The organism is Bacillus sp. LUNF1 (assembly GCF_011008975.1).
Classification (GTDB): Bacteria; Bacillota; Bacilli; order Bacillales; family Bacillaceae; genus Bacillus; species Bacillus velezensis.
On the sequence record NZ_CP048876.1, the window covers coordinates 691,542 to 749,212 of the forward strand.

At 49.3% G+C, this 57,671-nt stretch carries 50 protein-coding genes (2 of these 50 cut by a window edge); 38 read left to right on the forward strand and 12 right to left on the reverse strand.

What is annotated here, in order from left to right; translation table 11 throughout:
- Window positions 1-6 carry the 5' end (the start) of an antitoxin YezG family protein gene (locus G4O42_RS03565; RefSeq protein ID WP_032872498.1) on the reverse strand. Its footprint begins 471 nt before the window's first position, so only the first 6 of its 477 coding nucleotides appear in the window; the start codon lies at window positions 4-6; its stop codon lies beyond the left edge, outside the window.
- Window position 7: 1 nt separating this feature from the next.
- Window positions 8-2,014, reverse strand: a complete 2,007-nt coding sequence (locus G4O42_RS03570; RefSeq protein WP_032872602.1) for a T7SS effector LXG polymorphic toxin — start codon at window positions 2,012-2,014, stop codon at window positions 8-10.
- A gap of 298 nt (window positions 2,015-2,312) precedes the next feature.
- Between G4O42_RS03570 and G4O42_RS03575 the strand changes: the two genes are divergently transcribed.
- The 9 genes from G4O42_RS03575 to G4O42_RS03615 all read left to right on the forward strand — a co-directional run bounded on the left by G4O42_RS03575 (window position 2,313) and on the right by G4O42_RS03615 (window position 7,430).
- Window positions 2,313-3,032 carry a YebC/PmpR family DNA-binding transcriptional regulator gene (locus tag G4O42_RS03575; protein ID WP_003155709.1) on the forward strand — a complete coding sequence of 240 codons (720 nt, stop codon included), beginning with the start codon at window positions 2,313-2,315 and terminating at the stop codon, window positions 3,030-3,032.
- Window positions 3,033-3,211: 179 nt separating this feature from the next.
- Window positions 3,212-3,472 (forward strand): hypothetical protein, encoded by a 261-nt coding sequence (locus tag G4O42_RS03580; protein ID WP_032872496.1) that lies wholly within the window; start codon window positions 3,212-3,214, stop codon window positions 3,470-3,472.
- Between the two features lie 143 nt (window positions 3,473-3,615).
- The gene (gene ant(6) / locus G4O42_RS03585; protein WP_032872494.1) at window positions 3,616-4,467 is read left to right on the forward strand and encodes an aminoglycoside 6-adenylyltransferase; all 852 of its coding nucleotides are present in this window, start codon (window positions 3,616-3,618) and stop codon (window positions 4,465-4,467) included.
- A gap of 151 nt (window positions 4,468-4,618) precedes the next feature.
- Window positions 4,619-4,867: a spore coat-associated protein CotJA gene (gene cotJA / locus G4O42_RS03590; RefSeq protein WP_003155704.1), complete on the forward strand. Its 249-nt coding sequence runs from the start codon at window positions 4,619-4,621 to the stop codon at window positions 4,865-4,867.
- Window positions 4,851-5,114 (forward strand): spore coat protein CotJB, encoded by a 264-nt coding sequence (cotJB, locus tag G4O42_RS03595; protein WP_007408934.1) that lies wholly within the window; start codon window positions 4,851-4,853, stop codon window positions 5,112-5,114. Before cotJA ends, cotJB begins: the two co-directional genes overlap by 17 nt.
- 14 nt (window positions 5,115-5,128) lie before the next feature.
- Window positions 5,129-5,698, forward strand: coding sequence for a spore coat protein CotJC (gene cotJC, locus G4O42_RS03600; RefSeq protein WP_003155700.1), 570 nt, complete (start codon window positions 5,129-5,131; stop codon window positions 5,696-5,698).
- An 88-nt stretch (window positions 5,699-5,786) separates the two neighbouring features.
- Window positions 5,787-6,320 carry a GNAT family N-acetyltransferase gene (locus G4O42_RS03605; RefSeq protein WP_032872492.1) on the forward strand — a complete coding sequence of 178 codons (534 nt, stop codon included), beginning with the start codon at window positions 5,787-5,789 and terminating at the stop codon, window positions 6,318-6,320.
- Window positions 6,321-6,348: 28 nt separating this feature from the next.
- On the forward strand, window positions 6,349-6,627 hold the full coding sequence (locus tag G4O42_RS03610) for a YesK-like family protein (protein WP_012117023.1): 279 nt from the start codon (window positions 6,349-6,351) through the stop codon (window positions 6,625-6,627).
- Window positions 6,628-6,740: 113 nt separating this feature from the next.
- Window positions 6,741-7,430, forward strand: a complete 690-nt coding sequence (locus tag G4O42_RS03615) for a YetF domain-containing protein (protein WP_012117024.1) — start codon at window positions 6,741-6,743, stop codon at window positions 7,428-7,430.
- Between the two features lie 32 nt (window positions 7,431-7,462).
- On the opposite strand, the gene hmoA is transcribed toward G4O42_RS03615, so the two are convergent.
- Complete coding sequence (gene hmoA, locus G4O42_RS03620; RefSeq protein WP_003155696.1) at window positions 7,463-7,789, reverse strand: heme-degrading oxygenase HmoA; 327 nt, start codon at window positions 7,787-7,789, stop codon at window positions 7,463-7,465.
- Between the two features lie 84 nt (window positions 7,790-7,873).
- Window positions 7,874-8,236, reverse strand: a complete 363-nt coding sequence (locus tag G4O42_RS03625) for a VOC family protein (RefSeq protein ID WP_032872490.1) — start codon at window positions 8,234-8,236, stop codon at window positions 7,874-7,876.
- 160 nt (window positions 8,237-8,396) lie between these two features.
- Between G4O42_RS03625 and G4O42_RS03630 the strand changes: the two genes are divergently transcribed.
- From G4O42_RS03630 to G4O42_RS03645, 4 genes are all read left to right on the forward strand, one after another.
- On the forward strand, window positions 8,397-9,263 hold the full coding sequence (locus G4O42_RS03630) for an STAS domain-containing protein (protein WP_032872488.1): 867 nt from the start codon (window positions 8,397-8,399) through the stop codon (window positions 9,261-9,263).
- 310 nt (window positions 9,264-9,573) lie between these two features.
- Complete coding sequence (locus G4O42_RS03635; protein WP_003155693.1) at window positions 9,574-9,747, forward strand: YezD family protein; 174 nt, start codon at window positions 9,574-9,576, stop codon at window positions 9,745-9,747.
- A 29-nt stretch (window positions 9,748-9,776) separates the two neighbouring features.
- Window positions 9,777-10,079, forward strand: a complete 303-nt coding sequence (ribR, locus tag G4O42_RS03640) for an FMN riboswitch-binding regulator RibR (RefSeq protein ID WP_007408940.1) — start codon at window positions 9,777-9,779, stop codon at window positions 10,077-10,079.
- Window positions 10,080-10,169: 90 nt separating this feature from the next.
- Entirely contained in the window at window positions 10,170-10,814 is a 645-nt protein-coding gene (locus G4O42_RS03645) for a Bax inhibitor-1/YccA family protein (RefSeq protein WP_032872484.1), read from the forward strand.
- Between the two features lie 38 nt (window positions 10,815-10,852).
- Here G4O42_RS03645 and G4O42_RS03650 read toward each other — a convergent pair whose 3' ends face one another.
- A complete protein-coding gene (locus tag G4O42_RS03650; RefSeq protein ID WP_032872481.1) occupies window positions 10,853-11,365 on the reverse strand; it encodes a MarR family winged helix-turn-helix transcriptional regulator in 513 nt (170 codons plus the stop codon).
- 154 nt (window positions 11,366-11,519) lie between these two features.
- Between G4O42_RS03650 and G4O42_RS03655 the strand changes: the two genes are divergently transcribed.
- Window positions 11,520-12,641, forward strand: a complete 1,122-nt coding sequence (locus G4O42_RS03655; protein WP_023356765.1) for an FAD-dependent oxidoreductase — start codon at window positions 11,520-11,522, stop codon at window positions 12,639-12,641.
- 36 nt (window positions 12,642-12,677) lie between these two features.
- Here the strand turns inward: G4O42_RS03655 and G4O42_RS03660 are convergent, their stop codons facing one another.
- Entirely contained in the window at window positions 12,678-13,748 is a 1,071-nt protein-coding gene (locus G4O42_RS03660; protein WP_032872479.1) for a DUF3900 domain-containing protein, read from the reverse strand.
- 164 nt (window positions 13,749-13,912) lie between these two features.
- Between G4O42_RS03660 and G4O42_RS03665 the strand changes: the two genes are divergently transcribed.
- The 7 genes from G4O42_RS03665 to G4O42_RS03695 all read left to right on the forward strand — a co-directional run bounded on the left by G4O42_RS03665 (window position 13,913) and on the right by G4O42_RS03695 (window position 24,483).
- On the forward strand, window positions 13,913-17,095 hold the full coding sequence (locus G4O42_RS03665; RefSeq protein WP_032872477.1) for a bifunctional cytochrome P450/NADPH--P450 reductase: 3,183 nt from the start codon (window positions 13,913-13,915) through the stop codon (window positions 17,093-17,095).
- A 426-nt stretch (window positions 17,096-17,521) separates the two neighbouring features.
- Window positions 17,522-19,450, forward strand: a complete 1,929-nt coding sequence (gene ltaS, locus G4O42_RS03670; protein ID WP_032872475.1) for a lipoteichoic acid synthase — start codon at window positions 17,522-17,524, stop codon at window positions 19,448-19,450.
- Between the two features lie 214 nt (window positions 19,451-19,664).
- The gene (gene rfbF / locus G4O42_RS03675) at window positions 19,665-20,429 is read left to right on the forward strand and encodes a glucose-1-phosphate cytidylyltransferase (RefSeq protein ID WP_032872473.1); all 765 of its coding nucleotides are present in this window, start codon (window positions 19,665-19,667) and stop codon (window positions 20,427-20,429) included.
- Window positions 20,430-20,435: 6 nt separating this feature from the next.
- Entirely contained in the window at window positions 20,436-21,404 is a 969-nt protein-coding gene (locus tag G4O42_RS03680; RefSeq protein ID WP_032872471.1) for a GDP-mannose 4,6-dehydratase, read from the forward strand.
- Between the two features lie 24 nt (window positions 21,405-21,428).
- The gene (locus G4O42_RS03685) at window positions 21,429-22,340 is read left to right on the forward strand and encodes a putative nucleotide-diphospho-sugar transferase (protein ID WP_032872469.1); all 912 of its coding nucleotides are present in this window, start codon (window positions 21,429-21,431) and stop codon (window positions 22,338-22,340) included.
- Between the two features lie 28 nt (window positions 22,341-22,368).
- Window positions 22,369-23,529 carry a glycosyltransferase family 2 protein gene (locus G4O42_RS03690; RefSeq protein ID WP_032872467.1) on the forward strand — a complete coding sequence of 387 codons (1,161 nt, stop codon included), beginning with the start codon at window positions 22,369-22,371 and terminating at the stop codon, window positions 23,527-23,529.
- Between the two features lie 15 nt (window positions 23,530-23,544).
- The gene (locus tag G4O42_RS03695; protein WP_032872465.1) at window positions 23,545-24,483 is read left to right on the forward strand and encodes a putative nucleotide-diphospho-sugar transferase; all 939 of its coding nucleotides are present in this window, start codon (window positions 23,545-23,547) and stop codon (window positions 24,481-24,483) included.
- Between the two features lie 29 nt (window positions 24,484-24,512).
- Here the strand turns inward: G4O42_RS03695 and G4O42_RS03700 are convergent, their stop codons facing one another.
- Together G4O42_RS03700 and bcaP are read right to left on the reverse strand one after the other, a co-directional pair.
- Complete coding sequence (locus tag G4O42_RS03700; RefSeq protein ID WP_032872463.1) at window positions 24,513-25,742, reverse strand: MFS transporter; 1,230 nt, start codon at window positions 25,740-25,742, stop codon at window positions 24,513-24,515.
- A 117-nt stretch (window positions 25,743-25,859) separates the two neighbouring features.
- Entirely contained in the window at window positions 25,860-27,245 is a 1,386-nt protein-coding gene (gene bcaP, locus G4O42_RS03705) for a branched-chain amino acid transporter BcaP (protein WP_032872461.1), read from the reverse strand.
- Window positions 27,246-27,489: 244 nt separating this feature from the next.
- On the opposite strand from bcaP, the gene yfmT reads away from it, so the two are divergent.
- The 3 genes from yfmT (at window position 27,490) to G4O42_RS03720 (ending at window position 30,845) form a co-directional block, all read left to right on the forward strand.
- A complete protein-coding gene (gene yfmT / locus G4O42_RS03710; RefSeq protein ID WP_032872459.1) occupies window positions 27,490-28,947 on the forward strand; it encodes a benzaldehyde dehydrogenase in 1,458 nt (485 codons plus the stop codon).
- A gap of 465 nt (window positions 28,948-29,412) precedes the next feature.
- Window positions 29,413-29,817 carry a methyl-accepting chemotaxis protein gene (locus G4O42_RS20210; RefSeq protein WP_370466150.1) on the forward strand — a complete coding sequence of 135 codons (405 nt, stop codon included), beginning with the start codon at window positions 29,413-29,415 and terminating at the stop codon, window positions 29,815-29,817.
- Window positions 29,818-29,945: 128 nt separating this feature from the next.
- On the forward strand, window positions 29,946-30,845 hold the full coding sequence (locus tag G4O42_RS03720; RefSeq protein ID WP_032872457.1) for an SDR family oxidoreductase: 900 nt from the start codon (window positions 29,946-29,948) through the stop codon (window positions 30,843-30,845).
- Between the two features lie 47 nt (window positions 30,846-30,892).
- Here the strand turns inward: G4O42_RS03720 and G4O42_RS03725 are convergent, their stop codons facing one another.
- Window positions 30,893-31,960 carry a glycosyltransferase gene (locus tag G4O42_RS03725; RefSeq protein WP_007609987.1) on the reverse strand — a complete coding sequence of 356 codons (1,068 nt, stop codon included), beginning with the start codon at window positions 31,958-31,960 and terminating at the stop codon, window positions 30,893-30,895.
- Between the two features lie 158 nt (window positions 31,961-32,118).
- Here G4O42_RS03725 and G4O42_RS03730 point away from each other — a divergent pair, with 158 nt between their 5' ends.
- The 3 genes from G4O42_RS03730 (at window position 32,119) to G4O42_RS03740 (ending at window position 35,869) form a co-directional block, all read left to right on the forward strand.
- Entirely contained in the window at window positions 32,119-34,008 is a 1,890-nt protein-coding gene (locus tag G4O42_RS03730) for an ABC-F family ATP-binding cassette domain-containing protein (protein ID WP_032872455.1), read from the forward strand.
- A 190-nt stretch (window positions 34,009-34,198) separates the two neighbouring features.
- Window positions 34,199-34,621: a MerR family transcriptional regulator gene (locus G4O42_RS03735; RefSeq protein ID WP_032872453.1), complete on the forward strand. Its 423-nt coding sequence runs from the start codon at window positions 34,199-34,201 to the stop codon at window positions 34,619-34,621.
- Window positions 34,622-34,684: 63 nt separating this feature from the next.
- Complete coding sequence (locus G4O42_RS03740; protein WP_032872451.1) at window positions 34,685-35,869, forward strand: MFS transporter; 1,185 nt, start codon at window positions 34,685-34,687, stop codon at window positions 35,867-35,869.
- Between the two features lie 43 nt (window positions 35,870-35,912).
- Here G4O42_RS03740 and G4O42_RS03745 read toward each other — a convergent pair whose 3' ends face one another.
- The gene (locus tag G4O42_RS03745) at window positions 35,913-37,469 is read right to left on the reverse strand and encodes an ABC-F family ATP-binding cassette domain-containing protein (protein ID WP_012117051.1); all 1,557 of its coding nucleotides are present in this window, start codon (window positions 37,467-37,469) and stop codon (window positions 35,913-35,915) included.
- Between the two features lie 171 nt (window positions 37,470-37,640).
- On the opposite strand from G4O42_RS03745, the gene G4O42_RS03750 reads away from it, so the two are divergent.
- Both G4O42_RS03750 and G4O42_RS03755 read left to right on the forward strand, forming a co-directional pair.
- Window positions 37,641-38,771 carry a DEAD/DEAH box helicase gene (locus G4O42_RS03750; protein ID WP_032872449.1) on the forward strand — a complete coding sequence of 377 codons (1,131 nt, stop codon included), beginning with the start codon at window positions 37,641-37,643 and terminating at the stop codon, window positions 38,769-38,771.
- Between the two features lie 72 nt (window positions 38,772-38,843).
- A complete protein-coding gene (locus tag G4O42_RS03755) occupies window positions 38,844-39,290 on the forward strand; it encodes a GNAT family N-acetyltransferase (RefSeq protein WP_032872447.1) in 447 nt (148 codons plus the stop codon).
- Window positions 39,291-39,343: 53 nt separating this feature from the next.
- Here G4O42_RS03755 and G4O42_RS03760 read toward each other — a convergent pair whose 3' ends face one another.
- Complete coding sequence (locus tag G4O42_RS03760) at window positions 39,344-40,363, reverse strand: NADP-dependent oxidoreductase (protein WP_032872444.1); 1,020 nt, start codon at window positions 40,361-40,363, stop codon at window positions 39,344-39,346.
- Window positions 40,364-40,490: 127 nt separating this feature from the next.
- The gene (locus G4O42_RS03765) at window positions 40,491-40,841 is read right to left on the reverse strand and encodes a DUF3212 family protein (protein WP_007610002.1); all 351 of its coding nucleotides are present in this window, start codon (window positions 40,839-40,841) and stop codon (window positions 40,491-40,493) included.
- 191 nt (window positions 40,842-41,032) lie between these two features.
- On the opposite strand from G4O42_RS03765, the gene G4O42_RS03770 reads away from it, so the two are divergent.
- From G4O42_RS03770 to G4O42_RS03810, 9 genes are all read left to right on the forward strand, one after another.
- Complete coding sequence (locus G4O42_RS03770; protein WP_003155650.1) at window positions 41,033-41,380, forward strand: YflT domain-containing protein; 348 nt, start codon at window positions 41,033-41,035, stop codon at window positions 41,378-41,380.
- Window positions 41,381-41,543: 163 nt separating this feature from the next.
- Window positions 41,544-42,809, forward strand: a complete 1,266-nt coding sequence (locus G4O42_RS03775; protein ID WP_032872442.1) for a pectate lyase — start codon at window positions 41,544-41,546, stop codon at window positions 42,807-42,809.
- A 124-nt stretch (window positions 42,810-42,933) separates the two neighbouring features.
- Entirely contained in the window at window positions 42,934-44,370 is a 1,437-nt protein-coding gene (locus G4O42_RS03780; protein ID WP_007408966.1) for an anion permease, read from the forward strand.
- A 105-nt stretch (window positions 44,371-44,475) separates the two neighbouring features.
- Complete coding sequence (locus G4O42_RS03785) at window positions 44,476-45,174, forward strand: hypothetical protein (RefSeq protein ID WP_032872439.1); 699 nt, start codon at window positions 44,476-44,478, stop codon at window positions 45,172-45,174.
- Between the two features lie 114 nt (window positions 45,175-45,288).
- Complete coding sequence (locus G4O42_RS20215) at window positions 45,289-52,050, forward strand: NTTRR-F1 domain (RefSeq protein ID WP_065465010.1); 6,762 nt, start codon at window positions 45,289-45,291, stop codon at window positions 52,048-52,050.
- Window positions 52,051-52,232: 182 nt separating this feature from the next.
- Window positions 52,233-54,710: an exosporium glycoprotein BclB-related protein gene (locus G4O42_RS03795; protein WP_074534357.1), complete on the forward strand. Its 2,478-nt coding sequence runs from the start codon at window positions 52,233-52,235 to the stop codon at window positions 54,708-54,710.
- 183 nt (window positions 54,711-54,893) lie between these two features.
- The gene (locus G4O42_RS03800; protein WP_032872278.1) at window positions 54,894-56,498 is read left to right on the forward strand and encodes a sensor histidine kinase; all 1,605 of its coding nucleotides are present in this window, start codon (window positions 54,894-54,896) and stop codon (window positions 56,496-56,498) included.
- On the forward strand, window positions 56,495-57,175 hold the full coding sequence (locus G4O42_RS03805) for a response regulator (RefSeq protein WP_007610021.1): 681 nt from the start codon (window positions 56,495-56,497) through the stop codon (window positions 57,173-57,175). Before G4O42_RS03800 ends, G4O42_RS03805 begins: the two co-directional genes overlap by 4 nt.
- 12 nt (window positions 57,176-57,187) lie before the next feature.
- Window positions 57,188-57,671: the 5' portion of a tripartite tricarboxylate transporter substrate binding protein gene (locus G4O42_RS03810; RefSeq protein ID WP_032872280.1), read on the forward strand. The gene runs 479 nt beyond the window's last position; only the first 484 of its 963 coding nucleotides appear in the window; the start codon lies at window positions 57,188-57,190; its stop codon lies off the right edge, out of view.

A 57,671-nucleotide genomic window follows, 5' to 3' on the forward strand; every position in this document is an offset into this window, starting at 1 on the left:
CTCCATATTAACCTCCGACCTGGTTTTTAATTCTCATAAGTTTAGGTTCTTGATCACCAATTTTATATTTCACCCTAAAAGCAGTGGGTCTTAATGAATCTCCTTTATACAATGCGTTGATTTCAACTGATACTTTTTGAGGAGGGTCTGCTTGTAAAGCCGCTGCCCAATCCTGCTCCATTTTATACCATTTCCCGCCGCTCCTATTAATCTGAGAATTCATCGGCACGATGTTGTCGAATTGGCCTGAGCCTTTGAATTGGGTGGCGATTAGGTGGCCTCCGTCGTCATCTGTCAGACGGTCTGGTTTACCTGCTTTTGACTGTGCATATTGGTTGCGTTTTGCTTCTCCCAGCTGCAAGTCTGCTTTGACACTTGTAATTCTACCATAGTTGTCAGTGGTGTACGTGTAGCCTTCTTTTGTTTTGTAGATGACATTCGGCTTCAATACTTTCTTTCTGGTCCATTTCGCAAAATGCTCGCCGTATTTGACCGTTACCGGCGGTACATGCGGTGCCGGTGTCCGTCTGCCGCTTGCGGAGGTTCCGTACGGTTTCGGCAGGATGACCTTGGCGAATTTCTGAAGTCCTTCTTTAAGTGTGACCCCGTTGACTGCGTTGTAAGGAATGCCCGCCGGCACTAAGTCGTGACGCGGATGATACGGGAGAATATCAGCCAGGGTGAGATCTCCCATTTGATTTAACTTGGTTTTGACGCGTTTTTTTGATACTTCCATGCCTGTGTTTACTTTTTGTTTGATGTGATCAACGGTTTGTTTTGAGACCGTTATCGCTTTTTGTGCTGCGGCGGATTTGCTTGCTGCTGTTTTGACTTTGGTTGTCACTTTGGCGGCTGTGCCTGTTTTTGAGACGGCGCCGACGCCTTTTGTGCCGACAACTGATGTCACAACGGTGCCCACTGCATATGACACCCATCTTGCTCTGGAGTAGGTGTCGCCATTCACCATGTCTTTTTGGTACGATTCTTCGATTGCCGCTGAAATGGCTTCATACGTTTTGATCGGGTGAGCCACCGCTCCTGTAATGGCTTCAACCGTTCCGCCCGGATCTGTGACCATATCCCACAGGCCTGTGACCGCGTCTTTTCCGGAATCATAAAGGCCGACGGCAACGCCTTTGAAACCGTCTGTAAGTTCACGCGTGTTTTCAATTTGAGTGAAGTAGCGCTGCTGTTTTTTTGTCAGGTTTTTATAGCCGATTGTTTTGGCCATTTCATAGAATTCATCGGCATTCGCATAATCGTAGTTTTTCAGTCTTTCTTTCAGTTTTTCAATCTCCCGCTCTTTCGCTTCTTCCTTTTTAATCGTCAAATAAGCATCCGAATGTCTTGCAATCTCGCCTTTCTTCTTATGGATGTCGCTTTCACGGTACGCCTTGGCATTGTAGTGAAGCGGCGTGGCGCTTTTTCCTTTGCCTGTGGCGTTTTGGAGCTGTTGAAAGTCGGCTTGGATGAACTGTTCGTTTGCTTCGGTTTCTGCGTATTCCTTCGTTAGATCGTGATCAAGCTTGCCGAGCTTATGTATCGTTTCGCTTCTTTTTTTGTCAGCTGAAGAAAGCTTCTGATCTGTGCTTTCGGTTGAAAATAATTCGAGCGAGATGATGTCTTCGATCTCTCCGAGGATGGAGCGCATGTCCTTTTTTTGCTCTTCCATAATCGCCTTTGATTTACTGAGGGCGTGGGTGAGCTCATGCTCCAGAAATGATTCCTCCACATGCGAATTGGAAAGTCCGGCATCTTCGACCTTACCGGGAAGGCTTGTGAGAAATGCGATTTTCATGTCAATCAGATCAAGCCAGCTGTCTGTGACGCCGGCGTGGTCCTTGAAAAAAGCTTTGATGTTATTTGCACCCCGGCCTGAGAAATCATTGTCACCAAGATCAGCCATGCCTTGAAACGCTTTTTTTAGATTGACCATCTGACCGCGCAGTTTTTTGTATTCACCCGCGCGCTGTTTGGCGGCGGCGAGGAGGGTGGTTGCTTCGAAAACTTTCATGACCATATCCTTTCTTTTGTTCGATATCAAAATTTTACCACGTGAGTCATGATATACAGTGTAGGAAATAGGTAATAAGAATAAAATGAATCTTTTGGCTTGCGACTTCCTTCCTGTATGAAGGGAGGCTTTTTATGTTTTGTACAATAACCCTCAAATTCGGCTTACTGCGCTCCGGTGATTTTAAGCGTGCCTGTTTTTTCTAATGTCTTACACTCGAAACAACCCAACCGCTGAGGTATAATAGAAGCAGAGTATTTATCATACAGATTCAATTCGTGAAAGAGAGTGGAACAAAATGGGCCGTAAGTGGAACAACATTAAAGAAAAGAAAGCATCAAAGGACGCAAATACGAGCCGGATTTACGCGAAGTTCGGCCGTGAGATTTATGTGGCGGCAAAACAAGGCGAGCCAGATCCGGAATCGAACCAGGCATTAAAAGTGGTGCTTGAGCGCGCGAAGACGTACAGTGTGCCGAAAAATATTATTGAGCGTGCGATTGAAAAGGCGAAAGGCGGCGCGGAAGAGAACTTTGACGAGCTGCGTTACGAAGGTTTCGGGCCGAACGGTTCAATGATCATCGTTGATGCGTTAACGAATAATGTAAACCGCACGGCGCCTGAAGTGCGTGCCGCATTCGGGAAAAACGGCGGAAATATGGGTGTGAGCGGGTCTGTCGCTTACATGTTCGATGCGACTGCCGTTATCGGTGTTGAAGGCAAGACGGCGGATGAAGCGCTGGAATTGCTGATGGAAGCTGATGTGGACGTGCGCGATATTTTAGAAGAGGATGACAGTGTTATCGTATATGCCGAGCCTGATCAATTCCATGCGGTACAGGAGGCATTCAAAAATGCCGGCGTTGAAGAGTTCACGGTTGCGGAGCTGACGATGCTTGCGCAAAATGAAGTCGAGCTTCCGGAAGATGCGAAAGCTCAATTTGAAAAGCTGATCGATGTGTTGGAAGACCTCGAAGACGTACAGCAGGTTTATCACAATGTAGATTTAGGCGAATAAAGACAAAAAGGCCGGGGCGGCACAAGTTCCGGCCTTTTTATTTTGCTTATGCGGTCGGCCTGTATCGTATTTCTCCGTAAGCAATTATTGATTATTTCGCCAAAACTGGGCGGATGCCCATACGTTTCCTTCCGGATATCATAAACTGGACTGTAACCTATGTGAAGGAGCGATAAATCATGAATGAAAGAAGACCGATTTACGGCGGAGGCTTCGGAGGCTACCCGGGGTACGGTTTTGGCGGCTACGGAGGCTTCGGAGGATATCCGGGACACGGTTTCGGCGGAGGCTACGGGTACCCGGGATACGGTTTTGGCGGTTACGGCGGTTTTGGCGGCTACGGCGGCTACGGAGGCTTCGGGGGATATCCGGGGTACGGTTTCGGAGGCTACGGCGGCTACCCGTTCCATCATCATCATCGGGACAGCCAATATATCTGATCATTCGGGAAAAAGCACTCTTGGAACAGCAAGAGTGCTCTTCTCATGTTATTGCAGCTGTGTTACGATTGGAGCAAAATCATCAAGTACATAGGACTTTTAAAGCAGATCTGTAAAAATCTCTTTATCGGGGGGTTTTACATGTGAGAAGTGAAGACGAAATGATGAAATTGATTCTTGATATTGCGATGAAGGACGAGAGAATCCGTCTTGTCACTTTAGAGGGATCAAGAACCAATAAAAATGTACCGAGAGACAAATTTCAAGACTATGATATTTCTTATTTTGTGACCGATATGGACTCTTTCACATCTGACGAAAGCTGGCTGGATCAGTTTGGCGAAAGATTGATGATGCAAAAACCTGAAGATATGGAACTTTTCCCTCCGGAGCTCGGAGACTGGTTCTCCTATCTAATGCTATTTAAAGATCATCATAAAATCGACTTAACTTTGATCCCTCTGAGTCAAACAGAGGATTATTTTACACAGAGTGATGGTTTGGCGGAAATAGTATTAGACAAGGATGACCGAATCAATAGTAAGATTATTGCGAGTGATGAACAATATCATATAAAGAAACCGACTCCCAGAGAGTTTGATGATTGCTGCAATGAATTTTGGATGGTTTCAACCTATGTGATTAAAGGATTAATGCGTAAAGAAATACTGTTTGCGCTGGATCATATGAATGACATTTTAAGGCCTAATGTTTTGCGTATGATTGCGTGGAATATCGGGATAGAGAATCAGTTTTCATTAAGTGTAGGGAAGAATTATAAGTATATTCAACATTACATGAATGCGAAAGATTGGGAAATCCTGCTGAATACTTATGTCGGCAATACTTATGAAAGCGTGTGGAAGGCATTGTTTGACTGCCAGGGTCTCTTTAGAGCATATTCAAAGTCAGTGGCTGATTTATTGAGATATGAATATCCTGAATATGATCAACAAATTACGGAATATACATTGAAACATTATCAGCGTTTTTAAGCAGATTTTTCATTATGATTTATTTACTTAAAATTCCAGATGAGTTGCATTGAGTCCGTTTCTAACGGGCTTTTTTATTTTCTTACAGGGCATAAATGCCGGTACGGATTCATACCTATTAAGGTCATGTGTTTAGGAAAGGAGGATCGTAATGAAAGAAAATCAGCCGTTTACACCGGTCAAATCCTATAAACCCTTCCACAGCCGGTTTGATCCCTGCCCGCCGATCGGGAGAAAATACTACAGAACGCCGCCGCATCTTTATATGCGGTTTCAGCCGTATCACTTGGAGCAGTTTTCTCCGATGGAGGCATTGAGAAAAGGGACCCTTTGGAAGGATCTTTACGATTTCTATGATAATCCTTATCGGGGGGGAATCGAATATGGCGAAAAAGATTGATGATGAATACTATCGGCTGCTGGAGCAAATTCAGGCGGCGGACTTTGTCTTGGTGGAGCTGACGCTTTATCTGGATACGCATCCCCATGACCGTCTCGCGCTTCAGCAGTTTCATGAATATTCCCGGTACTCAAGACAGCTGAGAAAGCGGTTTGAGCCTGAGTACGGACCGCTTCTGCAATTCGGCGTGAGTCAGGTCGGCGCTCAATGGGACTGGGGCCGCGGTCCTTGGCCATGGCAAGTATAAGGAGGGATCTGTAAATGTGGGTATATGAAAAAAAGCTGCAGTATCCGGTTAAAGTCAGTACATGCAACCCGATGCTGGCTAAGTTTCTCATTGAACAATACGGCGGGGCGGACGGCGAATTGGCCGCAGCGCTCCGGTACTTAAACCAGCGCTACACGATTCCTGACAAGGTGATTGGCCTGCTGACGGATATCGGCACGGAGGAGTTTGCGCATTTAGAAATGATTGCGACGATGATTTATAAGCTGACAAAAGATGCGACCCCGGAGCAGCTGCGTGATGCAGGGCTCAGTGATCATTACGTCAACCATGACAGCGCGCTGTTTTATCACAATGCGGCCGGAGTTCCGTTCACAGCGTCTTACATACAGGCGAAGGGAGATCCGATCGCTGATTTATATGAGGATATTGCGGCTGAAGAAAAGGCGAGAGCGACGTATCAATGGATTATTGATATTTCCGATGATCCTGACCTGAATGATTCACTCCGTTTTCTGCGTGAGCGTGAAATCGTCCACTCTATGCGTTTCAGGGAAGCGGTTGAGATTTTAAAAGAAGAACGTGATAAGAAGAAAATTTTTTAAACGGCCCTCAAACCCGACGGCTGTTTTTTTCCTTTCTGCGTTTGGTCTATAATAAAGGTGTCGAATATTCTGATTACAGGAGGATTTTATGACACCATTTACGATTACGGAGGAGAAGGCGGGGGCATTCCGGGTCACCTCCGCCCGGAAGGATGATGAAGAAGAGGTCATGGATCTGCTCGTGCAAGCGGCAGAATGGCTTCGCGATAAAGGGTCGAACCAGTGGAGCGGCCTTCTAGAAGGGGAAGATACCCACAATATGCGGGAGGCGATCGCCCAAGGGTATGTTTTTTTATTCAGGCAGAATGAAGAGCTGGCCGGCGTCGTCATGCTGCTTCCCGAAGCAAGCGGGTGGGACAGACGTCTATGGGGCGAGGAAGGACATGAGGAGTCCGTATATCTCCATCGACTGGCGATTAACAGGCGGTTTGCAGGGGCGGGGCTCGGCCGGACAATCATGACTTGGGCGGAGACGGGTGTGTCTTGTCCGGGAAAAACGAAAATCCGGCTCGATTGCGTGTCCGAAAACAAGGCGCTTCAGTCGTTTTACAGCGGAATGGGGTACGAATCAAAAGGACTCGCGCCGGGTTATCATTTGTTTGAAAAAAAGGTGAGTAAATAAAAAGCTTCTCATGACGGAGGTAAAAGACATGGGGTTTTTTTATCTGATCTGTCTGGCCGCATTTTGTCTTAACTTTGCCGTATCGGCTGTGCTCCGCAAGAAATGGCCGAAAAAGATGTGGCCTGAGTGCCTTTTGGCGGTGCTGGGCCTGACTGCTTTCGGTACGGTTGTTTACAGCATTTTCGGTGTCGGCGGCTGGGAAGGAATGGGCTTGGGGCTTGCCGCGATGTTTGCGGGTTCCGGAGCGGCCGCCGGTTATGCCGCTGAGGTGTGCTTACGGGTCGTCAGATCGAATCGAAAACAGTAAGCAGAAGTGAAAAAACGCGGCCTCGGCTGCGTTTTTTTGTGTGTTGCCGGCCGCTGTATAGAAAACAGGCGAATGTCCATAATGGTAATGACTTTTAAGAAGAAGGTGCGAATATGGGACATTTACTTACAGTGGCTTGGGAGTTAGTATGCGGTTTGGGTATTTTATTTGTGATTTTAAAATTGCTTGGAAAAACTCAATTCTCGCAAATTACGCCGTTTGATTTTATTTCCGCGCTCATCCTCGGCGAACTGGTCGGAAATGCGGTGTATGATAAAGGCGTCAGGATCTTTGAAATCATTTTTGCCTCTCTGTTATGGGGGATTTTAATTTATCTCATCGAACTGATTACGCAGAAAGTAAAAAGCTCCAGAAAGCTGTTGGAAGGCGAGCCGAGTATTATCATACATAAAGGAAAACTGAAATATGATGTGCTGAAAAAGAATAAGCTGGACATTAATCAATTGCAAAGCCTTCTCAGACAGGCGAATTGCTTTTCCATACAGGAAGCGGAGTACGCGATTTTAGAAACAAACGGGATGGTCAGCGTCCTGCCGAAATTTCAATATGACACGACGAAAAACGGCGACATGCAAATAAAGCCGAAGCAGGTCTCTTTGCCGGTCACGTTGATTATTGACGGCGAAGTGCTGTATGAAAATCTGAAAGAAGCCGGGCTGGAAGAAAAGCAGCTGAATCAGGAGCTGAAAAAGCTGAACATCAAAAAAACGGAGGACGTGCTGTATGCGGAATGGAAGCCTGATAAACCGCTGTTTGTCCTGCCGTATGAGGAGAAAAAATAAAAAGAGCATTGCCCTGGGGCAAATGCTCTTTATTATTTTTCGTGTACGCCTGTTTTAACGGCTCTGACATGATACATACCGACATCCGTCCCAAGCATATAATCAGGTTTCGGCTTGCCTTGGTTTGCTTTGTGGGCCGCGATGTGGTCTTCGCTTTTTTCCCATTGTTTCCAATGATCTTCTGACTCCCAGCGGATTAATACGACGACTTCTTCATCACCGCGGCGGACTTTTTTTTCCAGGACTGTTACGTCTATCAAACCTTCCTGCTTTTCAATCACGCCTTCTGAACTGAAGCGTTCGATTACTTTGTCGGCATGTCCTTCTTTTACGGTCATTTTTCTGATTTGCACAAACATCTGGCAGCTCTCCAATCCTTTTCACGCTTTATCCAACATTTTAAATGAAAATGATTCTCAAAGTCAATTGGGGTGCCTGACGGATTACGATTTCAGGAGAAAGACATGACCATCCTCATCTTTAAATTGCACGAAGCTGCCCCAGTCCATTTGTTTCGGTTCATCTAAAAAGGTGATGCCGTTCTTTTTCATCTGTTCGTATGCGGCAAAGACATCTTCACACTCAAATACGATAGAAGCCTTCATATGCTCGGCCCCTTTCATCATCGATTTCGGATAAATAACCAAATGAGTGGCGGCTCCTTTGGGCGCTACCTCAAGCCAGAAGGCGCCCGGGCCCATCGGATGCTCGGCGACGGTTTCAAACCCCGCTTTTTCCGTCCAGAATGTTTTCGCTTTTTGCTGATCATCAGTGTATACGGCGACTGTCGCGATTTTTTTGATCATCATACTGACCTCCTGTTTCATTTCTTTTATAGTGTATCCTCCTGCCGAAAAAAGCAATCAAAAGCTTTAATGTGCAGGTTTTTTTAATTTCTCTAGTGCGATCGGCGATTCCGATTTATAATTTAGACAAAAGTACATATTCTTGAAAGAGGAGACGGCAGTGAACAAAGACCAATTACTTCATGATTATATTATTACACATTCGGCAGAGCTGACGGAAAAATGGCTCAAGCTGAGACGGAAGCTGAGAGGGCGTTTTTATTCTGCGGATCAATTAAGTGAGGAAATGAAACGGCTGCTGATCGAGCAGCATACCTTTACAAACACGGTCATCGCAAGCGCTTTTTTGGAAGATCCGGCCGTTTTTCAGCATAACAAAGAAAAATGGGCCGCACAGGTAGCGAAAAGCAGAGTGGAGCAAGACGCGGAAGTTCATGAGGTCGTTGAGGCGATCGGCAATTCAAGAACCGTCTTTTGGGAGGCGGTCACCCGTTTTATGGATGAGCATCAGGACACCGTAACAAACGAGGATGCCCGCCGCTGGAATCACCTTGTCAACGGCTCGTTTGATCAGCTGATGACGGATTTTACTGAACAGTTTCAGAAATTAATGATCGCGAGGCTGTCATCTCAGCAGGAGCTTATTTCCGAATTGAGCTGTCCGGTTATTTTGATCGCGGATACGATCGGCACTCTGCCGCTCATCGGCTCGATTGATACGAGACGGGCGCGCGTGATTTTGGAGTCGGTGCCGGAAAACTGTGTCGCCAAACGGATCACAAACCTTGTGATTGATCTGTCCGGTGTGCCCATTGTCGATACGATGGTGGCGCAGCAATTGTATATGCTGTCGAAAACGTTATTTCTCCTCGGCATCAGAACCGTGTTTTCCGGCATTCGGCCTGATGTGGCACAGACTTCTATCCAATTGGGGCTTGATTTTTCAGAGTATCAAACTTACGGATCTCTGGAGCAAGCGCTCGCCAGCATGGGTGTCACATGTGTGATCGAGGAAGCAAAAGCATAGAAAAAAGGTGCTCCGTCCAGAGGCGGGGCGCTTTTTTTGTCAGCGGAAAACAATTTAAATATGTCGGAACGGAAGATTGCGTTCTTAAAAAGAGCAATATGACGCCTTGGGGGCGGGGGCGGCGACACGGTTTATATCAAAGCGAAGGAAGTGAAAGTTTTCGCAAAGAAAACATATCCAAAAATTGTGTAAATGTTATTGATTTCTGAATGAAAACATAATAGTATAATTATATATTTCTTATCAGAATAGTATGAATTAAAACACTCATTGTCAAAAGACGAACGGCCAGACATAAAGGGGGAGCATGATGACGTCCAAAGGAAACGTAGATCCGCATGTGATCGAAAAGATTATCAGTGCGCTGGAAACGCTCGATTTCGGGACTGTTCAGATTACGGTTCATAATTCCCAAGTGACACAAATTGATAAGGTGGAGAAATATCGATTTTCCCTGAAGAGCAAAGAAGTAAAACAATCTTAAAAAACAGCCAATGACAGGAGGCGGTACATATGAAGCATTCAACTGTTCCTTTCCGGGAGAGCCGGTATCTGCACCTGCCCGAAGTGCGCTTTCTGCATTGGTGCACGAAGCAATACGGCATTAACAAAGGCGTGCTCAATACAATTGACGGCTGGTTTTATGATGCGGGCGTCATTCCGATTCCCGTCAGGCGTCTTTATGTGCTGGCATTTCTCGATTTCGCGAAAACGCCGGGGCAGAAGGGGAATATCCGATTCGGGCACGGCGGATTGACGAAAAAACTGCATGATTTCATGGATATGCAGGAGTGCGCAGCAAAACGTCAGGCCTGACATCCTTAAAATCTTCTTAAAATCATACAAATTTCTCCCATTTTATTTATAATAGACCTATCACGATCATTTTTTGGGAGGACTTTTGACATGCAAACTGCTGCTTATGAGAGCAAACAATCTATTATGCAGCGCATTATAACGGTATTTGTGTTTACACTGTTAGTTGCGACAATCGGCCTGTATACGGGCCAGTTCATTCCGCCGGCATTCATGCTGCCGCTGTCGGTCTTAGAGGTCGCCATGATCATCGCCGCATTTTGGCTGCGCCGAAAAAAAGCCGTCGGATATGTGTTTGTGTTTTCATTCGCTTTCATTTCCGGAATGACGCTGTTTCCGATTATCAGCCATTATGCGTCCGCAGCGGGGGCCTATGTCGTATTGGAGGCATTCGGTTCATCGTTTGTGATTTTTGCGGTGCTCGGCACGATTGGCGCTAAGACGAAAAAGGACTTGTCGTTTTTATGGTCCTTCTTGCTTGTCGCTGTTATCGCGCTTCTCGCAGTGGGAATCTTTAATATTTTCAGCCCGCTGAATTCCGCCGCCATGATGGCGTATTCCGTCATCGGGACGATTGTGTTTTCAATGTACATCTTATACGATCTGAACCAGATCAAGCACCGGGACATCACGGCTGATTTGATTCCTTTGATGGCATTGACGCTTTATATCGACTTTATTAACCTGTTTATCAACCTGCTGCGGTTTTTCGGAATTTTAAACAGTGATGATTAACCGCGCGAAAAAGGCGCCCTGCTGAGAGGGGCGCCTTTTTATGTTCTGCCGCCGGAAAACAGCAGAAGCTTATCAAATAATACTTCAAGCATTTTTGTCAATTCCGCTTTTTGTTCAGCGGTGAAGCTTTCCATGACTCCTGAAATATTGGAGAAGTGGCCGGGAAGAAACAGCATCAGCTTTTCTTTTCCTTCCTTTGTGAGTTCGATGCTGATTTTTCGTCTGTCGCCGGTATGCCGGCTGCGGTTTACAAAGCCGTCCCGTGCGAGTCCGTCGATCAATCCGGTGATGGTCGCTTTGGTGACATTGGATTTTTTCGCCAGCTCCGTCGGACTCAGGCTGTGGCCGGGTGCGTCAAACAGAAACATTAAAATTTTGAATTTCCCTTCGGACAATCCGTGACTTGAGAAATAATGCTCCATGACCTGATTCATTTTTTTAGACATATCAAATAACGTCAAAAATGTTTTCAATGATTCAGCATCCATATCGGCGTAAATCCCAGCGCGTCCGGCAATCTGCGAGTAATCCGGCAAATGTCTCAACTCCATTTTTGTAAGCCTCCGTACCATTTTAGTGATTCAAAGTATAAGCTTGCCGGATTCAAAAGGCAACCTATAAAGATTGACAGTTTTTCAGCCTAGCTATATAGTAAGGTGGCTAATAGTTAATGAATAATAAATAAATAGAGAAGGCGGTATCGTGATGAACCATGAAGTGAAAAAGATCATCATAGCGGGCGGAGGGATCGGCGGCCTGTCCGCAGCGATTTCTCTCGGCAGAGCGGGTTTTGAAGTGACCCTTTGCGAGGCGGCGTCCGACATGCGAAAAAGCGGAGCGGGCATTCTCCAGCCTCAAAATGCGCTGCGGGTGCTGCGGGAAATCGGTGTGTATGATGAATGCTGTCAACACGGCTTTCAAACGGAATGGCTGAAGCAGCATGATGAAAACGGAACGCTGCAGTTTAAAGTGAGTGAGGCGTTTTTAGATGATTCATTGCCGGGGCGGAATAATATATTGCGGCAAACGTTAAACGATATCCTCAAAAAGCATGCTGAAGCGGCGGGGGTCACGATTCTGCTCGGTAAAAAAGTCGTGTCTTACGAAGAAACGGCAGATGACATAACGGTGCATTGTGCAGACGGAACCGCGATGACGGCTGACATTCTCGCCGGCTTTGACGGCATCCGCTCCGCTGTCCGCGATCAAATGCTGCAAAGAGAAGTGAAAACGGAGTATCTCGGCATGGGAGCGCACAGATTTTACATTTCTTTTCCCGAGCCGATATTTCATGATTCGACACTGATGTATAAAAAAGGGCAGACGCAGGTCGGAGTCGTGCCGCTCTCTGAAAAAACAGGATACGTATTTATCATCCGGCCGTATGACGCTGACTTCAGGGATGACGAGGACACGCGTTTTGAACGGGTGAAAGACTTGCTGCGCGGAATTCCGGGAGTGAAGTTTGTGACAGAGAATATGTCAAAGGAATATCCCGTTTTGTTTCATAAGATTGAGCAGATGGCGGTCAAAGAACCGTGGCACAGAGGCCGCGTCGTTCTGGGCGGGGATGCCGTCCATGCAGGAGCGCCGACATTGGCGCAGGGAGCGGCGATGGCGATTGAAGACGCGATTGTGCTTAGTGAAGAACTGCAAAAGCACGAAAACCATGAAACTGCATGTCAAGCATACTTCGAAAGACGGGCGGAGCGGGCATTACAGGTGCAGAATCTCTCATCTGAAATCGTCCGCCGCGAGATAAAGGGAACGCCCGGCGTCCAAGACATCATAAGTGAATGCTATCGATTGCTCAAAGAGCCTTATTAAATAAAGAAAGTCCAGAACATGGCGTCTGGACTTTTGTCAGTCTTGTTCAGATTTATTCCGTATCCGCTCAATCACCTCATGCAGCCCCTCAGGCTTATGAAACTCCACCGGCGAACTGCCTTTTTCAAACGAGATCGTCTCCGCCTCAATGAGCGCGACATAGCGCCCGTTCACTTTTGCGAGATGGATGGATTCGCCGAAATCAGCCAGTAATCCTTTAATCTCTGTTTCTCCGACTTTCATTTTCAGCTCGGCTTCCGGCGTGTGTTCAATGATCTGCGCGGATGCCTCGATGACTTGATGGGTGTCGAGGCGCTCCTGAATTTCCCGCTTTTCACTCGCTTCCCAAATTTCAATGTCGTGCTCAAACTGCTGAAGCTCTTCGCTGTTTTCTTCAAACGTTTCATACACGTGTTCCTGCACCATGTTCATGACTTGGCTTTTCATGATTTCCGGCATCGATTCGCCGTATTCGACAAATTTGAGAAAATCCTCGAAATAACGGGCGTGCGAGGCCTGGTGGATTTTCAGCTCATGCTCTTCCGTCATGCCTTCTTCCGGCATATACGGATATTGAATGCTTTTCATGTTTTTTGTCGTGATGGCCATTTCGACCTTTTTAATGAGAGAAGAGGCGTCTGAGATGCGGGCGACCTTCGGCTCGAAATCGCATTTCATCATAAAGACGAATTTGTCTTCAAAATACTTGCGCGGAACGGCCGATGCCACGATAAAGACACCGCCGCGCACGGCGCTTGTATCAAGGTAAGTGCGGACGAACTGCTCGCTTGCCTCGATAAATGCTTCCTTCGTATCCGCAAGTCTGGCGCGGTTGAAAAGGTTGTAATTCGGATTTGAATCAAGCTCATGGCTCGGCTCCGTGATAAAATGGCCGATTTTTGTGGGGACCTGCTCGGATTGCGGATGCCGTTCGGCTTTCCGTTTGACGATTTTCTTCAATTCCCCGTCAAGAAAATCCTTCAGCTCGCTTTCTTCAAATTCTTCCGTGTCAAGGGTCTGGAAATGTTTGAACTGTTTGTTTGCCTGTTCGTCTTTTCCTTCCACTTGAATGACGTAAAACGATAAAAACTTGATTTCAAAATCCATATGTGAACTCACCTTATTTCTGTATTTAACAAGCCTCTCCAGTATAGAAAAAACCGTTATCGATCGTCAATCCGATGATTGATCCGTGACGGCGGATAATCGGCCGGTGAAAAGGGCAATGTAGTTGGAAGGAACGCATCAACGTGTTAGAAAGGGTGTTATTCATGAAGGAAACAGGTCCGATTCCGCAGCCGAAGACATTCGGCCCGCTCGGCAATCTTCCTTTGCTTGATAAAGACAAGCCTACAATGTCGCTTATCAAACTGGCAAACGAGCAGGGGCCTATTTTTCAGCTGCATACGCCGGCGGGCGCCATTATCGTCGTGTCCGGCCATGAACTGGTGAAAGAGGTTTGTGATGAAGAGCGGTTCGATAAAAGCATTGAAGGGGCTTTGGAGAAAGTCCGGGCGTTTTCCGGTGACGGGCTGTTTACAAGCTGGACGCATGAGCCTAACTGGCGAAAGGCGCATAATATTCTGATGCCGACCTTCAGCCAGCGCGCGATGAAAGATTATCATTCGATGATGACTGATATCGCGGTGCAGCTGATTCAAAAATGGGCTAGGCTGAACCCGGATGAGGCCGTTGATGTGCCTGCTGATATGACCCGCCTGACGCTCGATACGATCGGGCTTTGCGGCTTTAACTATCGGTTTAACAGTTATTACAGGGAAACGCCTCATCCGTTTATCAACAGCATGGTGCGCGCCCTTGATGAAGCGATGCACCAAATGCAGCGCCTTGATGTTCAGGATAAGCTTATGATCAGGACGAAGCGCCAATTTCATCATGACATTCAGGCGATGTTTTCGTTAGTTGACAGTATTATCGCAGAGCGCCGGTCAGGCGGCCGGGATGAAAAGGATCTGCTGGCCAGAATGCTGAATGTGGAAGACCCGGAAACGGGCGAAAAACTTGATGATGAAAATATCCGGTTTCAAATCATCACGTTTTTAATTGCCGGCCACGAAACGACCAGCGGCCTGCTTTCCTTTGCCATCTACTTTCTGCTGAAACATCCCCGTGTTTTGGAAAAAGCCTATGAAGAAGCCGATCGGGTTTTGACCGATCCCGTTCCTTCTTATAAACAAGTGCTGGAGCTTAGTTATATCCGAATGATTTTGCAGGAGTCATTGCGCTTATGGCCGACCGCGCCTGCGTTCAGCCTTTATGCGAAAGAGGATACGGTGATCGGCGGGAAATATCCGATCACGCCGAAAGACAGAATTTCCGTTTTAATTCCCCAGCTTCACCGTGATAAAGACGCATGGGGAGACAATGCGGAGGAATTTTATCCGGAGCGGTTTGAACATCCTGATCAAGTGCCTCACCATGCGTATAAGCCGTTTGGAAACGGTCAGAGGGCGTGTATCGGTATGCAGTTCGCCCTGCATGAAGCAACCCTTGTTCTGGGGATGATTCTGCAGCATTTTACCTTTATCGATCACACCGATTATGAGCTCGATATTAAACAGACACTAACGATCAAGCCCGGCGACTTTCATATCCGGGTGCGGCCGAGAAACAAAGAAGCCGTTGCGGCTGCTCTCCCGGCGGCTGAAAAAGCGGCGGAAGACGTCGAAAAAGAAAAACGGGAAACAAAAGGCGCATCCATTATCGGGCTTGATAACCGACCGCTTCTGATTCTGTACGGCTCAGATACGGAAACCGCAGAAGGCGTGGCGCGGGAGCTTGCCGATACTGCCGGGATGCATGGCGTCCGGACTGAAACGGCGCCTTTAAATGACCGGATCGGAAAACTGCCGAAAGAAGGAGCTCTCTTGATCATTACGTCCTCTTATAACGGAAAGCCTCCGAGCAACGCGGGACAATTCGTTCAATGGCTTGAAGAAGTCAAACCCGGGGAACTGGAAGGCGTCCGATATGCCGTCTTCGGCTGCGGTGATCATAACTGGGCGGCGACATATCAGGCTGTGCCGAGGCTTATTGATGAGAAGCTTGCCGAAAAAGGGGCGGAACGATTTTCCTCCCGAGGCGAAGGGGACGTCAGCGGCGATTTTGAAGGAAAGCTTGATGAATGGAAAAAAAGCATGTGGACGGACGCCATGAAGGCATTCGGTCTCAAGCTGAATGAAAATGCCGAAAAAGAGCGAAGTGCGCTGGGCCTTCAATTTGTCAGCGGGCTTGGCGGGTCTCCTTTGGCACAGACGTATGAAGCGGTTTACGCATCCGTTGCGGAAAACAGGGAACTTCAGGCGCCGGAAAGCGGCCGGAGCACAAGGCATATCGAAATCACTCTGCCGAAAGAGGCTGCCTATCATGAGGGGGATCATCTCGGCGTGCTGCCGGTAAACAGCAAAGAGCAGGTCAGCCGTGTTCTCCGCCGGTTCAATCTGAACGGGAATGATCAAGTGCTGCTGACGGCCAGCGGGCAGAGCGCGGCTCATCTCCCGCTTGATCGGCCGGTCAGGCTGCATGATCTTCTGAGCAGCTGTGTCGAATTGCAGGAAGCGGCATCAAGAGCTCAAATCCGGGAAATGGCCGCTTATACGGTCTGTCCGCCGCACAAACGGGAATTGGAAGATTTTCTTGAGGAGGGCGTCTATCAGGAGCAAATCTTAACATTGCGCGTCTCGATGCTCGATCTCCTTGAAAAATATGAAGCGTGTGAACTTCCGTTTGAGCGATTTCTGGAGCTTTTGCGTCCGCTGAAGCCGCGGTATTATTCGATTTCAAGTTCGCCTCGGAAAAATCCCGGTCAGGCTTCAATTACCGTCGGCGTCGTTCGCGGCCCCGCCCGGAGCGGTTTGGGTGAGTATCGCGGAGTCGCTTCGAATTATTTAGCGGACCGCGGCCCTGAGGATGGTATCGTGATGTTTGTCCGCACTCCGGAAACACGATTCCGGCTGCCGGAAGATCCGGAAAAACCGATTATTATGGTCGGTCCCGGCACAGGAGTCGCCCCGTTCCGCGGATTTCTGCAGGCCCGCGCGGCGTTAAAAAAAGAAGGAAAAGAGCTGGGGGAGGCTCATCTGTATTTCGGATGCAGAAACGATCATGATTTTATTTACCGTGACGAGCTTGAAGCTTATGAAAAAGACGGAATCGTGACGCTTCATACGGCTTTCTCCCGCAAAGAAGGCGTACCGAAAACGTATGTGCAGCACTTAATGGCGAAAGACGCCGGCGCTTTAATTTCCATCCTCAGCCGGGGAGGGCACCTCTACGTTTGCGGCGACGGCAGCAAAATGGCGCCCGATGTAGAGGCAACGCTGCAAAAAGCGTATCAGTCGGTCCACGAAACAGACGAACGGCAAGCGCAAGAATGGCTTTTGGACCTCCAGACAAAAGGCATTTACGCAAAAGATGTTTGGGCGGGGATTTGACCGATTTGATGAAAAGGACTGGATGACTCCAGTCCTTTTTTTACATCAGCCAAAAAAACCTTCAAGTTTTTCAGCCCCTTTGCATACAATAACTTCAGCCCGCCTGTTGGGCGGCTGTCTTTGATATTCATTTTTCGTTTTTAGAAGTTTGTGTTATTCTTATATTTGGTATCTCCTATTTTCAGACCGGGTCTGATACGGTACCTTTTAATGCCAGAAAAAAATGTGAAACGAAGAACGGATATCCTGCGTCTAATGGCTGGCGGGATAAGATGTTCAATGGGCATGACACGAATGATAAATATATCGTTTTTTTAAATGGTGTGTTTATGGGGCTGTGTGATGCTTTCGTTTTGCTCGGAAAGCAGGAATTGAAGCAAAAAGTAAGAATACAGATTTAAAGTGTTTAGGAAAGTAGAGGTTGCCATGAAGAAATTATTTTCTTACAGACTTAGTTTTTTTGTACTGGCTATTATTTTGTTTTGGGCCAAAACGTATTTAGCCTATCATGCTGAATTCAACCTTGGGGTGAAGGGTCCGACGCAGCAGTTTCTGCTTGTGATCAATCCGTTCTCAAGCGCCATTTTCTTTTTAGGACTGGCATTGTTTGCGAAAGGCCGCAAATCAGCGATTATCATGGTGATTATTGATTTCATCATGACGTTTATTTTGTATGCAAATATCCTATTCTATCGATTCTTCGATGATTTCTTGACATTCCCTAACTTAAAGCAATCCGGTAATGTCGGAAATATGGGAGACGGCATCTTCAGCATTATGTCCGGCCATGATATTTTATACTTTGTTGATATTATTATTTTAATCGCGCTTCTGGTGTGGAGACGTGAGCTGAAGGAATTCAAGCTGAAAAAACGGTATACGTCATTAATTATCGTGACGGGTATTGTTTTGTTCTTCGTGAACCTGGCGATTGCCGAAGAGGACCGCCCGGAGCTGCTGACAAGAACGTTTGACCGCAATTACATTGTAAAATACTTAGGCCTTTATAATTACACGATTTATGACGGCGTACAGACGGCGCAGACGGAATCACAGCGGGCATATGCCAGCAGCGATGACCTGACGAGCGTTGAAAACTACACATCGTCGCATTACGCGAAGCCGAACGCCGAGTATTTCGGCAAGGCCAAAGGCAAAAACATTATTAAGATTCACTTGGAAAGTTTCCAATCGTTTTTGATCAACTACAAACTTGACGGAAAAGAAGTCACGCCGTTCCTGAATAAACTCGCACGCGGCGGAGAGGACATGACGTACTTTGATAACTTTTTCCACCAAACGGGCCAAGGTAAAACATCTGACGCCGAGCTGATGATGGATAACAGCCTGTTCGGACTGCCTGAAGGGTCAGCCTTCGTGACAAAAGGGGAAAACACGTATCAATCGCTTCCTGCCATCCTTGACCAAAGTGAGGGCTATACAAGCGCCGTTTTACACGGTGACTACAAATCATTCTGGAACCGTGACCAGATTTACAAACATATCGGCTACGATAAATTCTTTGACGCCAGCACATACGATATGTCTGATGACAACCTTGTCAATATGGGTCTGAAGGATAAACCATTCTTCAAAGAATCCGTACCGAAGCTTCAATCGCTGAAACAGCCGTTCTACGCGCATTTGCTCACGCTGACGAACCATTATCCGTTTACGCTTGATGAAAAAGACGCAACGATCGAAAAAGCGAAAACGGGCGACGCGACTGTGGATGACTATTTCCAGACGGCGCGTTATCTCGACGAAGCGCTTGAACAGTTCTTTAAAGATCTGAAGGCATCCGGTTTATATGACAACTCGGTGATTATGCTTTACGGAGACCACTACGGAATCTCTGAAAACCATAACCGCGCGATGAAAGAAATTCTCGGCAAAGAAATTACGCCTTATCAAAACGCACAGAATCAGCGTGTGCCGCTTATGCTTCGCATCCCCGGCAAAAAAGGCGGGGTGAACCATACGTACGGCGGTGAAATGGACGTTGTGCCGACGATCCTTCACTTGGAAGGCATCGATTCTAAGAAATATATTAATTTCGGCACCGATCTCTTCTCGAAAGACCATGATGATACGGTGACGTTCCGTAACGGAGATTACGTCACGCCGAAATATACTTCCATCTCCAATGTCGTATACGATACGAAGACAGGAAAAGAACTGAAAGGCAATCAGGAAACGAAAAACCTGAAAGCCAGAGTCACAGAGCAGCTGAAGCTGTCTGACAGCGTGATGTACAAAGACTTGCTCAGATTCCACAAATTGAGCGACTTTACGCCGGTTGATCCGTCTAAATATCATTACGGCAAAGAAAAGCTGAATCAGGATAATAAATAATAGAAAGAGCCTTACGGAATTTCCGTGAGGCTCTTTTTTGTGTGTATCTTCACCAATCTGAAAAAAGAGAGAGCTTTTGGTCACAAAGGGCGCCAATCTCTCATATCTTACAGTAGATTTTGAAACCGGTGATAGAGAATCGGACAAATTATCGGGTTGGTTTCTCTTATACGGGCGGTTTCGAATCCAATATTCACAGAGAAGAGGGGTAGAGATGAAAGCAGTCATTCTCTGCGGCGGAAAAGGAACGAGAATGAGCGAAATCACCAATGAACGTCCCAAACCGCTCGCCATGATAGGCGGCAAACCGATTCTATGGCATATTATGAAACTCTATCAATACTATGGCGTGAACGAATTTATCCTGCTTCTTGGTTTCAAAGGAGAGATGATTAAGGAATATTTCTTAGATTATGACTGGAAGAATCACAGCATGACGCTGGACAGCTCTACCGGAGAAGTGCGGATATTGGGAAAATCCGAGCCGTGGAAAATCACTTTTTTAGACACGGGGGAACACACGCAGACAGCGGGGCGGCTTTTACAGGCGAAGGACATCATCGGTGATGAAACCTTTCTTATGACGTACGGGGACGGACTGGCGAACATCAACCTGTTTCATCTGATCAGCTATCATCAATCAAAAGGGGCTGCGGCAACCGTCACCGGTATAGAAAAGACCTCGCAATTCGGAACGCTGACGGTTGAAGACGGTATGGCGAAAAGCTTTTCTGAAAAAACCTCAAGTGACGGCATCATCAACGGCGGATTTTTCGTGCTCAGCCCGAAGGTATTTGATTATCTGCCGAAAGACAGAGACGTCATGTTTGAAGAAGAACCGCTGAAGGAGCTGGCGAAAGACGGCGAATTGGCGGTATACCGGCATTACGGTTTCTGGACGGCGATCGATACGTATAAAAATCTGCTGGAAATCAACAACATGTGGGACCGGGGACAACATGTATGGAAGGTATGGTGATCAAGTTTGAGTTTCTGGAAAAATAAAAATGTGTTTGTGACGGGATGTACAGGTCTTTTAGGAAGCTGCTTGGTGAAGGAACTGATCGATCAGGGGGCCAATGTGACGGGACTTGTCCGTGACACTGTGCCCAAGTCGAACCTGTATCAGGGAGAACAAGTGAAGCAAATGAATATCGTGCAGGGCGCGCTTGAGGATCTGGATGTGATTGAGCGGGCGCTGGGCGAATATGAAATTGACACGGTCTTTCATTTAGCCGCTCAGGCGATCGTCGGCGTCGCAAACCGCAATCCGATTTCCACATTTGAAGCCAATATTCTCGGCACATGGAACATCCTTGAAGCGTGCCGCAGGCATCCGCTCATCAAGCGGGTGATCGTCGCGTCCAGTGATAAAGCGTACGGCGACCAGCCGGCACTGCCGTACGATGAAAACATGCCTCTTCAGGGCAAACATCCGTATGACGTATCAAAAAGCTGTGCCGATTTGTTAAGCCACACATATTTTAATACGTACGGACTTCCGGTCTGTATTACGCGCTGCGGCAACTTGTACGGCGGCGGAGATTTGAACTTCAATCGGATTATTCCGCAGACGATTCAGCTCGTGCTGAACGGTGAAGCGCCGGAAATCCGCAGCGACGGCACATTTATCCGTGATTATTTTTACATCGAGGATGCGGTCGAGGCATACCTTTTGCTGGCGGAAAAGATGGAGGAGCTCAATCTTGCGGGGGAAGCGTTCAACTTCAGCAATGAGATTCAGCTGACGGTGCTGGAGCTTGTAGAAAAAATTCTTAAGGCCATGGACAGTGACCTTAAGCCGAAAGTGCTCAACCAGGGAAGCCATGAAATCAAGCACCAATATTTATCGGCGGAAAAGGCGAGGAAGCTTCTGAATTGGACACCCGCGCATACCATTGATGAAGGATTGGAAAAAACGATCGAATGGTATAAAGCCTTTTTTCAAAAGTAACAGAAACAGAGGTGAGAGAAAGACGTGACAAGCGCATATTGCACAGTTTTATCAAAAGGAAGGCTGTATCAGGCTATCGCTTTGTTCGGCTCATTGAAAGCGGTTCAGGCGGACGCCCCCATTTTTACTTTGTGTATGGATCAAGACACCTATGACGTGCTTCAGGCAATGCGGCCGGATAATGTCACCTTGATTCAGGTGTCCGCACTGGAAAATGAGGAGCTCCTTGAACTGAAGCGGACGAGGGATCAAAGCGAATACTGCTGGACGGTGAAGCCGGTATTTCTCGAATTCGTGCTGGACGGACATCCGGTATTAGAGCGTGTCACTTACATTGATGCCGATTTGTTTTTCTTCGCTGATCCGCGCGCGATTTTTGACAATCAGCCGGATTGTTCGGTGCTTCTGTCACGGGGTGATATCGTCATTCCCTCATTTGAAAAACAGGAAATCGACATGCTGCAGCGTCTTTTAGGCCGGTATAATTCCGGTTTTCTCAGCTTCAAAACCGACAGTGCCGGCACAGATTGTCTCAGATGGTGGAAAGAACGCTGCCTTGAAGAATGCAAAAATGCGCCGGGCGAAGGAAAATTCGGAGATCAAGGCTACTTGGATTACATGTCCGGCCTGTTCCCGAATGTGTGTGACATCACCACGCCCGGCGTGAATATCGGACATTGGAATTACGGCCGCCACACATTTTCATGGAAGGACGGACGTCTTGTGCTTGAAGACGGAAGTCCGCTGATTTTCTATCATTTCAGCGGATACCGGATCATTACAGCCGGCGACATTCGGCAGATTCATGAGACGGACCGGACCGATCTGCCGTTTGTCCATCAGCTTTATCAGGACATTCTGAAGCGGGTGATCGGGACGGTCAGCGCCGTCTGCCCGGAGTTCAGCGGCTTTGCATCTGAGGATGATAACAAATAAATGATCATATACAGGAAGTGAACGAAAAGTGAAGGCAAGCGTCATTGTTCCCGCATATAATTCCAAGGAGAGGCTTTATAACAGCCTGCTGTCCCTGAATGAACAGGAATGCACAGAGCCGTTCGAAGTGATTGTGGCTGACAACGGTTCGGAAGACGGAACCTTATCCATGCTGGAATCATTCAGCGCGAATTTTCCGCTGATTTTTGTGAGAATTAAAGAAAACAGAGGAATCGCTTACGGCCGGAATCAGGCGGTCCGCAATGCCAGAGGCGATATTTTGATCTTCCATGACAGCGATATGCTTGCTGAAAAAGATTTGGTGGCGAAGCATATCAAGGCTCATGAGAACCGGGACGATCTTGTCGTATGCGGTATGTTCTGGAAGCGGATTTACAGCTTTTATTATGACCGTTTTGAAAAAGAGCATAAGGAAAAACTCGCCGAACTGTATGAAGAGCTGCCGGGCGATAAAGAGCCGCTCCTTGATGAAAGTGACATCAGAGACGGAAGTTTTCTTGACCAATGCTTTGATTTAGATACCGACTTTATCCGTGTGCTGAAAAGCATTTTGGAAAAATACGGAGATGATTTGAACGGCTACCGTCTGCCGTGGCGTTTTTTCATTACGAACAATTCGTCAGTCAAGAGAAAGCACGTGGCAGATCTCGGCCTGTTTGATGAGGGCATCGTCAGATACGGTTTTGAAGATTATGATCTCGGCATCAGGCTTCATCAGTCGGGAATGAGATTTCAGCTGCGGCGCGATATCATGAGCGTCCATCAGGAGCATCCGAGCAACTGCGCTTCCGTTGATGACATCAGGGCGAATATCGCGTACATGTGCGACAAGTACAATGACATTCATTCGCTTGACGTGCACCTCGCGTTTAACGGCCCGTTTGACGCGGAGTTAACCAACAGCATGATGGCAGACATCGAAGTGCTGCTTGATTATGAGAAATATGAAAGCCTGCTGCACATTTTTCTCGAGCTGCTGCACGCGGTTAAAGACCGCAACCTCGACCCGGACTGGAAGACGAAAAGCCCGCGTATCACGGCGAACAGCTTCAATCTGCCGGAGGTCGGAAAGCTTTTGGCAAAAGCGGAAAAAAAGCTGGGCGTCACGCACTTTGCAAGGGCGTTCAAAGCGCTGGCTGCTGATTTACTGCATGTGGATCTTAAATAAATTGGATGTGATATGGTGAGTAAATATCATTTTTCAACCATTGTTTCCAGAACGCATATCTTTAAACTGATGCCGATGATTCATTCTCTCCATGAGCATTGCCGGGATTTTCATCTGTATGTGCTGTGTGTCGATCAGAAAGCGTACGAACTGCTTCAGCAGGTGCCGTGGGAACATGTCACGGCGGTTCAGCTCCATGAAATGGAGGACCCGGAGCTGCTTGAAGCAAAGGGCGGCCGGACGTTTCATGAATATTGCTGGACGCTGAAGCCGGCATTTCTGTTCCATGTGATGACAGAGTATGATGAAGCCGAATATTTTGCCCACTTGGACACCGATCTCTTTTTCTTCTCAGATGCGGGCGAGCTGTTTGCGGAAAAGCCGGATGCTTCCCTTTTTCTGACGGATCACCGCAATTCAGAACGGTTTGCGTCTTATTACAAGCTGACGGGGCAGTACAACACCGGGTTTGTCGGCGCGCGGAATACCGGGGAAGCGTATCGGGCGGTCTGGCAGTGGAGACAGGATTGCATCTCCTATTGTACGGTGGAGATGAATGAAGAAAAAAAGACATACGGTGACCAAAGGTATGTTGAAAAGTGGCCCGCGCAGTTTGAAGACGTTCATGTCACGGAGTCGATCGGCGCGAATGCGGCGCTGTGGAATATTGAGCAATATGACGTCAGCCTGCGCGACGGGGCTGTATATGTCAATGACACCCCGCTGATGTTTTATCATTTTTCAGGCTTTACGCTCGTCACGGAGAACGAATTCAATCTGTGCTGGTACTATCACATTGATGACGAGGCGACAGTCAATATGATTTACGTGCCGTACATCAAAAACGTAAAAAAATGGATTGATGAAATTCAAAAAGCGTTTCCTGATTTCAGAGACGGGTTTATTCCGAAATATGCGGTTCCTGACACTCATTTTTATACGGTTGAAACATAAAATCCCTGCCGAAAAGGCAGGGATTATTTTTATGAATGCCATTCTTTTAATGTTTTGTCGCTCGGCAGGACAAAGGCGAGCAGACCTAAAACGGGCAGAAAGGCGACGGCTGTCATGGTCGGCGTCAATCCTGCTGAATCAATAAGAGCTCCGAGCGCAACGGCTCCGATCGCGCCCATTCCGAAGGCGAGCCCGACCGTAAGCCCTGACATTGTTCCGATTTTGCCGGGAACAAGCTCCTGCGCGTAGACAACCGTCACGGAGAAGCTGGACATCAGAACAACACCGATCAGCGCCAGTACGCCATAGGCGATGACAGGCCCCGCAAACGGAAGAAAAATCGTCAATGGAGCCGATGCTATCATCGAAACGATGATGACGTTCCGCTTTCCGAAACGATCTGCAAGCGGCCCGCCGAGAAACGTTCCGACAGCTCCGAAAAATAAAAAGACGAAGATGTAGCTCTGTGCCTGCTGAATGCTGACATGATAGGCATTCATCGCATAGAACGTATAAAAGTTGCCGATCGCGCTCACATACCAGGAGCGCGCGAAAATTAAGAAGATAATCATGATAAGGGCGAGAATAATCGGTTTTGTAATCACGGTCTGCACAGCGGAGGCCGGTGATTTTTTACTTACGGCGCGCAAATGAATCAGGCGGCCTTTATACCATTTGGCGATATAAATGAGAAACAGCACAGCGACTGCGGCGACAAGCGTAAACCAGACAGAGCCGAATTGACCGAGCGGAACGAGAATCAGCGCGGTAATCAAGGGTGCCATCGCCTGGCCGGTATTCCCTCCGACTTGGTAAATCGATTGCGCCAAGCCGCGCTTTTCGCCAGCGGCCATGTAGGCGACACGCGATCCTTCAGGATGAAAGACGGCGGAGCCAAGGCCGATAAAAAAGACACAGCATAAAATCGTCAGAAAAGACGGGGCGAACGCGAGACCTAAAATGCCGAGCATGCTTGCGGTGAGTCCGAGCGGCAAAGCATACGGCATCGGGCGTTTATCTGTATACCAGCCGATGACGGGCTGCATCACGGAAGACACCATATTCAGCGTAAAGGCGATCATTCCGAGCTGCGTAAATGTAAGATTCATGGAACGTTCCAAAATCGGAAACATCGCCGGAATCACCGCTTGCAGTGAATCGTTCAGCAGATGACAGATCCCGATAATGAACAAAATAGAATACATGGTTGTCTCGGGACGATGGACAGGTTTTTCTTTAAGCGGGGCGGCAATTGCCAAAGTGATTCTCCTCCTTTTTATGTAAACGAAGCATACACCATATTATTCATAAGGTGAATGAATTATCAAGTGCAAAAAAGGCTCTTCTTTCTCAAACAGAAAAAAGAGCCTCCCTTTTTATTTATTTAACAAACTGTGTTTTCTCGAATACATCATATAAACGACGATCCCGGCGGCGATCCAGATGACAAAGGCGAGCCATGTCACGCCCGGCAGGCTGCTTGCGAGATACAGGCATAAGCATGCGCTGATGATCGGCACAAAAGGCACGAAAGGAACACGGAAGGAAGATTTGATCTCCGGATGTTTCTTTCTTAAAACGATGACGGCGATCGCAATGACCGTAAAGGCCGCCAAGGTTCCCATATTGACGAGATGCGCCAAGGTTCCCAGATCAATAAAACCCGCGATCCCGGCAGCAGCGATCCCCGTCACCCATGTGTTTTGAAACGGTGTTTTAAAACGCGGGTGAACCTTGGAAAACATGCGTGGCAAAAGGCCGTCTCTGCTCATCGCAAATGTAAGGCGCACCTGAGCGTAAAGCAGAGCGAGCATCACCGTTGTAATCCCGATAATCGCGCCGACGGAAATAATGCCTGCTATCTTGTTCTGGCCGACAAATTGGAGTGCGAAAGATACCGGATCTCCGACATTCAGCTTGGTGTACGAAAGCATTCCCGTCAGGACGAGCGATACCGTAATGTAAAGGATGGTGCAGATGGCGAGCGCGCCGATGATTCCGACCGGCATTGATTTCTGCGGGTTTTTCACTTCTTCCGACGCGTTTGACACGGCATCAAATCCGAGATACGCGAAGAAAACGGTCGCGGCGCTCGTGATGACGCCTTTCATTCCGAACGGCATAAACGGCGACCAGTTTTCCGGTTTCACGTAGCCGAAACCGACGATGATAAACAGCAGAATGATCGCAATTTTCATCAATACAATGACATTGTTAAAGCGGGTGCTTTCTTTCACGCCCCTTGAAACAATCGCGGTAATGACCAAAATAATGATAACGGCCGGCAGGTTGAACACGGCACCCGTTTTGCTGCCGGGTGCGGCGGTCAGCGCCTCCGGAAGATGCAGCCCGAAGCCTGCAAGAAGCGACTGGAAATAGGATGACCAGCCGGTTGCGACGGCGGCGAGCGCGATGACATATTCAAGCATTAAGTCCCATCCGATTAAAAACGCGAGACACTCCCCGAGAGTGACATATGAATACGTATATACGCTGCCTGAAATCGGAATGGATGAAGAAAATTCCGCATAACAAAACGCGGCGAGCGCGCAGGCAAGGCCCGCGAGCACAAACGACAGAATCAAAGCCGGTCCTGCGCCTGTCGCGGCCACAGTCCCGGTAATCACAAAAATCCCCGTGCCGACAACACAGCCGATTCCGAGCAAAACCAAGTCAAAAGCGCTTAACGAGCGGGACAGGCTGGTCTGTTTGCTCTGGGCCTTTAAGTCGGCCAGCGGCTTTTTCCGAAATAGTAAAGACATATGGGTCCTCCTGAAAATTCATAATATTCTTATCATTATATACACTGACGTTTGTATTATATTGTCGAAATTTCTCGCAGTCAATTAAAGAATTTTCCACTTTAAAAGGACAAAGCTAAAAAGCGTCGATGCGCGGAAGGAACGGGAATTTTATTGTGAAATAGTTCAATTTTCTCACCTTAAGACCGATACAAAAGATGACTCATCAACTAATTTCAAGTTTCGGTGAAAGGGAGATGTTTACATGTTTCAATATGAAGAACTAAATAAGCAGTTTATCGGCGGCCGATGGAGGGATGGAAGCAGCCGGAACGTATTGGAAAACAGAAATCCTTATACTCAAAAAGTCATCACCTCATTCCAAAAAGCGACGTCTGATGATGTGGATGCGGCATATCGCGCCGCGGCTCTTGCGAAACAAGAATGGGACAAAGTAAACCCTTTTAAAAAGCGGGCCATTTTGGAAAACGCCGTTTCTTTCATTGAAGAGCACGAAGAAGCGATTATTTACTTAATCATGGAGGAGCTTGGCGGAACACGGCTGAAGGCTGAGTTTGAAATCGGACTTGTCAAAAATATGATAAAAGAAGCCGCAACATTTCCGGTGCGGATGGAAGGGAAAATTCTCCCGTCCACGATTGACGGAAAAGAAAACAGACTGTACAGAATACCCGCCGGAGTCGTGGGGGTGATCAGCCCGTTTAATTTCCCGTTTTTCCTTTCGATGAAATCTGTTGCGCCGGCACTCGGCGCGGGGAACGGCGTCGTGCTGAAGCCTCATGAAGAAACACCGATCTGCGGCGGAACGCTTATCGCGAAAATTTTTGAAGCGGCCGGCGTACCGGACGGGCTGCTCAATGTTATCGTGACAGATATCGGGGAGATCGGCGACAGCTTTGTTGAGCATCCCGTGCCGCGGATTATCTCATTTACAGGCTCAACCGGAGTGGGCAGCTATATCGGACAGCTTGCAGTCAAACACTTTAAAAAACCGCTGTTGGAGCTTGGCGGAAACAGCGCGCTGATCGTGCTTGAGGATGCTGATCTTGAATACGCCGTCAATGCGGCCGTATTCAGCCGGTTTACGCATCAAGGCCAGATCTGTATGTCGGCGAACCGCGTGCTCGTTCACACATCTGTATATGACAAATTTACAGAGCTTTACGAAGCGAAAGTGTCATCGCTGAAAGTCGGCGATCCGATGGACCCTGATACGGTTATCGGTCCTTTAATCAATGAGAGGCAGGCGGAAGGTCTGAGACGGTCTGTCGTAAAAGCGATAGAAGAGGGAGCGGTTCCGGTGCTGTCCGGCCGATTCAGCGGAACGGTCGCTGAGCCCGTCATTTTAAAAGATGTGAAACCTGAGATGAGCATCGCGAAGGAGGAGCTGTTCGGACCGGCCGTCTGCATCATGCCGTTTGAAACGGAGGATGAAGCGGTAAGCATCGCAAACGCGACACCGTTCGGTTTAAGCGGAGCCGTGCATACGGCAAACGTTGAGCGCGGCGTTGAGTTTGCTAAGCGGATCGAAACCGGCATGATTCACGTCAACGATACGACCATTAATGATGAACCGAACGTCGCGTTCGGCGGCGAGAAACAATCAGGTCTCGGCAGGCTGAACGGCGAATGGAGCCTTGAAGAATTCACCACGCTGAAATGGATTTCGGTTCAGCATGAAAAACGGCAATTCCCATATTAAGAAGGAGTGAAAGAAATGAGTATACAGACGGAGCAGCAAACGCACAGCCTGCTTGACGCTTTTGTCAAAGTTGCGCCTTTTTTAAACAGCCTGATCCAAGATGACATCACCATCGGAATTTATGATACAGAAAAATTAATCGTGAATATTCCGGCTAAAACGTTTTCTCTTAATGTAAAGCCGGGAGACCCGCTGCAAAAAGGGGACATCATTACAGACGCGATCCGCATGAATCAGAAGAAGACAAGCATGGTGCCGAAAGAGCTGTTCGGATTTCCGCTGATCGCCAGAGCGATTCCGCTTCACGATGAAAACGGAAAAGTCATCGGCGGCGTCGGTCTCGGCACCAGCCTTGAAAAATCAGCCAAGCTTCACGATGTCGCTGAAAGCCTGTCCGCCGTCGTGGAACAGACCGCTTCGGCCATCGCGGATATCTCAGAATCCATCAGCGGTTTCTCAGCACAGATGACCGGGATTTCCACTCAGGCGAAACAAGTCAGTGAAAGCGCGGGAGAAATCGCCGACATTTCCGTCACTGTCAAGGGCATCTCGGATCAAAGCAATCTGCTCGGTTTGAATGCGGCCATTGAAGCCGCGAGAGCAGGAGAATCCGGCAAGGGCTTTTCCGTGGTGGCGGATGAGATCCGCAAGCTTGCCACTCATTCAAAAGACAACGTCGGCCAAATTGACCAGATTACGAAAAAAATCCACAGCCTGCTGAAAGGGCTGGAGGACTCTATTGAATCCATCAACCAGAACACAAACGGCCAAGCGGCGGCGGTTGAACAAATTTCTGCAACGATGCAGGAAATTTCGGGAAGCGCCCAGCATTTAGCGAAAATGGCTGAAAACGTACTCGGAGAATCATAAAAAAAGGGAGCTTACGGGCTCCTTTTTTGTTTTCCCTTTATCAATCGGAAACTGCACTTACACGTTTGATCCGTCATGCTCAGGGGTACACATACGAATACATCACCAATGATAAAGGAGAGTCTTGTATGTCTGATGCAAATCTGCACAACCCGCTGACGAAATATGATCATGATGAATTTCCAAAACAATATCAAGAACCGCCCGGTTTGCAAAAAGAGATGAAGCCTGTGCCGGACTGCGGTGAAACAAGCTATAAAGGAGCCGGCAAGCTGAAGGGAAGAAAAGCCCTCGTCACCGGCGGCGATTCAGGTATCGGCCGGGCCGCCGCGATTGCTTATGCCCGGGAAGGGGCGGATGTGGCGATTAACTATCTGCCTGAGGAACAGCCGGATGCCGAAGAAGTGAAAGCGTTAATTGAAAAAGAGGGAAGAAAAGCCGTTCTGCTGCCGGGAGATTTAAGCGATGAAGCGTTTTGCGGAGAATTGGCGGAAAAAGCGTATCAAGAGCTTGGCGGTCTTGACACGCTCGCTCTTGTCGCCGGCAAACAGCAGGCAGTGGATGACATCAGCAATCTTGCCACAGAACAAATCTATCAAACATTTGAAGTCAACGTATTCTCGCTGTATTGGCTCGTCAAAGCCGCGCTTCCGTATCTGCCGGAAGGCGCGTCTATTATCACGACAACGTCCGTAGAAGGGTATAATCCAAGCCCGATGCTGTTGGATTATGCCGCGACGAAACATGCCATTATCGGTTTTACCGTCGGCTTAGGAAAGCAGCTGGCGAATAAAGGAATCAGAGTCAACTCGGTAGCGCCGGGGCCGATCTGGACGCCGCTGCAGATTTCGGGAGGACAGCCCGGTGAAAACATTCCGAAATTCGGCAAGGAAACACCGGCCGTCCCATTAAAGCGTGCCGGACAGCCGGCGGAGCTTGCAGGGATTTATGTCTTTTTGGCCTCAGAAGAATCGAGCTATGTGACATCCCAAATTTACAGTGTAAGCGGAGGAATTCCGACAGCGTAATCAATAAGGAGCTGCCCTACATACGGGGGCAGCTCTTTTTTTTGATGTTATGTGCCGAGCACGTTTTGATTATACAGGACACTCGGGTGTGACGGATGATAGGAGGCGGCTTTGTCGTTATGAATCTTCGCTTTTTCTCTGTCGCCGAGCTGCCAGTGGCAGACGCAGAGCTGCAGATGGGGATACCAGGTGGAATATTCGAGCTGGGTAAAGCCTGCATCACTGCTTTTGGCGGATAAGGCGAGCTCATACCAAAACACGCCCTGCCGGTATTGCCGTTTCTCCGCAAAATAGTCGCCGAGCCTGCAGCAGAACTCCGGCCGCGGACAATCGATCAGAAATGATTTTAAGAGAGACGTCATGGCGGCCTCTTCATGGCCGACCGCCCTGTAGCAATCGGATAGATATTGGCACGTTCTGATCTCGTCTTCGATCCAGCACTGTTTTGTGGAAAGAAAATGGTGATAATACGTGATGGCGCGCTGATACTGGCCGTGATCCTTTAATTCATTCGCGAAGTAAAACAAATCGCGCGGTGTCATCGTTTCACTGTTTTCCGCCATTTTCTCATAAATCTTCAAGTTGCGGTCTGAGGGAGGCGAGTGCTTTTTCTCGGATTTCCGGTGTGTGACGGCAATATCGGTTTCTATGATGTTTCCGTATACTTCAAGATACTCATGCACGGCTCCGATCCAGCGGAACCCTTTTTCACGCTTGACGAGTCGGTTGCGGCGGTATCTGAAGCTGACCTCTCCCCGAGCATCAAAGCCGACGTGATAATACATGGATACCGCGTCCACCTCTTTTGAAAGCGACGCCTTCAGTTCAATCAGCTTTTCACGGTCCTTTTCCGTCAGTATATCGTCGGCGTCCAGCCACAGAATATAATCCATTTCCGCTTTCGAAAACACAAAATTACGGGCGGCCGCAAAGTGATCGATCCATTCAAAATCATAAATCTTATCCGTATAACGGGCCGCGATTTCTTTCGTCCGGTCGGTCGAGCCCGTATCAGCAATCACAATCTCATCCGCAATGTCTTTGACGGAATCAAGACAGCCCGCAAGCACTTCCTCTTCATTTTTCACGATAACGCACAAACTGACGCTGATCATGTCATCACCTCTTCACCTCCAGTGTATAAAAGGAGAGGCGGAAACATTCTTCGGACAAAATGATCTCTTCCAAGAAATTTGTCTGTCCTTTTACTAGTTTTATTCCAGCGCCTGATTTAAAATGAACACATGAACTTACGTGAGGATTGATAGGGACCATGAGCATCATAAAAGCGGAAAACCTTTATAAAACATACGGAGATAAGACATTATTCGACCATATCTCCTTTCATATTGAAGAGAATGAAAGAATCGGTTTAATCGGCCCGAACGGAACGGGGAAGTCTACGCTTCTGAAAACCATTGCCGGCCTTGAATCAACGGAGGAAGGCGAGATTACGGCTTCAGGAAGCGTGCATATTGAGTTTTTGCATCAGGACCCTGAGCTTCCGGCCGGACAAACCGTACTTGAGCATATTTATTCCGGCGGATCAGCCGTCATGAGAACGATGAGAGAATACGAAAAAGCGCTTCAGGCGCTGAATGAAGAACCGGAAAATGACCAGCGCCAGAAACAGCTGCTTGATGCGCAGGCCCGAATGGACGTGAATGATGCGTGGGAGGCGAATACGTTAGCCAAAACGGTTTTAACCAAACTTGGCGTCACCGATCTGATGAAGGATGTCAGCGAGCTGTCCGGCGGCCAGAGAAAGCGCGTCGCGATTGCGAAAAACGTCATCCAGCCGGCTGACCTGCTCATTTTGGATGAACCGACAAACCACTTGGACAATGAAACGATTGAATGGCTGGAAGGCTACTTATCGCAATATCCGGGCGCCGTTATGCTTGTCACGCACGACAGATATTTTCTGAACAGGGTGACGAACAGAATTTACGAGCTTGAGAGAGGCAGCCTTTATACGTATAAAGGAAACTATGAAGTATTCTTGGAAAAACGGGCCGAACGGGAAGCGCTGGCGGAGCAGAAAGAAACAAAACGTCAAAACCTCCTGCGCCGCGAATTGGCGTGGCTCAGAAGAGGGGCGAAAGCGCGCTCGACGAAACAAAAAGCGAGAGTGGACAGAGCGGAGGCGCTCAAGGAGCAAAAAGGGCCGGCAGTCTCCGGATCACTCGATTTCGCGATCGGCTCACACCGTCTCGGAAAACAGGTGATCGAAGCCGATAACGTCACCATTACCTATAACGGCCAAGCGCTGATCAGCCGGTTTAATGAGCTTGTCATCCCGGGGGAACGAATCGGCATCATCGGGCCGAACGGAATCGGAAAAACGACACTTTTAAACAGCCTCGCCGGCAGAATTCAGCCTGACAGCGGCAATATCACCATCGGGCAGACGGTCCGGATCGGCTACTACACCCAGGACCACAGCGAAATGAACGGCGATATGAAAGTCATTGAATATATAAAAGAGACGGCTGAAATCGTCAAAACGGCGGAAGGCGATGTCATCACCGCGGAACAAATGCTTGAGCGTTTTCTGTTCCCGCGTCCGATGCAGCAGACGTATATCAGAAAGCTGTCGGGCGGGGAAAAGCGCCGTCTGTACTTGCTGAATGTACTGATGCAGGAACCGAATGTGCTGTTTTTAGATGAGCCGACCAATGATCTGGACACGGAAACATTAAGCGTGCTCGAAGATTATATCGAACAGTTCCCAGGCGTCGTCATCACCGTATCCCATGACCGCTATTTCCTTGACCGCGTCATTGACCGCCTGATCGTATTTGAAGGACAAGGTGTCATTTCCCGTTTCCAAGGTTCGTACAGTGAATACATGGAACACGCAAAAGCGAAGAAGACGGCGGTAAAACAGCCGGCCGAAGAGAAAAAGGCGGAAGAAGAGCCGAAGAAAAAGCGCAAAAAGCTTTCATATAAGGATCAGATCGAATGGGACGGCATCGAAGACAAAATCGCCGGCCTTGAAGAAAAGCATCAGCGTCTGGAAGCGGAAATCGCTGAAGCGGGAAGTGATTTCGGAAAGATTCAAGAACTGATGGCCGAACAGGCAAAAACGGCTGAAGAGCTTGAAGCGGCGATGGAGCGCTGGACCGAATTGTCACTGATGATTGAAGAACTTGAGAATTAAGAAAAGCCGGTACGGCCCCCGAGAAGATGGCGGGTCATACCGGTTTTTTTTATCTAACACAGATGTTTCCCGGCGCTTTAAAGACAAACGTTTTGTCCAAACCAAGTTTATCAGGCATAAAAAGTTTACGTTTACGTTAAGGTTCAAATGGTGTATAATAGAAACAGATACGACAAGAGGGGGATTCACCTTGGAATGGATGAAGATTGATCAAGTTGCCAAGCGAAGCGGATTGACAAAACGAACCATTCGTTTTTACGAGGAGATTGGTTTGATTCCTGCTCCTAAACGGACAGAAGGCGGCGTCCGGCTTTACTCTGAAGATGATATGGAGGAGCTCGAAAAAGTAACCAGCACAAAAGAAGTGCTCGGTTTTTCCCTTCAGGAGCTTCAGCAGTTTATGGAGATGAGCCGTCAGCTGGAATTAAACAAAGAGGGGTACTTGTTGTCACTGGATCCGAAGGAACGGAAAGAAAAGCTGGAAGAGATTCAGCACGCTTTGAACCACCAGCTTGAGATGATTGATGAGAAGATCAGCACATTTCAGCATTTTAAAACGCGCCTTAACGGAATGAAAGAAAAAGCTGAACGCGCCATTCAATCAATCGAATGATTTTGCTGTAAACGCTATGGATATAGCGTTTCTTTTAATGGATCAAATAGGAGGTCTGGTCAAATGGATACATCATCACAACAGAAAACAGGCTTATTCAGCCAGCCGAAAGCCGTTTGGGCGGTTGCGTTTGCCTGTGTGATTTCCTTTATGGGAATCGGTCTTGTCGATCCGATTCTTCCGGCGATCGCCGCACAATTACATGCTTCACCTAGTGAAGTATCTCTGCTATTTACAAGTTATTTGCTCGTTACCGGTTTTATGATGTTTTTCTCCGGCGCGATTTCAAGCCGGATCGGTGCAAAATGGACGCTGCTTCTCGGACTTATTTTTATCATCGTGTTTGCCGCCCTTGGCGGAAGCTCAAGTTCAATCGCTCAGCTTGTCGGCTATCGCGGCGGCTGGGGGCTTGGGAATGCTCTCTTTATTTCAACCGCGCTTGCCGTCATTGTCGGGGTATCTGTCGGCGGCAGCGCCAAAGCCATTATTCTGTATGAGGCCGCGCTCGGCTTGGGGATTTCCGTGGGGCCGCTTGCCGGCGGAGAGCTTGGCAGCATCTCATGGCGCGCTCCGTTCTTCGGAGTATCTGTCCTCATGTTCATAGCGCTTTGCGCGATTTCACTCATGCTGCCGAAGCTGCCGAAACCGGCGAAACGCGTCGGTGTGTTTGATGCGATGAAGGCGCTCAAATATAAAGGCCTTTTGACAATGGCAGTATCTGCATTCTTATACAACTTTGGATTTTTTATTTTGCTTGCTTATTCTCCGTTCGTGCTGGATTTAGATGAACACGGCCTTGGATACGTCTTCTTCGGCTGGGGGTTATTGCTGGCAATTACGTCAGTCTTTACGGCGCCGCTCTTGCACAAAGCGCTGGGAACAGTGCGTTCGCTCGTCGTTCTCTTTATCGCCTTTGCGGTCATTCTCATCGTCATGGGGATCTGGACTGACCATCAGACGTTGATCATTACGTGTATCGTTGTCGCCGGTGCTGTTCTCGGTATGGTGAATACGATCATGACAACCGCTGTGATGGGTTCTGCGCCGGTTGAACGTTCAATCGCGTCTTCAGCCTACAGCTCAGTCCGTTTTATCGGCGGTGCGCTCGCTCCGTGGATTGCGGGAATGCTGTCAGAACACTTCACCGCAAGCACTCCATATACAGTAGGCGGGATCGTCGTTTTTGTCGGCATGCTTGTCCTTCTCATGGGACGCAAACATCTCGCCGGAATAAAAGCCGGACATTAAGAAAAAAAGGAACTTCCGCATGGGCGGGAGTTCCTTTTTGTGTTTACAGCACTTTCGTCGTCCAAGATTCACAATTCCATGTTTCCGTTGCGATATCCATGTAGAACTCGGGTTCGTGGGAAATCAGCAGAATGGAGCCTTTGTATTCTTTCAGCGCGCGTTTCAGCTCTTCTTTCGCATCGACATCCAGGTGGTTTGTCGGTTCGTCAAGCACGAGCAGGTTTGTTTCTGAATTGATCAGCTTGCACAATCTGACCTTCGCTTTTTCTCCTCCGCTGAGAACGGAGACGCGGCTTTCAATGTGTTTGGTCGTCAGGCCGCATTTGGCGAGGGCGGCGCGGATTTCGTACTGGGTAAAGGAAGGAAATTCGCTCCACACTTCTTCGATGCACGTATTGTTATTGGTTTCTTTCACTTCCTGCTCGAAATAGCCCGTGTATTGATGCTCGCCCCGTTCCACCGTGCCTTCCAGCGGCTGGATTTCACCGAGCAGGCTTTTTAACAGCGTCGTTTTCCCGATGCCGTTTGCGCCGTACAGGGCGACTTTCTGCCCGCGCTCCATTCTGAGATTGAGCGGGCGTGACAGCGGAGTATCGTAGCCGATGACTAAGTCCTTCGTTTCAAAAATGAGCTTGCCTGACGTTCTCGCAGGCTTGAAATGGAATTCCGGTTTCGGTTTTTCGGCCGCCAGTTCGATCATATCCATCTTATCAAGCTTTTTCTGGCGGGACATCGCCATATTTCTCGTGCTGACCCGCGCTTTGTTGCGGGCGACGAAATCTTTCAGCTCAGCCACTTCCTGCTGCTGTTTTTTATAGGCGGCTTCGAGCTGCTGTTTTTTCACTTCGTATACTTCCATAAACTGATGGTAGTCGCCGACATAACGCGTCAGCTCCTGGTTTTCCACATGATAAATCAAATTGATCACGCTGTTTAAAAACGGAATGTCGTGAGAAATTAAGATGAACGCATTTTCATATTCCTGCAAATAGCGTTTTAGCCATTCAATATGCTGTTCATCAAGGTAGTTGGTCGGTTCGTCCAACAGAAGGATTTCCGGTTTTTCCAAAAGCAGTTTGGCGAGCAGCACTTTCGTCCGCTGTCCGCCGCTTAAATCTGTGACGTCGCGGTCAAGTCCGACATCCTGCAGGCCGAGGCCGCGGGCGATTTCTTCAACTTTGCTGTCAATCACGTAGAAATCATTGTTTGTCAGGGCGTCTTGAATGACACCGACATCTTCAAGCAGCTGCTCAAGCTCATCAGGGTCCGCTTCGCCCATTTTGTTGTAAATCTCATTCATTTCCTCTTCCATTGCAAATAAGTAATGGAACGCATCCTTCAGCACGTCGCGGATCGTTTTTCCTTTTTCAAGCACGGTATGCTGATCGAGGTAGCCGACACGCACGTTTTTCGCCCATTCAACCTTACCCTCATCAGGCTCAAGTTTTCCGGTAATAATATTCATAAACGTTGATTTACCTTCGCCGTTTGCTCCGATTAAGCCGACGTGTTCCCCTTTTAAAAGACGGAACGATACATTGTTAAAAAGCGCACGGTCACCGAAGCCGTGGCTTAAATCTTTTACGGATAAAATACTCATCATTACACCTCTATCGTTATCAGACACGTTTTATTTATCATGTGTCTTTCTCATTTATGATTATAAAGGAGGAGACCGTTTGTTAAAAGGCTTGGAAGGAAAAAGAAAATTGCGTTTGGCGCGTGCATTTGAGATACTATGGAGTAGATTTTAAGAATTGAGGAGAACGACATGACCCAAACATGGCCATTTTTACAGCATACACAACCATTTATCGCCGAAAACTGGGAGGCCTCAGGTTTTCAGGAGCCGACCGTCATTCAGGAAAAAGCCGCTCAGGTGATCATGGAAGGGAAAGACGTCATTGCCGAATCCCCGACGGGAACGGGAAAAACATTGGCGTACACGCTTCCGGTTCTGGAGCGGATCAACCCGGAACAGAAACATCCGCAAGTGATCATTTTAGCGCCGTCCCGCGAGCTTGTGATGCAGATTTTTCAAGTGATTCAGGATTGGAAAAAAGGCTCCGATCTTCGCGCTTTGTCTTTGATCGGCGGGGCAAACGTGAAAAAGCAGGTGGAGAAGCTCAAAAATAAACCGCATATCATTGCCGGCACACCGGGCAGGGTGCTCGAATTGATTCAGGCGAAAAAGCTGAAAATGCATGAAGTCAAGACGATCGTTCTTGATGAAGCGGATCAGCTCGTGACAAAGGAACACCGCGAAACGATGAAAAAAATCATTAAAACGACGCTGAAAGACCGACAGCTTTTAAGCTTTTCCGCTACGCTGCAGCCGGAAACAGAACAGGTGCTGAATACCATCGCGCACGAACCGGCCGTTTTGAAAGTGGAGCGGAATACGGCGGAAAAAGCGCGCGTCACACATCAATATCTCGTCTGCGATCAGCGGGATAAAGTGAAGCTATTGCAAAAACTGTCACGGCTGAACGGCATGCAGGCGCTCGTGTTCGTCAGAGATATCGGAAATTTAAGCGTCTATGCGGAAAAACTTGCCTATCATCATGTGGACCTCGGCATCCTGCACGGAGAAGCGAAAAAAATGGAGCGGGCAAAGATATTATCAGCGTTTGAACGGGGAGAATTTCCGCTGCTTCTGGCGACTGACATTGCGGCGCGCGGACTCGATATCGACGATCTTCCGTACGTCATTCACGCGGACATCCCGAATGAAGACGGATATATCCACAGATCCGGCCGGACGGGGCGGGCCGGTAAAGAAGGAACCGTACTCAGCCTTGTCACGCCGATGGAAGAATCCAAACTGAAAAAAATGGCCAAATCACTCGGAATTGAGCTGAAAGAGGCCGTTTATTCAGGCGGAAAATTATCTGAGAAATAAGAAACGGAGGGCGGGAAGCCCTTCTTTTTTATTGTAAAATAACGGAAAAGGTTCAGGCGGGGAAGTGGGAAGATGGGTTTAATAGACAGATTTCAAATATTGAAGGTGCGTGAGCTGAAAATCCTTGAACACTGGTTTAAGAACGATAACATCAGACGGAGAATGGATGCGATGCTGCCATTAGATGCGTGGTATGCACGATTGAGTAAAGATGAAGACGATACTGTCATTATGGCATATGACGGGCAGCTTCCGACAGGCATGGTCTCTATAGAGTTTGTGGAGGAGCGGGCGTATATCGGATTGATCGTCAATCCTTTGTACCAGCTTCAAGGGTACGGAAAACAGATCTTGCAAAAACTGCTGACTGATCCTGGGTTTACCAGCGTGCGGGAATGGGCGGCAAGCATCGAAAAAGACAATCAAATCAGTTTAGCCTGCTTTCAAGCAGCGGGCTTCGCTTTGGAAGATACGGAGCCTGATGAAGACGGCTTTCTTACTTTGATTCTTCGCGGCTGATGCGAAAAAGCAGAAAAGGAGGGGACAAAGCCCTCCTTTTTTTTATCATCTTGTTAACTTAGATCACTGACTTTGATGATCTGTTTGCCTTTGTTTTCTCCTTTAAACAGGCCGAGGAACGCGTCAGGAATATTGTTGAATCCTTCCGTAATCGTTTCTTCATAGTGGAGCTTTTCGTCTTTGAGCCATTCGGCCAATTGTTTCGCGCCTTCGGAAAAGCGGTCAGCATAATCACTGACGATGAATCCCTGCATCAGCGCTTTTGTTTTGATCAGCTTCGGCTGGACGCGGGGGCCCATGTCTTCTTCTTCACGTTCGGTATTGTACGATGAGATCGCTCCGCATACCGGAATGCGGGCGAATTCATTCAGCAGGTTTATCACCGCATCTGAAATCGGTCCGCCGACATTGTCAAAATAGACATCGACGCCGTCAGGACATGCCTGTTCCAGCGCTTTTTGAATATCATCCGCCGTTTTGTAATTAATGGCTTCATCAAATTGAAGCTCCTCTTTCAAATACGCGATTTTTTCATCAGATCCGGCGATGCCGACAACCCGTGCGCCTTTGATTTTGGCAATCTGTCCGACTGTTGAGCCGACGGCGCCCGCCGCGCCTGAAACGACGACGGTTTCGCCTTTTTTCGGACGGCCGATATCGAGCAGCCCGAAGTAAGCGGTCAGTCCGGTCATCCCTAAAATGCCGAGATACGCCTGGGCGGGTGCGATATCCGTATCCAACTTGCGGAGGGCGGACTCATTCACTGCTGAGTATTCCTGCCATGCGAGATTCCCGATCACAATATCGCCTTTTTTCAGCTTATTGCCGTCTGTGAGAACCTCGGCAATCACTCCGCCTGTTATGGCTTCATCTAAAGCGAACGGCTCTACATATGATTTTGTATCCTGCATCCGTCCGCGCATGTACGGATCAACGGACACATAACTCGTTTTCACAAGCACTTCGCCGTCTTTCGGTTCGGGAACGGCAATCGTTTCAAAGCGGAAATCGTCATGGGCGGGAACGCCTTTGGGGCGTCTTGCCAATTGAATTTGCTGCTGATTATTCGGCATACTGAATCCTCCTTCAAGATAAGTGGTTGTTCCAAATGTAACACGAACCATTTCCCGATTACAAAATCAAACCGTCAGCGGCCATAAAAAAGAAGGGCCCAGGGCCCTTCTTTCCTTATATGCATATTTAATAGAATAACCGGTACACATCGGTGTTTTTCTCATGTTCCAAATATTCATAGGCATTCGTTTTTGAAGAATGAAGCATGTCAGCGGTAACAACGGGCTGAAGCGCGGTCAGATAAGAACCCAGCCTATTTTCAATTTCTTTCGGCAGAACGGATTCGATATCACCGATATTGATAATGATAGAGAAAACGAAATCGATATTAATATGAAAAGTATCTTCAGCAAAGGCCGTAAGCTCTTTTATTCCATCCGGGCAGCGGGTATGCCGGCGGAATACCTGCTTCACTAAATCACTGACAACCCAAGCGTTAAATCGCTGTTCCGGTGAAAAGTAATGAATAGGAACCACCTCCCTGCTTAATCGGCTCATGAAGATTTTTATTTTTCTGATAAATGTAGCTTCCTCTACTGTAACATGTCCCGCAAGAAAATATCCACCGACAACCTGCCCGTTTTTTCACGGAACTCTCTTTCTTTTGTTTGATCCTTGATTGAGCGGGTAAACATCAAATATACAAAAACAAAAGGGAGGACTTATCAATGAAACCGGTAGTAAGAGAATATACAAATGATCAAAAACTGATGCAGGACGTAAAAGAGCTTCAGCAGCTGGGTGTTGCAAAAGAGGACGTGTATGTGCTTTCACATGATGACGACAGAACGGACCGCCTGGCCGATAATACTGATGTCAATACCATCGGAGCGAAAGAAACGGGCATTAAACACGCGGTCGGCAATATGTTTAATAAAAAAGGCGACGAGCTCCGCAACAAAATTCACGAAATCGGCTTTTCAGAAGAGGAAGCGTCACAATTTGAAAAGCGCTTAGATGAAGGAAAAGTTCTTCTGTTTGTCACGGATAATGAAAAAGTGAAATCATGGGCGTAAGCTGAACAGATCCCAAGGGGTTTTCGGTCCCTTGGGATTTTTTTGCGGTTTCCGCAATAAAACCGAAAGGCACATTCTGTACATTTTCGGTGCTGTTTCTCAACTGATTTGATACAATTCGATTGTAATAAATTGGAACAAAGAATCAGGAGGAGCACAATTCATGAAAAAAATGTTATTTATGCTGGCGGTTTGTTTATGTATGATCCCTGCGGACGTCTATGCCGCTGATCTGGGGCGGCAGACGTTAGGAACAAATGACGGCTGGGGAGCCGCTTCCGGCGGGACAACCGGCGGCGCGAAAGCCTCTTCATCGAATGTATACACCGTATCAAACAGACAGCAGCTCGTTTCCGCATTAGGGGGAAGCGCCAACAGCACGCCGAAGATTATTTACATACAAGGCACAATCAATATGAATACGGACGACCGCAATAAAACACTCGGCTTTAATGATTATAAAGATCCGGCATATGATCTCAATGCTTATCTAAAGGCGTACGACCCGGACAAATGGGGGAAAAAAGCGCCGTCAGGCACCCAGGAAGACGCCAGACAGCGATCGCAAAAAAACCAGAAGGCACGGGTCGTGGTTGACATTCCTTCAAATACGACGATCATCGGCTCGGGTTCAAATGCCAAAGTGACAGGAGGAAGTTTTAATATAAAGAACGGCGTCGACAATGTCATCATCCGCAACATTGAATTTCAAGACGCTTACGACTATTTTCCGCAATGGGACCCGACGGACGGCAGCAGCGGCAACTGGAACTCGGAATATGACAATATCACCATTAACGGCGCGACGCACATCTGGATCGATCATTGCACCTTTAATGACGGATCGAATCCCGACAGCGGTTTTCCCTACTATTACGGGAGAAAATATCAGCACCATGACGGCCAGACGGATATAGCCAACGGGGCGAATTATATTACATTGTCCTATAATAAATATCATGACCATGACAAAGGCTCCGTCATCGGAAACAGCGACAGCAAGACGTCGGATGAGGGAAAACTGAAGGTGACCCTTCACCATAACTATTACCAGAACATCGTCCAGCGCGCGCCGCGGGTCCGGTACGGGCAGGTTCATATTTATAATAATTTTTACGCAGGCTCTAAAAGCGCCGCATACCCGTTCAGCTATGCGTGGGGCGCGGGCCACGCGTCGAAAATATATGCCCAGAATAATGTTTTTGAAGTGCCGGGACTGGCTGCTGATAAAGTCATCAGCGTCTTCAGCGGCGGAAAAGCGCTTCATGAAGACGGCACTCTTTTAAACGGCGCCGCCATTAACGCGTCAGCCGCCAACGGATTAAGTCAGTCCGTCGGCTGGACACCGTCATTGCACGGTTCCATCGGCTCATCATCAAATGTAAAATCAGATGTTATATCTAAAGCCGGGTCGGGCATATTAAAATAATAAACAAGAAGCACAAAGGAAAATATTCCTTTGTGTTTTTTAATTAACAAAAACGTTTATTAACTTAGTTAAGTAGTAAAATGGGATAGGGGATGGAAGACAACAAAATAGGAGGAGACCTGTAATGGCTTCAGAAAAAGACGCAAAAAAACAGCAGGCGGTAAAAATTATTCCTTTGCTTATTACCGTTGCTGTGGGATTAATCATTTGGTTTATTCCCGCGCCGTCCGGACTTGAACCTAAAGCATGGCATTTGTTCGCTATTTTTGTCGCAACAATTATCGGCTTTATCTCCAAGCCCTTGCCAATGGGCGCAATTGCAATTTTTGCATTGGCAGTCACCGCGTTAACGGGAACGCTATCTATTGAAAATACGTTAAGCGGATTTGGAAACAAGACAATCTGGCTGATTGTCATCGCCTTTTTTATTTCCCGGGGATTTATCAAAACCGGGCTCGGCGCCAGGATTTCTTACGTATTCGTACAACGGTTCGGGAAGAAAACACTCGGCCTTTCTTATTCACTGCTTTTCAGTGATTTAATTTTATCACCTGCCATTCCGAGCAACACGGCACGGGCGGGCGGCATTATTTTTCCTATTATCAGATCATTATCCGAAACTTTCGGATCAACGCCGGCAGACGGAACAGAGCGGAAAATCGGCGCTTTCTTATTAAAAACCGGTTTTCAAGGAAACTTGATTACGTCTGCGATGTTTTTGACGGCAATGGCGGCGAACCCGCTGATCGCCAAGCTGGCCCACGATGTCGCAGGGGTGGACATCACATGGACAAGCTGGGCAATCGCGGCCATTGTACCGGGATTGGCGAGCTTAATCATTACGCCGCTCGTCATTTATAAGCTGTATCCGCCGGAAATTAAAGAAACACCGGATGCGGCTAAAATCGCAACGGAAAAATTGAAAGAAATGGGTCCGTTTAAAAAATCCGAACTCTCCATGGTCATCGTCTTTTTATTGGTGCTTGCGCTGTGGATTTTCGGAGGAAGCTTAAATATTGACGCAACGACGACGGCCCTGATCGGATTATCCGTTTTGCTTTTGTCACAGGTATTAACATGGGAGGACATCAAAAAGGAACAAGGTGCATGGGATACGCTGACTTGGTTCGCGGCGCTTGTGATGCTGGCGAATTTCCTGAATGAGCTCGGTATGGTGTCTTGGTTCAGCAATATGATGAAATCTTCTGTTTCCGGTTTTTCATGGATTGTGGCATTTATGATTCTGATTGTCGTGTATTATTACACGCATTACTTCTTTGCGAGCGCAACCGCGCATATCAGCGCCATGTATGCGGCATTTCTCGCCGTCATCGTGGCGGCAGGCGCTCCGCCTCTGTTGGCGGCGCTCAGCTTGGCGTTTTTCAGCAACCTTTTCGGTTCAACGACGCATTACGGCTCAGGAGCGGCTCCGGTCTTTTTCGGAGCGGGCTATATATCGCAAAGCAAATGGTGGTCCATCGGCTTTATCCTGTCAATCGTCCATATTGTGACATGGCTTGTGATCGGCGGATTATGGTGGAAAGTATTAGGATTATGGTAGAAGAAAAAGGCAGACTCAGGTCTGCCTTTTTTTATTTCTGTAAGGAAGGGGAAGGGCCTACACATGATGACTCCAGTGCGAATAGAATATGGCCGGGGTGATAATATGAGCAGCGGCCGTAATCAATACATGATATTGAAACAGAAACCTTACAAATATATGAGCAGACATATGAAACGCCGGTATGAACAATTACCATGTGAACATGAAAGACCGGAAACAGGGACGGAAAAACGGTTTCCGTCTTCAGATGAAAATCGATCTGCCTTGTGCGTACCCGGGCTGCGAGGTCCCGAAGGCAAAAGAGGACCCGCCGGCTCTCGCGGTCCGCAAGGGGAGGCGGGTCCGCCCGGTCCCCCGGGGCCTGAGGGTCCGCCGGGAGCGGTTCCTGCGGTAGCTTTTCAAAATACAGCAGACCAGATGATGATTCCGTTAGAAGGAACACCGATAAACGTGTTAAGCGCAGTGATAGCCGCGCCGACAGATCAATTTGTGAAAACGGATGCCGTCATACAAGTAAACGTGGAATTAGATCCGCTCGCGTCTCATTTCTCATTGGTCTTAGCTGTCGATCTGCAAAGAAATGGCGTATCTATACAAACACAGAGACAAGAGCGGAACCTCTTTTCTTCAGGCGGACAAATCATAGGAATTCCTTTTACGTACATTGACGAAATGAAGGCGGATGAAACAGCCGCGTACCAGCTCTATTTATCCGTCCTTTCTTCGAATTACGTAACACAAGTCGCAGCGGCAAACCGCTCCCTCATTGCGACGGGATTCCCCATTCAAGGATCGGATTAAGGTGATGAAAAGAAATCACCTTTTTTATTTAGGTTGTCAAAACACAGCCCGTATTAATATGCTGTCTTAATAAGTAAGACGGTCAACAACGGGAAGGAGAGGGAAAAAGATTGAATGAATAATCCGATTATAAACGGAAGCTTTGAAACCGGTACATTAGCGGGGTGGAGTTCGGCAAATACCCAGATTAACAGTTTGTTTGCACATTCAGGGAGATATTCTGCGCAATTTATTGGAGCTCAGCCATATGCTTACCTCAGTCAAATCGTTCCCATTTCAGCCAAGTCAGTGACTCTATTCGTATCACTCGCAACGCTCGGAAATGAGCCAAGTCCCCAAGTAACTCTCCAGATCATCTATGTCAGCGCAGCAGGTGAACAAATCAGTTCCATTCAAGAAAATATTACACCCGGAAATTTGCCGAACGTGCTCTTCCACACATGGTCTGAAATCTATAAAACAAGCAGTGTGCCTTCTGGCGCGGCCTCTGCCGTCATTGTATTAAGTAAAGTTTCTACCGGCACGGTTTTAATAGACGATGTTTCATTGGCGCAAACCGGGGGTGAACCTGGCGTAACAGGAATTACAGGTCCCACAGGAGTAACCGGAGCAAGAGGAGCGACCGGAGCAACTGGTGTAACGGGATCAACTGGTTCAACTGGCGCCACAGGTCCAACGGGTGCAACTGGAGTGACTGGGGTAACCGGAATAACGGGAGCGACCGGAGCAACGGGATCGACAGGAGCAATCGGTTCAACTGGAGCAACAGGTCCAACGGGTGCAACCGGGCCAACAGGAGGAACTGGTTCAACCGGAGCCACAGGTACAACCGGCTCAACTGGTATAACAGGAGCGACAGGAGTCACAGGATCAACGGGTGCATCCGGTCCAACTGGCGCCACAGGACCAACTGGAATAACCGGCTCAATCGGGTCGACTGGATCAACGGGAGTAACCGGCCCAACCGGCTTGACCGGTCCAACCGGAGTAAGCGGGTCAACAGGAATAACAGGCGCAACAGGAGTAACAGGAGCAACTGGTGTAACGGGGACAACTGGAGTAACCGGGTCGACGGGAGTAACAGGCACAATCGGTTTAACCGGAGTAACGGGTCCAACTGGTGTAACCGGTCCAATCGGAATAACAGGAGTAACAGGCCCGACTGGTGTAACGGGATCAACCGGAGCAACTGGTTCAACTGGTTCAACAGGAGAAACCGGGCCAATGGGAGAGATCGGTCCAACTGGTGTAACGGGCCCCAGTGGAATTACAGGAACAACCGGAGCAACGGGAGTGACTGGAACAACAGGTGTAACCGGTCCAACCGGCCCAACAGGAGTAGCCGGATCGACAGGAGAAACGGGCTCAACGGGAGAAACGGGTCCAACTGGTGTAACCGGATCGACAGGAGAAACGGGATCAACTGGTGCGACCGGAGTAACTGGATCAACAGGAGAAATCGGAGCGACCGGCGCAACCGGAGTAACTGGCTCAACCGGCCCAACGGGAGAAAACGGTCCAACAGGAGAAACCGGAGAAACGGGTGCAACGGGATCGACAGGCACAACCGGTTTAACCGGAGAAACGGGTCCAACAGGAGCAACCGGTCCAACCGGCTCGACCGGTCCAACTGGAGTAACGGGTCCAACTGGTGTAACCGGAGCAACTGGAGTGACTGGGGCAACGGGGATAACGGGAGCCACAGGGGTTACTGGCCCGATCGGCCCAACCGGAGTAACCGGATCGACAGGAGAAACGGGATCAACTGGTGCGACCGGAGTAACTGGCTCAACCGGCCCAACGGGAGAAAACGGTCCAACAGGAGAAACCGGTCCAACCGGGGATACAGGAGCGACTGGTGTAACTGGTCCAACGGGTGCAACCGGCTCGACAGGAGAAACCGGCTCAACTGGTGCAACGGGATCAACAGGCCCAACTGGGGTAACAGGATCAACCGGTGCAACTGGAGTAACTGGGGCAACAGGATCAACAGGAGCAACGGGGTCAACTGGAGTGACTGGGGCAATCGGCCCAGCAGGACCAACAGGCGCAACCGGAGCAACGGGTGCAATCGGCCCAACAGGAGGATCTGGGTCAACCGGGTCAACAGGAGAAATCGGCCCAACCGGAGCAACCGGCTCAACGGGAGTAACAGGAGCTACTGGGATAACTGGTGCAACCGGAGTAACCGGTTCATCGGGAGTGACTGGTTCAACTGGAATAACAGGAGCAACTGGGGTAACAGGAGTAACAGGAGCGACAGGCCCAACAGGAGTAACAGGAGCAACGGGATCGACGGGTGTAACCGGCCCAATCGGCGCAATAGGAGAGACCGGCTCAACTGGTGCGACGGGATTAACTGGAGAAACCGGTGCAACAGGAGAAACAGGAGAAACAGGAGCGACCGGAGTAACAGGGGCAACAGGAGTTACTGGCCCGACTGGGGTCACGGGCTCAACTGGTGTAACTGGCGCAACCGGAGAAACTGGCTCGACCGGGGATACCGGAGTGACTGGAGCAACGGGGATAACAGGAGCAACAGGAATAACCGGAACTACGGGCTCAACCGGCCCAACAGGAGAAACTGGAGTGACTGGGTCAACGGGGATAACGGGAGCCACAGGGGTTACTGGCCCGATCGGTCCAACAGGAGCGACCGGAATAACAGGTTCAACCGGAGTGACTGGACCAACGGGGTTCACCGGAGAAACCGGCCCAACGGGAGAAACAGGAGCGACCGGTTCAACTGGAGAAACCGGGCCAACAGGAGTAGCCGGATCGACAGGAGAAACGGGGTCAACCGGGTCAACTGGGGAGACTGGTCCAACTGGTGTAACCGGATCCACTGGATCCACTGGATCAACAGGAGCAACAGGAGAAACAGGAGCAACAGGAGAAACAGGAGCAACAGGAGAAACTGGTGCAACGGGAGTAACGGGTCCAACCGGAGAAACCGGGTCGACAGGAATAACCGGAGCAACGGGATCGACAGGCTCAACCGGGGATACCGGAGTGACTGGAGCAACGGGGATAACAGGAGCAACAGGAATAACCGGAACCACGGGCTCAACCGGCCCAACAGGAGCAACCGGGTCAACAGGAACAACCGGCGCAACGGGCGCCACTGGAGCAACTGGAGCAACTGGAACAACTGGAACAACTGGAGAAACGGGGTCAACCGGTTCAACTGGGGAGACTGGTCCAACTGGTGTAACCGGCCCAACAGGAGGAACTGGGTCAACCGGGGCAACAGGGGTAACTGGAGAAATCGGTCCAACCGGAGTAACCGGTGCAACGGGAGAAACCGGTTCAACCGGAGCAACAGGATCAACAGGGCCAATAGGAGTAACCGGTCCAACTGGAATAACTGGAGCGACAGGAGAAACCGGTTCAACTGGCTCAACCGGAGTAACGGGCTTAACAGGATCAACAGGGTCGACCGGAGTGACTGGTGCAACAGGCACAACCGGTCCAACGGGATCGACAGGCACAACCGGTTTAACCGGAGAAACCGGCCCAGCAGGAGCAACAGGCCCAACCGGCGCAATAGGAGAGACCGGTGTAACAGGAATAACCGGCGCAACGGGGTCGACAGGAGAAACCGGTTCAACAGGAACAACGGGAGAAACTGGCTCAACCGGTGCAACAGGGTCGACTGGAGTGACTGGGGCAACAGGCTCGACAGGCCCAACCGGCGCAACAGGGCTAACAGGAGAAACCGGAACCACGGGCTCAACCGGCTCGACTGGTGTAACCGGGGCAATGGGAGTAACAGGCTCAACTGGTGTAACTGGTGCAACGGGAGTAACTGGGGCGACAGGAGAAACCGGGTCAACTGGGGAGACTGGTCCAACAGGAGAAATCGGTTCAACCGGCGCAACGGGCGCCACTGGCATAACCGGAGCAACTGGGGTAGCAGGTTCAACCGGAGAAACCGGTCCAACTGGTGTAACGGGAGTAACTGGACCAACAGGAGCAGCAGGGTCAACTGGTTCAACCGGAGAAACCGGGGATACAGGAGCGACGGGTGTAACAGGTCCAACTGGCCCAACGGGAGTAACTGGAGCGACTGGCTCAACGGGTCCAACAGGAGAAACCGGCCCAACGGGTGCAACCGGCTCGACCGGCTCAACCGGAGAAACCGGAACCACTGGATCAACCGGCTCAACAGGGCCAACAGGCTCAACCGGTCCAACTGGTATAACCGGAGTAACAGGGGCAACAGGAGTTACTGGCCCGACTGGGGTCACGGGCTCAACTGGTGTAACTGGTTCTACCGGAGAAACCGGTGCAACAGGAGTAACCGGAGCAACGGGAGAAACCGGTGTAACTGGAGAAATCGGCCCAACGGGAGAGACCGGTCCAACCGGAGCAACAGGTTCAATCGGAACAACCGGCCCAACAGGGGCAACGGGTCCAACCGGAGCAACAGGGCCAACAGGTGTAACAGGTTCGACCGGAGAAACCGGCCCAACTGGAGTAACAGGTTCAATCGGAACAACCGGCCCAACAGGGGCAACGGGTCCAACCGGAGCAACAGGGCCAACAGGTGTAACAGGTTCGACCGGAGAAACCGGCCCAACTGGAGTAACAGGTTCAACGGGAGAAACGGGTCCAACAGGAGTAACAGGGGTGACGGGAGAAACTGGCCCAACCGGAATCACGGGTCCAACAGGCCCAACCGGAGAAACTGGCTCGACCGGGGAAACCGGAGCTACTGGAGAAACCGGCCCAGCAGGAGTAACGGGACCAACCGGCTCGACTGGAGCAACAGGGCCGACTGGAGAAACCGGCTCAACTGGTGCGACGGGATTAACTGGAGAAACCGGTGCAACAGGAGTTACTGGCCCGACTGGGGTCACGGGCTCAACGGGAGCAACAGGCCCAACAGGTGTAACAGGATCAACCGGTGCAACTGGAGCAACTGGATCAACCGGCGTAACCGGAGTAACGGGGGTAACAGGCGCGACTGGCTCAACAGGGCCAACAGGAGTTACTGGCGCAACCGGAGAAACCGGCTCAACTGGTGTAACTGGTTCAATCGGATCGACTGGCGCAACGGGATCAACTGGAGTAACAGGAGCAACAGGTGCAACGGGAGAAACCGGTGCAACAGGCCCAACTGGTTCAACCGGAGAAACCGGGGCGACGGGTGCATCCGGGGCAACCGGAGCAACGGGATCGACAGGATCAACCGGTCCAACCGGAGAAACCGGGGCGACTGGACAAACCGGCCCAACAGGGGTAACGGGTGTAACTGGAGAAATCGGCCCAACGGGAGAGACCGGTCCAACTGGATCAACAGGCTCAACCGGAATAACAGGGGCAACGGGTCCAATAGGATCAACAGGAGTGACTGGAGCAACCGGTCCAACTGGAGTTACTGGGGCAACCGGTCCAACTGGAGTTACTGGGGCAACCGGAGAAACTGGCTCGACCGGGGATACCGGAGCTACTGGAGCAACCGGCCCAACCGGCGCAACGGGGGTAACTGGAGAAGCCGGTCCAACCGGAATGACTGGAGTAACAGGAACAACCGGCTCGACTGGTGTAACCGGTTCAACGGGAGAAACAGGCGCAACCGGTGTAACTGGAGAAACTGGCCCAACAGGAGTAACAGGGTTAACAGGAGAAATCGGAGCAACAGGAATAACAGGCCCAACAGGAATCACGGGTCCAACAGGAGAAACAGGAGCAACCGGAGAAACGGGTCCAACTGGTGTAACGGGATCAACAGGGGTAACAGGTTCAACCGGAGAAATCGGCGCAACCGGAGAAACGGGACCAACCGGAGTAACTGGGGCGACTGGAGAAACTGGCCCAACCGGAATCACGGGTCCAACAGGAGCAACAGGAGAAACCGGCGCAACCGGAGTAACAGGTTCAACCGGAGCAACTGGTCCAACTGGTGTAACGGGAATAACTGGTGTAACAGGACCAACTGGAGCAACGGGAGAACCAGGAGCCACAGGAGTAACGGGAGCAACAGGTTCAACCGGCGCAACCGGAGTAACGGGATCAACAGGTGCAACTGGAGTGACTGGGGCAACGGGGATAACCGGAGCGACTGGCGCAACAGGGGTAACAGGTTCAACCGGAGCAACTGGTCCAACTGGTGTAACGGGAATAACTGGTGTAACAGGACCAACTGGAGCAACGGGAGAACCAGGAGCCACAGGAGTAACGGGAGCAACAGGTTCAACCGGCGCAACCGGAGTAACGGGATCAACAGGTGCAACTGGAGTGACTGGGGCAACGGGGATAACCGGAGCGACTGGCGCAACAGGGGTAACAGGTTCAACCGGAGCAACTGGTCCAACTGGTGTAACGGGAATAACTGGTGTAACAGGACTAACTGGAGCAACGGGAGTAACAGGCCCAACCGGTCCAACGGGTGTGACTGGAGCAACTGGAGCAACTGGAGCAACTGGAGTAACTGGAGTAACTGGAGTAACGGGCGCCACAGGCAGTACACCAACCTTGCTCTTCACAAGAACTAACGGGCCGCTCACTGTTTATCCGCCGTTAAATACAGAGGTTCCCATTGCTACGCTGGCAATCCCGGTTAACGCTTTGCAGAATGTAAAGCTTGATTATGCACTCAGTGTCGCGCTAACAACTGCAGCGAATTCAAACTTTGTTTTTGAAGTGAGATTATATAGGGGAGCAGTGCAAATTCATACAAGAACTCTGTCGCGAACTAATACTACCGCAGCTACGGATAGTTTTTCGATTGCTGATACAACAGTGGATACAGCGCCGACCGCAGGAACAAATACGTACCAGTTGAGAGTTGTTTTCACAACTGCAAATAATATAACAGCAGCGTCAGCTCTCAATATCGATTTTAACAGCATTCGTTTCCCGACAACCTAATGACAATAGCAGACTGATATTTTAAAGGTGAAAGACCTGACTTATGCACAGTTAGGTCTTTTTTCTGTAAAATGCTGTGCATGATGCAGTCTTAACGAACATTTAAAAAATCGCCCAATAGAAGTGGGGTTTTGCCACACCTTTTTTCTTCGTGGAAATATTATGAAAATAGAGGTGGTGTAATGAGAAAAGGAGATACTTGGTATAACAGATACGACTCTTGGGATTGCGACTGCCGGAATTGCAATGATTGTTGCTGTCATTTTCAACATAAAAGAAGATATCAAAGGCGCAGTTATCAAAATCGGGCACATTGCTGTGAAGGATTCTGTTGCGAAAACTCTTGCTGCCATGAAAGATGGTGTCCATGCTGTCATCCAAATCATTTTCATGTAAGAGGATTCACCGGAGCAACGGGGTTTACCGGAGCAACGGGGCTGACTGGAGCAACAGGGCTGACTGGAGCAACGGGATTCACTGGAGCAACGGGGTTTACCGGAGCAACGGGATTCACCGGAGCTACGGGCTCGACTGGGAATACCGGAGCGACTGGGGTAACCGGCGTCACTGGAGATCCCGGCGCGACTGGAGCCACCGGCGCCACGGGAGTAACGGGAGCAACAGGCTCGACCGGAGCAACCGGCGCCACCGGGGTAACGGGAGTGACTGGAATAACGGGCACGACTGGAGCCACCGGAGATCCCGGCGCTACTGGAGTAACAGGTGCCACCGGAGTAACGGGAGCAACCGGAGTAACGGGAGCAACCGGAGTAACAGGCGCAACTGGGATAACGGGAGCAACCGGGCTCACCGGTGAAACTGGAGTAACCGGAGCGACCGGAGTAACAGGTGAAACTGGGGTAACGGGAACAACCGGAGTAACCGGCGCAACGGGAAGTACTGGTGCAACAGGAGTAACTGGAGCAACCGGGGTAACGGGAGCAACGGGAGTAACCGGAGTAACGGGAGCCACTGGAGTAACCGGGGCAACCGGAGTAACGGGGGCAACTGGGGTAACAGGAGCAACCGGAGCAACCGGTGTAACCGGAGATACTGGAGTAACCGGATCGACCGGAGTAACTGGAGTAACCGGGGATACTGGAGCGACCGGAATAACGGGAGCTACTGGAGTAACCGGAGCAACCGGCGCCACTGGGATAACGGGAGCCACCGGGCTCACCGGCGCCACTGGAGTAACCGGATCGACCGGAATAACGGGAGCAACTGGGATAACGGGAGCCACCGGGCTCACCGGCGCCACTGGAGTAACCGGAGCGACGGGAGAAATCGGCGCCACGGGAGTAACGGGAGCAACTGGGATAACGGGAGCCACCGGAGTAACAGGAGCAACCGGGGATACTGGAGCGACAGGAATAACAGGAGCAACCGGGGTAACGGGAGTAACAGGAACGACAGGAATAACGGGAGCCACCGGGGTAACCGGCGCAACCGGCGCCACCGGGATTACCGGCGCCACCGGGGACACTGGAGTAACAGGCGCAACCGGAGTAACAGGCGCAACCGGAGTTACAGGAGCAACAGGGATAACGGGAGTCACCGGGGATACCGGAGCGACAGGAATAACAGGCGCAACCGGAGTCACTGGAGTAACGGGATCAACAGGAGCAACCGGGGTAACGGGAGTAACAGGAGCGACCGGAATAACGGGAGCCACCGGTGCAACTGGGGGAACGGGAACAACCGGAGTAACAGGCGCAACAGGAAGTACTGGTGCAACAGGAGTAACGGGATCTACCGGGCTCACCGGAGCCACCGGAGCTACTGGAGTAACAGGCTTGACCGGAGCCACCGGAGATACTGGATCTACCGGAGTAACGGGAGCAACCGGAGCAACTGGGATAACGGGAGCAACCGGGGGAACAGGCGCTACCGGAGCAACTGGGATAACGGGATCTACCGGAGTAACGGGAGCCACCGGAGCAACTGGGATAACGGGAGCCACCGGAGTAACAGGCGCAACCGGAGCAACTGGGATAACGGGAGCCACCGGGGTAACAGGCGCTACCGGATTAACCGGAGTAACAGGTGCAACCGGGGTAACCGGAGTAACCGGAGTAACAGGCGCCACCGGAGTAACAGGCGCAACTGGGATCACCGGAGCCACTGGAATCACCGGAGCAGGCGCGATCATTCCTTATGCTTCAGGTCTTCCCACTGCCGTGACGACCATTGCCGGCGGATTAATCGGAACGGTGAGCCTTGTCGGGTTCGGCAATTCTGTGACGGGCGTCAATGTCGGAGGGGGAGGCGCAATTGATCTTACCGGGGCTGGAGGAACTCTGCTGAACTTTGCTTTTTCTGCTCCGAGAAGCGGAACCATTACATCAATTGCCGCCTATTTCAGTACAACCGCAGCACTGTCGCTTGTCGGCTCGACTGTTACGATAACCGCACAACTATACAGTTCTACTGTGCCGAACAATACGTTCACCCCGATCCCCGGAGCATCCGTCACTTTAGCTCCTCCCCTCACCGGCGTATTGTCAATCGGCAGCATCAGCAACGGAATCACGACAGGGCTGAACATTGCGGTAACTCCTCAAACCCGGCTGTTAATGGTATTCTCCGCCACTGCGACAGGCCTTTCGCTTATTAATACAGTGGCGGGATATGCAAGCGCGGGAGTTACAATTTCCTGATAGATTGCAGACTGACTTCGGTCAGTCTTTTTTATGTGTTATATCAATTGTGTAAAAGTAAATATATACCTATCATCACCTTTTTGGTAAGCCGCAAGAGAAAAAGATCACGAAAATTCTCAAAAATGAGAAATAAAGATTTGAAAAATGGTATGATTTTAGGAGGAAAGGACGGCTGGTGCTGTGTTGGAAGCGAAGCGGTTTTATGTCTCTCTGCAAATGAAAATCGCCGGATTAATTACGGCTTTATTAATACTTGTTATCGGAACGCTCACGGTTATATTTGCCTTTCAGCAATTAAAGGAAGGGCAGAAGCAGGCTGAACAGCTGGCGGTGCAAACCGCAAAAACCATTTCATATATGCCTCCCGTAAAAGAGGCGTTCCGGCTTGCGGATCAAGAGGCTTTTACAAAGTTAGACGTCATTGAACAAATGAAAGAACAGGCAGGCGCGCACGCCGTCTACATCACTGATCAAAAAGGGCATGTTGCATTTCATTCGGCCCGAAGCAGTATTCCGAAAGAAAATCAAAATCTGCAAAACAAAACCGTCATGTTCGGCGGGTCTCCGGTTTCCGACGGAATGAAGGCCGTCCGGGGAAGCGCCCCGGTTATTCTGGAGGAAAAAAATCATAACGAAGTCGTCGGAACGGTGACAGTCGAGTTTCTACAAGATGAGATAGAAAAAGATATGAAAGCGCATCTGCGGCATTTAGGCTATTTTGCATGTTTGGTGTTTCTTATCGGCATCGGGGGAGCGGCGGCGCTCGCAAAAAGCATCCGTAAAGATACACTCGGCCTTGAACCGCATGAAATTGCAGCGCTGTACAGAGAGCGCAATGCGATGCTCCTTGCGATGAAAGAAGGGATTATCGCCGTAAACAAAGCAGGCGCGGTAACCATGATGAATTTGTCTGCGGCTGATATGCTGAATCTGCCGGAACCGATGATCGGAAGGCATATAAAAGAAATCATGCCGGGCGCAAATTTCATGCCGGTGTTGGCAGGGGGAGAATTACCGCCGAACGTGGAGGTGCGTGCCGGAGATAAAGTATTTATCTTAAACGTGAAAGAAATGAAGCAGACCGGGCAAGTATACGGAGCGGTGATCAGCTTCCGCGAAAAAACGGAGCTCAAGAAACTGATTAACAAGCTGACTGAAATGAAAAAATACTCGGAGGATCTCCGGGCGCAAACGCATGAATTCTCGAATAAGCTTTACGCGATCCTCGGTCTGTTAGAGCTGGGAGAATATAATGAAGCCATTGAACTGATAAAAGAAGAGTACGCCATCCAGAATGAACAGCACGAAATCCTCTTTCAAAACATTCATTCACAGCGGGTTCAGGCCATACTATTAGGAAAAATGGGAAAGGCGTCTGAGAAGAAAGTAAAGCTTTCAATAGATGAAAACAGCTTTTTAGAATCGCTGCCGGAGCATGTGGGTTCATCCCAGCTCATTACGATCATCGGAAATCTTATTGATAACGCTTTCGAAGCCGTCGCCGAAAAAGAGAAAAAAGAGGTCGCCTTTTTTATGACCGATATCGGCAGGGATATCGTCATCGAAGTGGCGGATTCAGGAGACGGCGTGCCTCAGGAAAAAACAGAAACGATATTTGAAAAGGGCTACTCTTCAAAGGGGACGAGGAGAGGATACGGCTTAGCCAATCTGAAAGAAGCCGTCAGTGAATTGCAGGGATCGATAGAGATTTCGCAGCAAAAGAGCGGCGGTGCCGTATTTACGGTGTTTATACCGAAAGAAAGGCCAAAGGGGGAATCGGTGTGATTAACATCGCGATTGCAGAGGACGACTTTCGAATAGCGCAAATTCACGAAAAATTTATCGAACATCTTGATGGATTCAATGTCATCGGCAAAGCAATCAATGCCAAAGACACCATATCGCTGCTTGAGAAACGGCAGCCTGATCTGCTGCTTTTGGATATTTATATGCCGGATGAGCTGGGGACAGATCTGCTTCCCCTCATCCGCGGCCGTTTTCCTTCCGTTGATATCATCATTATTACGGCTTCTGCCGAAACAAGACTGCTGCAGGAAGCGCTCAGATCAGGCGTTTCCCACTATGTCATAAAGCCGGTGTCGGCACATAAATTTACAGAAGTGCTTTTGCAGTACCGGGAAAAAAGAGAATGGCTGCACTCACAGCCGGAGCTGAGCCAGTCCGTTATCGACATGTTTTTCGGAAGCGGTCAGAAAGAACAAAAACAGCTCAATGATCTGCCGACCGGGATTAATTCGATTACACTTCAAAAAATCAAAAACGCGCTCAGGGCAGCCCAAAAAGGGATGACGGCTGAAGAACTGGGCGAAAAAATGGGCGCCTCCAGAACAACGGCGCGGCGCTACGCCGAGTTTCTCGTTTCTCGGGAAGAAGCGCTCGCTGAATTAGAGTACGGCATTATCGGCAGGCCGGAACGGAAATATTATTTAGCACATGAATAAGGGATGGGAGAAATGAAGCGGTTGGGAGTGTTTCTTGTCATGCTGGCGGCGCTGGTTTCTTTTGACGGACGGCAGATGGCGGGCATCCGTTCAGCCGAAGGGCCGGTTGAAATTGTCGTCCCGGCGGCGCCTCAAGGGGGCTGGGACGTAACGGCAAAAGCGTTGCAATCGGTAATAGAGCGGAAGCAAATATTAGGCCGGCCCGTAAAGATCGTCTATAAACCCGGCGGAGGCGGAGACAGCGGCTGGAAATATGTAAACGAACGAAAAACGGATGTCATCAGTATGAATTCAAGCCTGCTGTTAAGCAATGAAATTTTGGGACAAAGCCGGCTGAAGGCAGCTGATTTTACGCCTTTGGCCATTATCGCAAAAGAGTGGCAGACCGTCGCTCTTCCGAAGGATTCAAAGATAAAAAGCGGAAAGCGGCTGCTCGGCGATATTAAAGCACATCCGGGCGGCATAAAAATCGGATTTGCGCCCGGCCTCGGAAATG

Bases quoted from the DNA above. Each gene is read 5' to 3' on its own strand.
- G4O42_RS03755 (WP_032872447.1), top strand. From the start codon at position 38,844: ATGGGTTTAATAGACAGATTTCAAATATTGAAGGTGCGTGAGCTGAAA.
- G4O42_RS20210 (WP_370466150.1), top strand. From the start codon at position 29,413: ATGACCGGGATTTCCACTCAGGCGAAACAAGTCAGTGAAAGCGCGGGA.
- G4O42_RS03745 (WP_012117051.1), bottom strand. From the start codon at position 37,469: ATGAGTATTTTATCCGTAAAAGATTTAAGCCACGGCTTCGGTGACCGT.
- G4O42_RS03625 (WP_032872490.1), bottom strand. From the start codon at position 8,236: ATGATCAAAAAAATCGCGACAGTCGCCGTATACACTGATGATCAGCAA.
- G4O42_RS03665 (WP_032872477.1), top strand. From the start codon at position 13,913: ATGAAGGAAACAGGTCCGATTCCGCAGCCGAAGACATTCGGCCCGCTC.
- G4O42_RS03770 (WP_003155650.1), top strand. From the start codon at position 41,033: ATGAAACCGGTAGTAAGAGAATATACAAATGATCAAAAACTGATGCAG.
- G4O42_RS03660 (WP_032872479.1), bottom strand. From the start codon at position 13,748: ATGGATTTTGAAATCAAGTTTTTATCGTTTTACGTCATTCAAGTGGAA.
- G4O42_RS03655 (WP_023356765.1), top strand. From the start codon at position 11,520: ATGAACCATGAAGTGAAAAAGATCATCATAGCGGGCGGAGGGATCGGC.
- G4O42_RS03750 (WP_032872449.1), top strand. From the start codon at position 37,641: ATGACCCAAACATGGCCATTTTTACAGCATACACAACCATTTATCGCC.
- hmoA (WP_003155696.1), bottom strand. From the start codon at position 7,789: ATGTTTGTGCAAATCAGAAAAATGACCGTAAAAGAAGGACATGCCGAC.
- G4O42_RS03580 (WP_032872496.1), top strand. From the start codon at position 3,212: ATGAATGAAAGAAGACCGATTTACGGCGGAGGCTTCGGAGGCTACCCG.
- G4O42_RS03635 (WP_003155693.1), top strand. From the start codon at position 9,574: ATGACGTCCAAAGGAAACGTAGATCCGCATGTGATCGAAAAGATTATC.
- G4O42_RS20215 (WP_065465010.1), top strand. From the start codon at position 45,289: ATGAATAATCCGATTATAAACGGAAGCTTTGAAACCGGTACATTAGCG.
- bcaP (WP_032872461.1), bottom strand. From the start codon at position 27,245: ATGTCTTTACTATTTCGGAAAAAGCCGCTGGCCGACTTAAAGGCCCAG.
- G4O42_RS03610 (WP_012117023.1), top strand. From the start codon at position 6,349: ATGGGGTTTTTTTATCTGATCTGTCTGGCCGCATTTTGTCTTAACTTT.
- ribR (WP_007408940.1), top strand. From the start codon at position 9,777: ATGAAGCATTCAACTGTTCCTTTCCGGGAGAGCCGGTATCTGCACCTG.
- cotJA (WP_003155704.1), top strand. From the start codon at position 4,619: ATGAAAGAAAATCAGCCGTTTACACCGGTCAAATCCTATAAACCCTTC.
- G4O42_RS03730 (WP_032872455.1), top strand. From the start codon at position 32,119: ATGAGCATCATAAAAGCGGAAAACCTTTATAAAACATACGGAGATAAG.
- yfmT (WP_032872459.1), top strand. From the start codon at position 27,490: ATGTTTCAATATGAAGAACTAAATAAGCAGTTTATCGGCGGCCGATGG.
- G4O42_RS03650 (WP_032872481.1), bottom strand. From the start codon at position 11,365: ATGGAGTTGAGACATTTGCCGGATTACTCGCAGATTGCCGGACGCGCT.
- G4O42_RS03795 (WP_074534357.1), top strand. From the start codon at position 52,233: ATGAGAAAAGGAGATACTTGGTATAACAGATACGACTCTTGGGATTGC.
- G4O42_RS03615 (WP_012117024.1), top strand. From the start codon at position 6,741: ATGGGACATTTACTTACAGTGGCTTGGGAGTTAGTATGCGGTTTGGGT.
- cotJB (WP_007408934.1), top strand. From the start codon at position 4,851: ATGGCGAAAAAGATTGATGATGAATACTATCGGCTGCTGGAGCAAATT.
- G4O42_RS03605 (WP_032872492.1), top strand. From the start codon at position 5,787: ATGACACCATTTACGATTACGGAGGAGAAGGCGGGGGCATTCCGGGTC.
- cotJC (WP_003155700.1), top strand. From the start codon at position 5,129: ATGTGGGTATATGAAAAAAAGCTGCAGTATCCGGTTAAAGTCAGTACA.
- ltaS (WP_032872475.1), top strand. From the start codon at position 17,522: ATGAAGAAATTATTTTCTTACAGACTTAGTTTTTTTGTACTGGCTATT.
- G4O42_RS03780 (WP_007408966.1), top strand. From the start codon at position 42,934: ATGGCTTCAGAAAAAGACGCAAAAAAACAGCAGGCGGTAAAAATTATT.
- G4O42_RS03645 (WP_032872484.1), top strand. From the start codon at position 10,170: ATGCAAACTGCTGCTTATGAGAGCAAACAATCTATTATGCAGCGCATT.
- G4O42_RS03570 (WP_032872602.1), bottom strand. From the start codon at position 2,014: ATGAAAGTTTTCGAAGCAACCACCCTCCTCGCCGCCGCCAAACAGCGC.
- G4O42_RS03575 (WP_003155709.1), top strand. From the start codon at position 2,313: ATGGGCCGTAAGTGGAACAACATTAAAGAAAAGAAAGCATCAAAGGAC.
- rfbF (WP_032872473.1), top strand. From the start codon at position 19,665: ATGAAAGCAGTCATTCTCTGCGGCGGAAAAGGAACGAGAATGAGCGAA.
- G4O42_RS03725 (WP_007609987.1), bottom strand. From the start codon at position 31,960: ATGATCAGCGTCAGTTTGTGCGTTATCGTGAAAAATGAAGAGGAAGTG.
- G4O42_RS03775 (WP_032872442.1), top strand. From the start codon at position 41,544: ATGAAAAAAATGTTATTTATGCTGGCGGTTTGTTTATGTATGATCCCT.
- G4O42_RS03740 (WP_032872451.1), top strand. From the start codon at position 34,685: ATGGATACATCATCACAACAGAAAACAGGCTTATTCAGCCAGCCGAAA.
- G4O42_RS03760 (WP_032872444.1), bottom strand. From the start codon at position 40,363: ATGCCGAATAATCAGCAGCAAATTCAATTGGCAAGACGCCCCAAAGGC.
- G4O42_RS03785 (WP_032872439.1), top strand. From the start codon at position 44,476: ATGAGCAGCGGCCGTAATCAATACATGATATTGAAACAGAAACCTTAC.
- G4O42_RS03720 (WP_032872457.1), top strand. From the start codon at position 29,946: ATGTCTGATGCAAATCTGCACAACCCGCTGACGAAATATGATCATGAT.